Genomic DNA, 54,182 nt, shown 5'->3' on the forward strand with positions numbered 1-54,182 from the left:
GTACGGCTGCGACAGAGGGCTGGACCGGCACCTGTCCGGGCGCGGCTTGCGCGCCGCCCTCGAGCGCCCGCAGCCGCTCTTCGAGCTGGCGGTTGCGGTATTGCAGCTCCTCGTTCTGTCCGGTGAGCTGGCGCAGCTGGTTCTCCAGCCGCTCGATCCGCATCTCGGGGTCATCGTCCGACTGCGCCAGTGCAGGCGAGCACAAAGAGAACAGCGCGGCGATCGCCACGGTGCCGGTAAAGACCTTGGATCTGGATGACATCTTGCCCTGACGACGAAAACGAAATCTGCGACGGAACATGCGACGCGCCACACATTGAAAGGCAGTACGCCAAAAATGTGACTGGCACCACGGGGTTTCGGTCACAGATGGCTGAAACAAAACCGGCGCCCGAGAGGGCGCCGGCATAATCGGTTCCTGAAGATGAACGGCGCCTGACTGATCGTCAGGAGCTCGCGTTCAGCACGGTGACGGCGCGACGGTTCTGCGACCAGCAGGAAATATCGTTACAGACAGCGACCGGCCGCTCCTTGCCGTAGGAGATCGTGCGCATGCGGTTCGGATCGATGCCGCGCGAGGCGAGGAACGAACGCACCGACTGGGCGCGGCGGGCGCCGAGTGCGATGTTGTATTCGCGGGTGCCGCGCTCGTCGGCATGCCCCTCGATGGTGAAGCTGTACTGTCGATAGTTCTGGAGCCACTGAGCCTGCTTCTCCAGGGTCACGATCGCCTGCGGCGTCAGATCGGTCTGGTCGCTCTCGAAGAACACGCGGTCGCCCACGTTAACGACGAAATCCTGCTGGCTGCCAGGCGTCGCAGCATTGGCCATCGCATCCGTCGCTGCGTTCTTGTTCGCGCATGCGCCCATCGACAGCGCGATCGCAACCACCGCAGCCAGCTTCAATCCCTGGAGGATACGCATAGGGTATTTCATTCCGGAGCCTCCACGCTCACGTTCGTCCACTGCTGTCCGGTCTACAGGGGGTTGGTTAAGCGAACGTTCCGTCAACCTTGATGGAACCTTGCTTCAGCCGGTCAAATGCCCCCAAACCGCGAAAAGCAACCGTCATGGTTAATGGGTTCTAAATGTGGCGCGAGGGTGAAGGCAAGCTGCGGTAACGGCAAAAACGCCGGTATTTGCTGGAATTTTGGGCGCGAACGATGATGGGGATGAACGGAGCCCCGGCCGAAAGGCGCGCGGCGGCTCAAGGCGGTGACGGCAGGCAATCAGACGTGAACGGCTTCCGGGACCAGTGACGACCGCTGCGGGATCTCGCGCTGTCCGCCGCGCCCGAACAGCATCCGCCGCTCGAAGGCGGTGGAGCGCATGATCGGATAGCGCTCGAACACCTTCTTCCGGAAAGTCGGGAAATCCGCCGCCATCAGGCCGAACGGCTTGGTGAGGCCCGGAACCAGGCGGGGTTCGGCGATCGTCTCGTGCAGGAATACCCGCCGGTAGAAGGCCTGATGCTCGGGACGCACGATGGCGAGGCCGAGATCGGCATTGAAGTGCTCGCACGCCATGTAGGCGAGCCGGGTCGTCAGATAGGGCAATTCCGGAACCCGCTTCACCTGGTCGGGATCGGCGACAAAACGGGTTGGGTCGATCATGACCTCGCCGCGATCGAGCCGCGGCAGCAGGATGTCGGGGAAGACGTCGGCCGAGGTGGACTCGCGCCATTCCGAGGTCAGCACGCTGATGCGCACGGAGCTGCAGAGCTGGCCACGGAGATAGACGCCGAAGGTCCACGCGTTCGGCAGCTCATCGTAGCGGTCGGTGACCCGGGCTTCGGCGGATTCCCTGACGGCACCCTCGCGCAGATAGGCGCGGTAGCGGAGGTTGTAGATTTGCTCCTTCTCCGCGTCCGTCGCCGCGAGATGATAGTCGACGTCGGTCAGAAGCTCCGCTCCCCGTCCAACAGCCGAAATGACAGATCTGGCTGAGGACTGCATTCGAACTCCTTACCCACCACCAACAACACCACGCGAACCTGGGCCATTTGCCGCTGAACAACTTGCGCGCGCGTGACGATTTATTAACACCTCCTTAACGACGATGCAAAGCAATCGACGCGATAGGGTTAACCCCCGTAGCACTACGGTCGGTTCAGCAACTACCTGAAACGACGTGCAATTTCTGGATGTGGACTCAGGCGAAGGAGCGTGAGCTGACAACCTGGAGCAGGCCCTCGCCGCGCCGTCCATGCGAGGCGTTGAGGAGCTGGCGCATCCGCACGGCGGGCACCGGACGGCTGAACAGATAGCCTTGCGCCTCGGAGACGGTGCCGTCTGCGCTGATCAACTCGAGCTGCTCATTGGTCTCGATGCCCTCGACCACCACGGCCATGCCGAGGTCGGCCGACAGCCGCGCCACGCCACGCAGCAGCGTCAGCGGCCGGTCGGTGTCGATGCCCTCGAGGAAGGAGCGGTCGATCTTCACCTTCTGCATCGGGAAATTGTGCAGATAGCTGAGGCTGGAATAGCCGGTGCCGAAATCGTCGAGCGAGATGCGCACGCCGAGCGCATGCAGTTGCGACAGCGTGTCGTGGGTGAGCTGGGTGTTACGAAGCAGCGAGGACTCCGTGATCTCGATCTCCAGCCGGTGGGCCGGCAGCCCCGAGACCTCGAGCGCGTAGCGGATTTCGCTGAGCACGTCGCGCTGGTGGAATTGCTGCGGCGAGAAGTTGACGGCGACGCTGACGCCGTCGGGCCACTTCATGCATTCCATGCAGGCGCGGCGCAGGATCCAGCGGCCGAGATCGACGATCAGCCCCATGTCTTCGGCGACCGGGATGATGTCGACCGGCGAGACCGTGCCGCGCACCGGATGATTCCAGCGCAGCAGCGCCTCGCAGGTCGTGATCTTGCCGGACTTCAGATTGACCAGCGGCTGGTAGAACAGCTCGAACTCCTCGTTGGCCAGCGCCTTGCGCAGGTCGAGCTCGAGAATGCGGCGGGCCTCGACGGTGGCCGCCATCTCGTCGCGGAAGAAGCAGAAGGTGCCGCGGCCGTCAGCCTTGGCGCGGTAGAGCGCCATGTCGGCGTTCTTGAGCAGCGTGTCGGCCCTGACGTCGCCGTCCGGCGAGGTCAGCGCGATGCCGACGCTGGCGCCGATCTCGACCAGGTGATTGTCGATGCGATAGCGCTCGCTCAGGCGTTCGACGATGCGGCGGGCGAGGCTCGCGGCATCCTCGGCGGAGCTGATGTTCTGCTGGAACACGACGAACTCGTCGCCGCCGAAGCGGGCGACGAAATCCTCGGGACGCAGCATCTCGCGCAGGCGGTTGGCGACCGCGCACAGGAGCTGGTCGCCGCAGGGATGGCCGAGCGTGTCGTTGACCTGCTTGAACTGGTCGAGATCGACGAACAGCAGCGCCGAGAGGCGCTCGGCGTCGTGCGAGATCGCCAGCAACCGTTCGATCTCGTCGCGGAACGAGACCCGGTTGGGCAGCGCCGTGAGCTCGTCATAGCGGGCGAGATGGGTGATCCGGGCTTCCGCGTTGGTACGCTCGGTGATGTCTTCCAGCAGCAGCACCGTGCCGCCGCCGGTCATCGGCTGGAACGTCCAGGCGAGTGCGCGGCCGCGCGAAGAGTCAGGATCGGTGGTGACGATCTCGCAGATCCGCGCATGCTCGATCTCGGCCAGGATCTGCTTGCCGCTCTCCGCCGAGATGGAGCCGGCGGCGATACAGGCTGACACGATGTCGGCAGCGGTGGCGCCACGCTTGACCAGATCTTCGGGCAACGCCATCAGCTCGCCGAAGCGATGGTTCATCACCGCAAGGCGGCCGTCGGCGCGAAACATGCACAGGCCATGCGGCATGTTGTTGAGCGCGGTGTCGAACTGGCTTGCCAGCGCGGACTCACGGAAGCTCGAGGTCAGCGCCTTGACGAAGATCGCATGCAGGCTGAGATTGATGTTCTTCAGCCCGACGAAGAAGAACACGAGCAGGACGGCGAGCCCGATGTGGTAGAAGCCGCCATGCAGCAGCAGCGCGAGCGACATCGGTGCGCAGGCGAGCGCGACGTGCCACTGGATCACCCGGGGCTGGCCGTAATTGCGGGCGGCGCCGCCCGCGGTGTAGCCGATGCCGATGGCGACACAGAGCATGTCGGCAATCGGATCGTCATTGTTGTAGATGACGACGAAGGACCACAGGCCGAGCACCGCCGCATAGCTGAGCGCGCCGAGCCAGTAGCGCGGCTCCAGGTGCTTGGCTTCCTCGAACGACAGTGGGTGCGTGCGGTTTTCGTATCCGCGCATCTGGAACGCGCGCGCGGTGCCGATCGCGATCAGCAGAAATGCGAGCGGCCACAGCCAGACATCGCCTGTCTTCAGCGCAGTCATGACCGCGGCCACGGCCGCGGAGGCCGAGCCCAGGAAAATCGCCCAGAAATTCTGCACCATAGAGTTGATGAGAGCGGCGTAGAGTATCGGCTCCAGCTCGTCTCGATCGCTCTGCTTCTGGTCGGCCAGCTGCATCGGCTTGTTACGCGTCCTGTTTGGCGCGTACTTTTACCCAGACCTGATGAAGCCTTTCTGAGGGAACATCGTTAAAGTCGAGTTGTTTTTCGGCAATAGCGAACATGTTTCCGCTGAAATATCAAGCAACTAGGCAAGCGTTGCCGGGCACAAGGTGAAGGAAAGCTTGCGTCCCGCACCAAACCCCGAAAAAATCGGCATGTTTTTTCGAAAACATCGCGCGTCTGAACGCGCAATGTCTTAGCCCCGATGTTTCACGCGAACCTGTATCCGCTTCGCTCGCAAGCGCTCTAGCCGGGTGTCGAGGACAGCAGCGGCGACCATGCCGGGTCGGAGGCGAAGCCCGGCGTCGGCACCTTGAGCTCGTTGCGGCCGGAGATGTCGACGGAGAACAGCGACGGCCCGCCGCTGCCGCCGGGATCGCGGAAGAACATCAGCACGCGGCCGTTCGGCGAGAAGGTCGGCCCTTCGTTGTGATAGCCCGAGGTGAGCAGACGCTCGCCGGAGCCGTCCGGCTTCATGACGCCGATCGAGAACTGCCCGCCGCCCTGCCTGGTGAAGGCGATGTAATCGCCACGCGGCGACCACACCGGCGTCGAATAGGTGGCGTTGGTGTCGTCCTTGGAGAAGGAGATGCGCTGCGCCTGTCCGCCGCCCGCGGCCATCACATAGATCTGCGACCTGCCGCCGCGATCGGACTCGAAGCAGATGCGGGTGCCGTCCGGTGAGTAGGACGGAGAGGTGTCGATCGCCGGCGTATCGGTGAGGCGCGTGGTCGAGCGCGAGCGCAGATCCATCACGAACAGGTTCGAATTGCCGCCCTGCTGCAAGCTCATGATGACGCGCTGGCCGTCCGGCGAGAAGCGCGGCGCGAAGGTCATGCCGGGGAAATTGCCGACGATCTCGCGCTGGCCGGTCTCGATGTTGAAGAGATAGACCTTCGGATCGCCCTGGCCGAACTCCATGTAGGTGATCTCTTGCGAGTTCGGCGAGAAGCGCGGCGTCAGCACGAGGTCGGAGCCGCGGGTCAGATAGCGCACATTGGCACCGTCCTGGTCCATCATCGCGAGCCGCTTGACGCGACGCTCCTTCGGGCCGGTCTCGTCCACGAACACCACACGGCTGTCGAAATAGCCCTTTTCGCCGGTCATCTGCTCATAGATCTGGTCGGAGATGATGTGGGCGATACGGCGCCAATATTCCGGCGAGGTGAAATATTGCTGGCCCGCAAGCTGCTGGCCCGTGATGACGTCCCACAGGCGGAATTCCGCCTTGAGCCTTCCGTCCTGCCCCCGCGTCATGCGGCCGGTGACAAGGGCCTGGGCGTTGATGGTCTTCCAGTTCTGGAATTGCGGCGCGACGTCGATGTTGCTGATGCGCTCGATGAAGGCGGCCTGGTCGATCGGTGCGAACAGGCCCGACCGCTTCAGATTGTTGGTGATGACCTGGGTGACGCCGTTGCTGACGTCGCCGTCGGCGGGCGAGCCCGGCACGAAGTTGGAGATCGCGATCGGGATCGGCCGAAACTCCGTTGGATTGAGTTCGAGCCGCTTTTGGCCCTGGGCCAGGGCATGTCCGCCCCCGAGCGTCGCGAGCGCCGATCCTGTGAGCGTCATGAAGCGGCGGCGGTTCATCGATAGGACGTCATTCATCGCAAAATTCTTTTGTTCGGATGTCACAACATATCTTTCAGGCCGAAGCGCATTGGAATGGTCTTCCAGGTGTCATACTGCTGCTTCGGCAGGAACGAATAGACCTGACACTGCACGATGGCGCGCTTGGCGCTCTCCGCCACCGCCTGAGCAATCGACCGAGACGGGCCGCGAACCGCGACGATAACCGGCTCGGACGCAAGCGAGCCGTCGATTTTCATCGGGATATCGATGTCAGCCTCGTACTGCTCGGCGTCTTGCCCGTTATAGGTGGGCGTGAAGCAGCGCCGGACCGCATTCGTGAACGCGCCTCCCCACGTCGCAACGTTGTTGGCAGCAGTCCCGGTCGTCGATCCCAGCGCAGCCGACGCATTCAGCGCCGCGCCGGAGAGCTCGTGCCGGGTCGCCGCGCGCTTGTCGAGGTCGCGCTGGATCTGCGCGGGATCGAAGCTGCGCTCCTTGGGCTTCGGTTGCTGTTGCGGCTGCACCGCCGCGACCTTCTGCTCGACTGGCTTCGGCGGAGGCTTCTTGGTCTCCAGCTTCTTCTGGAGCTCGGCGATCGGATCTTCCTTGGCCGGATCAGGCTTCTTTTCCTGCGGCTTCGGCTCTTCCTTCGGCTTGGCCTCGGCAACGGGCTTGGGCGGCTCGGGCTTCTTCTCGACCGGCTTCTCGACGGGTTTCGGCGGCGGCTCGGGCGTCGAGTTGGTCTTGATCAGCTCTTTCTTCTCGGTGACCTTGCCGACGGCGTCTTCCTCGGGCTTGGCTTCCGCGATCTTCTCGACCTTGGGCTTCGGCTCTTCCTTCTTGCCGGTCTTCTGCCCCGACATCATCTGCGCAAGCTGATCGGTGGAGATGATGTCGATCGGAAGCGACTCTTCCGCGACAAAGGCCTTGCTGCTAAAGGTGACCAGTCCCCATCCAAGCACGAGGACGTGGAGGGCAATCGACGCAACGAGTGTCTTGTCGACGTTCACCTTCACCGGTTTACCCCTGATCCGCCTCGGTCACGAGCGCCAGCTTCTTGAAGCCCGCGCCGGACAACAGGCCCATGACCTTGGCCACCGTTCCGTAATCCGCCTTCTTGTCCGCGCGAAGATAGATGCGCTCCTCGAGCCCGCCGCGCGCGTCCGTGATCGCCTTCAGCTTCGGGATCAACTCGTTGATCGCGATTTCGGCGTCGTTGATGAAGACCTTGCCCTTGATGTCGACCGACATCTGGATCGGCTTCTGATCGTTGTTTTCGAGGCTCTTGGCCTGGGTCTGCGGCAGGTCGAGCGGCACACCGACCGTCAACATCGGAGCCGACACCATGAAGATGATGAGCAGCACCAGCATCACGTCCACCATCGGCGTGACGTTGATCTCGGCCACGACGGGCTTGCGCCGGCCACGGCGCCCGCCGCCTCCGGACGAACTAGCTACGTTCATCGCCATGATCGAGTGCCCAAATTGCCCCTCACACTATACATGCCGTCCGTCAGCCCCGCTCGTCGATCTGACGCGACAGAATGGCGGAAAATTCATCGGCGAAACCTTCCAGCCGCTGGGCCTGCCGGTTCACCTCGGAAGTGAACTTATTGTAGAAAATAGTGGCAGGAATGGCGGCGATAAGGCCGACGGCGGTCGCAAACAGCGCTTCCGCGATGCCCGGCGCGACCACCGCCAGGGAGGTATTTTTCGATGCCGCGATCGACTGGAAGCTCGACATGATGCCCCAGACCGTGCCGAACAGGCCGACAAAGGGGCCGGCGGAGCCGACGGTGGCGAGCACCAGCAGCCGGCGTTCCAGCCGCTCGACCTCGCGGGCGATCGAGACGTTCATCACCTTGTCGATGCGCATCTGAAGGCCCGCGACCGAGCGGGCGTGGCTCTCGAACGAGCGCTTCCATTCGCGCATGGCGGCGACGAAGCAGGCCGCCATGGAATGCGTCGGCTTGGCCGAGAGCGTGCGATAAAGCTCCTCGATCGACTCGCCGGACCAGAAGGCCTGCTCGAACCGGTCCATCGAGCGCCGCGTGCGCGCGTAAAGAAAGATCTTGTCGATCGCGATGGCCCAAACCCAGACCGAGCAGGCGAGAAGCCCCAGCATCACTGCTTTCACGATCCAGTGAGCCTGCCAGAACAGCGCAATCAGCGACACGTCCGCGGAAGCGGCAACCGGAAGGGCTGACTGAGCCACGTCGGCCGGATTCATAAGCAGTATCCTCTCAAGGCGATCATTTACCTGACCTCTCCGGCCAGCAAATGGCTGCCGGTTCCCCAACAGCCGCGCTAGCACCGGCGCGGCCGGCAAGCCCGCTCAAAGCCTTGTCTTTACTGGGGTACAGGGGCTCGTCCAAAGCCGGCCGCCTGCATTCCCTGCCAAGATGTCAAAACTATGGGCCTCGAGCACGGCTCCGGGCACGACTGTCCGCAATTACCAGAGCCCGCCGATGGTTAACGTGCGGTTACCACGGCCGAATTTGGCTGCCGGAAAGGTAGGCAGCGCAGGCGGTTGGCCGCTTTGCCGCGGGGAGGCGCTACGTGCCTGCCGAGGTATTCGAGCCGCCCGCTCCGGGCGAGGTCGGTTCCCTCCCCCCTTGCGGGGGAGGGCTAGGGAGAGGGGTACCACACGGGGACTCCCGCCGTGATGAAATCGGACGCACGCAACGAGCAATTTTTCCTGCGCTACCCCTCTCCCCCGCCCTCCCCCGCAAGGGGGGAGCGCAGTGGGACTCGTGGCACTACGACACCGGGCACAACGGATGCCCCTTCTGGAACCTCCTCCCCTGCCCACCCCGAAATCGCAGGGAGCTTAGCGTGGCCACAGCTACACCACGACCACATGCTCCATCTCGCATCTCACGGCGGGCGCGAGCTGATAGGCTGCGCTCGCGGACAACAACGTGCCGGCATCACCGGCCCAGCCTGAGGAGCGTCCAGTGCCGAAACCACAAACCAATGTGCGGTGGATGGCCGCCGCGATCATATCGGTCAGCCTCGTCACGTTCGGCGCCGCGCGCGCGGCGTCGGTCGCACCGGTCGCCGCGCAAAACGGCATGGTGGTGTCCGCGCAGCATCTGGCGACCCAGGTGGGTGTCGATGTGCTGAAGCGCGGCGGCAATGCCGTCGATGCCGCTGTGGCCGTCGGTTATGCCTTGGCCGTCGTCTATCCGGCCGCCGGCAATCTCGGTGGTGGCGGCTTCATGACGATCCAACTCGCCGACGGCCGCAAGACCTTCCTCGATTTCCGCGAGACCGCGCCCAAGGCGGCGACGGCCAATATGTATCTCGACAAGGATGGCAACGTCATCAAGGGCATCTCGACCAAGGGGCATCTGGCTGTGGGTGTGCCAGGCTCCGTCTCGGGCATGGAATATGCGCGCGAAAAATACGGCACCATGAAGCGCGCCGACCTGCTCGCTCCCGCGATCCAGTTCGCCGAACAGGGATTTGTACTCGACCAGGGGGACATCGACCTGCTGCGCTCGGCAACCGACGATTTCAAGGACGATCCAGCATCGAGCGCGATCTTCCTCAACAACGGCCAGCCGTTCGGCGTGGGCGATCGACTGCTGCAATCCGAACTGGCGAAAACCCTGCGCGAGATCAGCAGCAAGGGCACCGACGGCTTCTACAAGGGCTGGGTCGGCAGCGCCATCGTGGCATCGAGCCAGGCCGGCAAGGGCCTGCTGACGCAGGACGACCTCGACGGCTACAAGACGCGCGAGCTCGCACCTGTCGAATGCGACTATCGCGGCTATCACGTGATTTCCGCGCCGCCACCGAGCTCGGGCGGCGTCGTCATCTGCGAGATCCTGAATATCCTGGAGGGCTACCCTCTGAAGGAGCTGGGCTACCATTCCGCGCAGGCCGTGCACGTGCAGATCGAGGCCATGCGGCATGCCTACGTGGACCGCAACAGCTATCTCGGCGATCCGGATTTCGTGAAGAATCCGCTCGACCGCCTGCTCGACAAGAATTACGCGACCAAGATCCGCGCCGTGATCGATCCGAACAAGGCCGCAATCTCCAAGGACATCAAGCCGGGCGTCGCGCCGCACGAGGGCAGCAACACCACGCACTATTCAATCGCGGACAAGGACGGCAACGCGGTATCGGTGACGTACACGCTGAACGATTGGTTCGGCGCCAAGGTGACGGCGGCCAAGACCGGCGTGCTGCTGAACGACGAAATGGACGACTTCACGGCCAAGGTCGGGGTGCCGAACCTGTATGGCCTGGTGCAGGGTGAGGCCAACGCGATTGCTCCCGGCAAGCGTCCACTGTCCTCGATGAGCCCGACCATCGTCACCAAGGACGGCAAGACCGTCATGGTGGTGGGCACGCCCGGCGGCAGCCGCATCATCACGGCGGTCCTGCAGACCATGATCAATGCGATCGACTACGGCATGAACGCGCAGGAAGCCGTCGACATGCCGCGCATCCACCAGCAATGGCTGCCTGATATGACCAATGTCGAGGACTATGCGCTGTCACCAGACACGCGCAAGATCCTGGAAGGCATGGGCCACAAATTCGGACTGCCGCAACCGGCCAACCATCTCGCGGTCATCATCGTCGGCGCGCCGTCGCTGAACGGCGAGCAAGTCGGCAATAATCGTTACTACGGTGCGAACGATCCACGCCGAAACTCGGGATTGGCCGCCGGGTATTGAGACAACGCGTAGGGTGGGCAAAGGCGCGAAGCGCCGTGCCCACCGCTTCTGTAGAAGCGGTCGAGGTGGGCACGCTTCCGCCTTCGCTCTTCGAGCTACGGCGGACAAGTCGCTTTGCCCACCCTACGGGAGCTCTGCCCGGCAGTCGCGCCCCTCACCACTTCTCCTTCGAGGTTCGCACGTCGAGCTCGAACGACCAGGCGCGCTCGGGCTGGCGATAGAGGAAGGCGAACGCATCGACGATGCCATCGATGTCGATCAGACTGTCCTCGCGGCCGGCCGCATCCGGGAATCGTGAAAAGATCTTGTCGCCGGCGATCGCGCCATCGACCACGACATGGCCGACATGGATGCCGTCGCTCGCGTATTCCTTGGCCATCGCCTGCGCTAGCGTGCGCAGGCCGGCCTTGGACGAGTTGAAGGCGCCGTAGCCGGAGCGTCCGCGCAGCGAGGCACTGGCGCCGGTGAACAGCAGCGTGCCGGTCTTCTTCGGCACCATGCGCCGCACCGCCTCGCGGCCGAACAGGAAGCCACCGAAGCAGACCACGCGCCAGGCGTTCTCGAAATAGTCGGCCTCCATCTCGATGATCTTGCCGGGCGTGTTGTTGCCGGCGTTGTAGATGGCGAGGTCGAGGTTGTCGCCGGCGGCATCGAACAGCGCGACGATGTCCCCCTCCCTGGTCGCATCAGCAACGAAGGGTACGGCTGCGCCGCCCGCCTTCGTGATGTCGTCGACAACGGCCTGCAAGGCAGACAGCGTCCGGCCCGCGACGATCACCTTGAGCCCATCGGCCGCAAGGCGCTTGCAAAGCCGGGCTCCGAGCCCGCGGTCCGGACCAACGCCGATCACGATTGCCGTCTTCATTGCAACTCTCCGAAGGTTGATGGGGTCAAGCCGCCGAGGCAGGTTCGGGGCAATTGGTCAATCGCGCGGGATTGCCGATCGCGGTGCAGCCAGCGGGCACGTCACCGGTCACAACAGCGCCGGCACCGATCTTTGCGAAATCACCGATATTGATGTCACCGAGAATGGTCGCGCCGCCACCGATGTAGACGCCGCGGCCGATGCGCGGCGAACGCGTCGGCAATTCACCGCGACGGCCGATGCTGACGCTCTGGAGGATGGTGACCTCGTCGCCGATCACCACATTCGCACCAATCACGATGCCGGTGGCGTGGTCGAGATAGACGGACGATCCAATGGATGCGGCCGGATGAATGCTGATCTGCAGCAGGTTGGACGCCTCGTTCTGAAACAGCAGCGCCGCGTCGCGATGGTCATGACGCCAGAGCCAGTTCGAGACGCGCCAGGCTTGCAGCGCGACGTAGCCCTTGTAATGCAGCAGCGGCGGCAGCAGGTCGGTGATGGCGGGATCGCGCAATGCGATGGCCTGCAAATCTCGGCTGGCGGTTTCGATCAGGTCTGGCTCGCCTTGAAAGGCGTCGCGGGAATAGGACGTGAAGCGCGTGCGCCCGGTGGTGCCGCTGCCGAGCCGCTGCCCGATCAAATCGGCCAAAGCGGCGGCAAAATCATCATGAGCGAGAATGGCACGCGCAAGGGCCATGCCGAACACGGGGTCGGCATCGGCCGCGCGCTGCGCCTCGCTGCGGACCTGTTGCCAGAGGCCGTCGCTCGCCGTGATCGCAGCTTCCGCCATTGTCGCCTCCGGTCCGCCCACTCTTGTGAAGGCGAATATAGGCGGTCCGGGTCGGGGCGCCAGTCACGCCGCCGGGACGCGCTTGCTTTCGCCCTCAAGACCGGGCCGGGCCCGCTTGCGCAGGCTGAGCGCGTAGAGCCAGCCGCCCGCCGCGATGAGCACCGGCAGGACGAAGAGCGCGACATCGCGGAGCAGGATCATGGGGCGATGCTCCCCTTTGCAAACGAGACCGCGCGGCTGAGTGCGTACGAGGCGAACCAATAGAGATAAAGGCTGAGAAAGAACCGCCAGGATTCGCCGAGCTGCCACTGCGGATAGAGCTGGACTTCCGTCGGCCATCCATTGAGGAACGCGATCGCCACCGGCACGATGTTTCCGAACCGGTCGAACAGCGCCGAGGCGCGCTCAAGGAGCGCGATGCTGTGGCTGATCTCTTTGCGTCCGGCATTGGTCATGGTCGTACCCGTCAGCGCGTGGGAGATGCGGCGTCAGGGCTTGGTCGGGCGTGGTGCGGATCAGGTTCTACCGATCCTGCACATGTACGTGATCAACGCCGCAGAACGCACGCCCGCCGGCGCAGAGGCGAAAATGACAATCGGGATCGGACGCGCAACTGCCATAGACCAAGCCGATGTAGCCCAGCACCGCCAGGGCGGTCACGGCAAGCAGCAGGCGGGTGTAGAGGTCCATGATGCGCGTCGTCCAGCAGCGCGGCGGATTGAGGTGGCACGCGCAAGTCTTGGTGTCGGTTCGCCGGCAGTTGGTTCTGGTCCCCCAAAAACCAAACCGCCCGCCTGCGGGTTGCGCAGGCGGGCGGCTCGGGGCCATCAGGACTTTGGGGGCATGCGCCTGAAGGCTTTGAGAGGCAGACCCCGGATCAGCCGTTTTAGATCAGCCCTGCGGCTGGTCGGTCGGCGGCGGGGTCGGGCGCGTCTTGTGCTGCGCCATGAACTGGTCGAACTCTTCCTTGTCCTTGGCGTGACGCAGACGGTCGAGGAAGTTCCTGAACTCGACCTGCTCTTCCTCGAGCCGCTGCAGCGTCTCGGTGCGGTATTCGTCGAAGGCACGGTTGCCGCTCGAGGGCGGGCCGAAGCCGAAGCCGAAACCACGGCGCTCCATGCGGCCGCGCATGCGGTCCATCTTGTACTGCATCCGCTCCATCTTGTTCTGCCAGCGATCCTGGTGGCTCCAGCAACCCATTTTTCTGCTCCCGAGTGTGAAAAAGAGAAGGGCAAGTCCGATCGGCCACCAGATGATGAAGCCGAGGATGGTCACGGCGATCCAGCCGGGATGCCAGGGCGTATCGAGCATGTGGGGGCGCTCATAGCGTTCGTCAGAGGAACCGCGCCATCGATTGACATCAGCGGTGTAGGCCATTTCCATCTCCATCACGGCACCAGCGCCGTTGTGAATGTAAATAACATTTACATAGCTAGACCATCCCGCGATTTTGTCAAGCCGGCCGCCTGACAGGGTCGCCGAATTATTTGCGCAATTTTATTTCGGCTTGCCCCAGGGGCCGCCGGGCGGCAGGCCAGAACCGGAGGATGCCTCCGGTGGCACCGGCGGCGGCTCGGCGCTTCGTGCCGGCGGACGGCGGTCGGTCGGGAAGCCCAAGCCGCGCAGATAGATCAGCACCTCGGCTTCGAGCAGGTCATCCGGCGACATCGGCAGTTTTCGCCGCGCGGCGTCGCCGCGTGAGAACAGCGAGGCCACGCCGTGCGCCATCGACCAGATGTGCAGCGCCATCATCATGGCCGGTGGCCGCGGCGTGCCGGGCGGCGCCAGCGCCGCAAGCCGCTCGGCGGCGGCGCGAATGATGTTGAAGGCGCGTTCACTGGCGGCCTGCAGGGCCGGATTTGAATCGACCGGCACGCCCGATTCGAACATCGCGTTGTAGAAGGCAGGCTCCTCGCGGGCAAAGGCGAGATAGGCCTTGCCGACGCGCTCGAACGCCGTGACCGTATCCGGGCGCCCGTCGTCCCAGGCCGCGGTCAGGCGCTGCTCGAACTGCTCGAAGCCGCGCTGCGCGATCGAGGACAGCAACTCCTCGCGGTCGCGGAAATGCCGGTAAGGCGCCGCCGCGCTGACGCCGGCCATGCGCGCGGCATCGGCAAAGGTGAAGCCGGCAGCGCCCTTCTCGGCGATCAGCCCGAGGGCAGCCTGCAACAGGGCTTCCTTCAGATTGCCGTGGTGATAGCCGCGCTCGGTGCGGCCCTGGTCCTTACGCCAGCTCATGTGAACAGCTTTTACATGAGCCGGGCGTGAAGTCACTAGCGCAGGCCGGATTTGATTAACCGGCCAACTCGTCATTCCGGGGGCGGCTCGACCCGGGGCTGCTCGACGAGCCGAACCCGGAATCTCGAGATTTCCGGGCTCGCGTGTGCGCGCCCCCGGAATGACACGGCCTAGCCGCCGGGAATCGGCAGCACCGGCATGATCTCGACGCGTTCGCCGGGGAAGATCGCGAAGTGCGGGTGGTTCTCGAACATCTTGGCTGCGGCCTCATGGGACGCGGCGCGGACCACGGTGAAGGCGCCCATCTCGTTGGCGATGTCGGCGACGCCCTTGCCGTCGACCTTCTTGGTCTTGCCGAGAGGGCCGCCCATGGCCTGGATCGCGCCTTGATGCTTCTCGACCCAGCCTTTCCAGGCCGCCATGCCCTCCTGCTCCTTCGCCTTCCGCGCGGTCTCGGACATCGCGTTCCATGCGGCCCATTGCGGGCTGGACTTGCTGCCGAGGAAAACGGCGAGATAGGTATCAGTGCTCATTGGTTCTCTCCTTTGTTGATGGATGATGGATTGACGAGCCGCGAGTTGATCCGCGGCCGTCTCGGCTACGTCTTCAGATCGTCGAAACCGGCGGCGGCTGCCTGCACCTCCGGCGGAAAGTCGGCCATCTCCTGCACCTGCCGGATCTCGATGACTTCATTGGCGGAAGCCGGGCACTTCTTCGCCCAGGCGATCGCCTCCTGGCGCGAGGCAACCTCGATCATCCAGTAGCCGCCAAGGACTTCCTTGGCTTCGGCGAAGGGGCCGTCGGTCACGATGGGCTCGCCGGTCGCGAACGAGACGCGCGCGCCCATCGACGGCGGGTGCAGACCGTCGAGCGTGATCAGCACGCCGGCATCCTTCAGCGCCTCGTTGTAGCGCATCATCGCGGCGACGCGTTCGGGATCGAGTTGCACGTCCGGCGGCGCGGTCTCGTAGCCGAGCGGAATCATCAGCATCATGAATCGCATGAGCAGTCCTTGTTTGCTTTGTCGTTTCGGGTTTGCGCGGCGCGGCGCCACCCCCGAAGGACGGGAGCGGCGGCTCGGGCCGCCCACCCTTACCTCTAAGACGAACCAACCTTTACGGAACCGACAGGGTGATGAAAATTATTCCGGAGGTCATTGCGCCGGCCGCTAGCGCGGCTGCGGCAGGAAACGCCCATCCTTCCGGGCAGCGCCGAAATAGACGTCGATGCGGCGGACCTTGCCACCGGAAAAGGTGAAGAACTCCGTGTTGCGAAAGCTTCTGCCATCTGTCCCCAGACAGAGATAGGTGACGAAGGCCTCGTCGCCCCGGACGAAAACCCGCTCGATGTCGTGCCGCGCGATCCAGCCGGTGTCCTTCCAGCAGCGCTCGAAATAGGCCGCCTTGTCGAGGTTGTCGTCGAACGGACTGGTGAAGCGGAAATCGTCGGCCAGTGCGTCGGCGACCCGTTGCCGGTCGTTGCCGAGATAGGCTGCGAAGAGGTCTCGAATCAGGCGCTCGCGGTCGTCAGGCATTGATGGTCTCCGCAGAGAAGATCCTCTTGAAGACGATGCACGAACGCGTGCCCCGACATTGCTTGCCGAATTTCAACAGAGACGATGCGAAAATATCGCGAGGCGGGTCCGTACGAGTACGGACCGACTATGTCCACCGCCGTGCATATAGGACGAGAATCTTCGAAAGCAGAACAACATGGCCAGCGCACGCGGAACTACGGAGACCGCGCAGCTTGCTGCAAGGGTTTACAGTTGATCAACGCGTGCATGCAACTTTTTCGAGAAGGCCAATTGCAGCTGGGCCGACGCATAGTTGAACCATTCCGGGGACCTTCAAGTGTTCAATTTCAACAGCAAGGCCAGGATCCAGCACGCGCTCGCGGAAGTCGACGCCCTCGATCGCTCGCAGGCCGTCATCGAATTCGATCTCGACGGCACCATCCTCGATGCCAACGAGAACCTTCTGAAAATGAGCGGCTATTCGCTCGCCGAGATCAAGGGCAAGCATCACAGCATCTTCGTCAGCCCGACTGAGCGCGAGAGCGCCCGCTACCGCGACTTCTGGGCCAGCCTGAACCGCGGCGAATTCCAGACCACGCAATACAAGCGCTTCGGCAAGAACGGCAAGGAAGTCTGGGTTCATGCCTCCTACGCCCCGTTGCTGGACAAGAACGGCAAGGTGGTCAGCTTCATCAAGTTCGCCACCGACATCACGGCGTACAAGATCAAGACCATGGAAGACTCCGGCAAGATCGCCGCGATCAACCGCGCGCAGGCCGTGATCGAGTTCAACATGGACGGCACCATCGTCACCGCCAACGAGAACTTCCTGGGCGCGATGGGCTATTCGCTCGACGAGATCAGGGGCAAGCATCACAGCATGTTCGTGACGCCCGAGGACCGCGCGAGTTCGGCCTATGCCGCATTCTGGGCCAGGCTCAACCGCGGGGAGTTCGAGGCGGCCGAGTACAAGCGACTCGGCAAGGGGGCTAAGGAGATCTGGATTCTCGCGACCTACAACCCGATCCTCGACGAGACCGGCAAGCCGTTCAAGGTGGTGAAGTTCGCAACCGACATCACCGCGCAGAAGATGAAGGCCGCCGACAATGACGGCCAGCTCGCCGCGATCCGGAAGTCGCAGGCGGTGATCGAGTTCAACATGGACGGCACGATCCGCACCGCCAACGAGAATTTTCTCAAGGCGGTGGGCTATTCGCTGGCCGAGATCAAGGGCCGGCACCATTCCATGTTCGTCGAGCCGAACGAGAGGAATTCGGCGGCCTACCGCCAGTTCTGGGAGACGCTCAACCGCGGCGAATACCAGGCCGCCGAATACAGGCGGATCGCCAAGGGCGGCCGCGAGATCTGGATCCAGGCGTCCTACAATCCGATTCTGGATCTCAACGGAAAACCCTACAAGGTGGTGAAATACGCCACCGACATCACCGCGCAGGCGATCGGCCGCAAGAAGGCCGACAATGCGCGCGGGCTGATCGAGGCGGTCGCGGCCGGCAGCGAGCAGATGAGCGCCTCGATCCGCGAGATCTCCGAGACCATGGCGAAATCGCGCGAGACCTCCAAGGTCGCGACCACCAGGGTCGAGTCCGCGGACGGTCAGGCTCAGAAGTTGACTGCAGCGGCCCAGGCCATGAGCGGCATCGTCGAGATGATTTCGGGCATCACCAGTCAGATCAACCTGCTTGCGCTCAACGCCACGATCGAATCGGCGCGGGCGGGCGAAGCGGGCCGCGGCTTTGCCGTGGTCGCCTCCGAGGTGAAGAACCTCGCCAGCCAGGCCAAGCAGGCCACCGACACGATTACCTCCGAAATCGACGCGCTGAACACCATCTCGGGCGACGTTGCGAGCTCGCTCACCGCGATCAAGGCCGCGATCGCCGGCGTCAACGAGTTCATCGCCTCCACCGCGGCTGCGGTCGAGGAGCAGAGCATCGTGACCTCCGACATGTCGTCGAACATGCAGCGCGCATCGGCGGAGCTGGCGTAAGCTCTCACTTTATCACGATCCCCGTCATCCTTCGAGGGCCGCTGAAGAAGCGGCCACCTCAGGGGTGACGGTGAGAGGGACCGACGTCCTTATCCTACCGCTCCCAGCGTCGCGTCGCTTCACTCGCCCCTTCCGGCAGCATCTCGAAGACCGGCGAGGCCAACACCGCATGCACATGCAGCATGGTCGCTCCCGAATTGCGAAAACCGTGCTTGCGGCCGGCGGGAACCAGCAGCGCCTGTCCGGCCGTCACCGTGATACGCCGGGCTTCGATCCACATCTCCGCCTCGCCCGCCCGCACGGTGAGCACCTCCTCGACCGTGTGGCTGTGCGTCGGCGCGCCGGCGCCGGGATCGACCCATTGCTCGAAGATGCAGAGCGCGGTCGCGCCGTTGCGCGCGGATGTCACCATGCGGGTCTTCACACCTGGCCGCCATTCCTCGAGCGGGATCGTGCTGGGATCGATGAGCATGGCCTGGAGCCCTTCTTGCCGGGACGAAAGCGAAGTAAAAGGAGCCGGCGCTCGTGCGCGCCCTTTCGAACACAGGACAGATTAGCAAATGCCGCAGGCCTCACAAAACGTCGCCCTCGTCACCGGAGCCGCGCGAGGCATCGGGCTGGCGACGGCCAAGAAATTCCTGGCCGAAGGGTGGCGCGTCGCGCTGCTCGATATCGAGGGGGAGCTGCAGGCGGGCGCGGCGGCGGCCCTGAAGAATCCCGATAACACGCTGGCAATCACCTGCGACGTGTCCGACGCGGCCGCCGTGGGAGCTGCAATGGCGGCGGTCATGAGCCGCTTCGGTCGGCTCGATGCTCTCGTCAACAACGCCGGCGTCGCCGTGTTCGCGCCAGTGCTGGAGACCAGCGACGCCGATTGGAGCAGGATCATGGCGGTCAATCTCACCGGCCCGTTCCTGTGCACCAAGGCGGCCGCGCCGCTGATGCGCGAGCAAGGCGGCGGCGCCATCGTCAACGTCACCTCGATCTCGGCGGTGCGCGCCTCGACCCTGCGTTCGGCCTATGGCACCAGCAAGGCGGGCCTTGCGCACCTGACCAAGCAGCTCGCGGTCGAGCTCGCCTCGCTCAACATCCGCGTCAACGCGGTCGCGCCGGGGCCGGTCGACACCGCGATGGCGAAGCAGGTGCACACCAGGGAGATCCGCGCCGACTATCACGACGCCATTCCGCTCAACCGCTACGGCCTGGAGGAGGAACTCGCCGAAGCGATCTATTTCCTGTGCTCGGAACGATCGAGCTACATCACCGGCCAAATTTTGGCCGTCGATGGCGGCTTCGATGCGGCTGGCATCGGCCTGCCGACGCTGCGCGGCGAACGGCGGAACGCGTGAACGTCGTAGGGTGGGCAAAGGCGCGCAAGCGCCGCGCCCACCTTCCCTTCAGATTTGCGATGCCGTTGGTGGGCACGCTACGCTCTGCCCACCCTACGGGATCGAGCTTGTGGAGTGCTCCATGCGACGCATGTTCTTTGTGGGTGCCTGGATGCTCGCATCTGCGCTCTTTACCACCACCCTCGCCATGGCCGAAATCCGCATCATCCAGTCGCCGGGCGGAGAGGTCGGGCCGTTCCTCGACCTGTTCGAGCAGGTGCGCGAGAGCGGCGAGCGCGTGGTGATCGACGGTCCGTGCCTGTCCGCCTGCACGCTGGTGCTCAGCATCGTGCCGGGCGAGCGCATCTGCGTCACCAAACGCGCGGTACTCGGCTTCCACGCGGCGCGTTCGGTCGACCGGCGTGGGCGTTTTTATGCCGAGCCCGAAGCCTCCGACGCGGTGCTGCAGGCCTATCCCGGCCCGGTGCGCGACTGGATCAGCCGGCACGGTGGCCTCTCGTCCAGATTGCTTTTGCTGAAGGGCCGCGACCTTGCGGCGATCTATCCGCGCTGCCGCTGAGCAACAGGCGGCCGCCAGCGATGTGACCGGTTGCATCCGCCGCTGTCCGGCGATTAGGCAGTTTTGCAAAATTCGGACGATCCGGACACGAAATCCGCTCAACCGCTTGGCAATGCCTGCCCAATTTACGCGGTTTGCGGCTCTTCCGGACCGTCTATGATGGTCCCGTCCAGATTGAGGCCGCTCGGGTCACGATGGCTGCAGGGCCGTCATAATCTCAGCAGTGGTCACAGACTAGGATCGTTCCGCTTTTTCAAGATTACACATTTTCAAACCGGTCGCAGGCCGTGCAGCCCATCGATTTTCACTACCGCCTGTCGGACCAGGGACGCATTGTCCTTGGCCAGTTGAGCTCCCAGGAAACCGTCGAATTCGAATTGCTGTCGCGGCGCCACCGCGAGGGCCTGATGGACCTGCCGTCCGAGCTGCGGCTGCTCGAGCTCTATGTGAAATATATCGGCTCGGGCGCAGAGGCTGCGCTCGCGCCGTCGGAGCTCGCATGGCAGGCGAGCGAGCCACTCCAGCGGCGGAGACCGCCGCGTGCGCGAACGGCGCGGCCGCGCAACTACATCCTCTCGATGATCGTGATCGCGAGCGTCAGCTTCACGCTCATCGCGTTGCTGGTGAGCTAGCAGGCAAGCGCGACGGCGAAATTGCGCCGGTCACGCATTTCGTCGGGCCTAGTAAAGCCTCTGGATGGTCTGCGCCAATTCCAAGGTCGCGCAGATGAGCATACCCCAAAGTGCAAAATTGATTTGTAGCGCCGCTGCCATCGGTCGCTCCCTTCCCAAGTTACGCCCACCCCAGTTTGTAGAATTTATGAAGAAATTATTAGCGATTCTGTCGTGGAGTTTACAGCCTAATATTTCGCCAGTTGTTGTGCGATGCGATCCGCATGATTTCACGAAGCGGCCTCACTGCTCTCGCAATGTGATGCGAGAGCACGATTCCATATTGGGCCATGGCGGCCACGTCGTTTCCCTTAGGTTCCATTTAACCGGCGCGATGCAAGGCTCCGCATGCGGAGTTTGCGTGTCGCGTACCGCACCAAGGGTCCGGCATGCTGCGTCACGGCTTCGTCTTGCTCACTTTTTGCGCAGCGCTCCTCGGATGCGCGGCGGCGCCGGCGCAGGAGCGCCGACCGATCGCATGGGACGGCCTCGGCCGGGATCCGAACCAGGCCCCTCATCGCTCCTCTGTCACAAAGCGGCGCGCCGCGAACCCGGCGCCGGCGCAGGACAATCCCAATCAGGAGCGGGAAAGAGTGCTCGGCACCTTGCGCCCGTTCTCCGAGGCGTGGTGGGTGGTCCATGACGAAATCGAGGCGGAGAACGACAGGCAGCTTGGCACGAAACTCGTGATCTGCCCTCGCTGCGTTGAATCGCCGCCGCCAAGCGATGACGCGACCGGATCGCTCCGGTGAGCGAGCACGCGGCGATCAGCCGTATGACATGACGACGGCATGAGTGACCCACTCCCGTAACAACGGGAGTGGGATCGCGGCTTGGCGTGTCAGGCCGACGCGCCCGTCACATGCCCTCGGCCGGGCAGTTCACCATCCAGGGAATGCCGAACTTGTCGACGCACATGCCAAAGCCCTTGGCCCAGAACGTCTTGCTGAAGGGCATGGTGACGGTGCCGCCGTCGGCGAGCGCGTTGAACTTGCGTTCGCCATCCGCGGGGTCCGTGACCGTGAGCGAGACCGAAAAGCCCTGGGCTTTCTGAAAATGCTCGGGTGGCGCGTCGGAGGCCATCAGCACGCTGCCGTCGGGCAACGACATCCGCGCATGCATGATCATCTTCTCGCGGCCGGGCGCGGCGGGCATGTCCGGCGGCGCTTCCGATGAGCGCATCATGGCGTCGATCTTGCCGCCCAAAACCTTGGCGTAGAAGTTGAACGCCGCTTCGCAGGTGTCCTGATAGAACAGATAGGCATTGATCATCGTTTCTCTCCTCTCCGTTTTCTTGGCGATTCCTTGGCTGCTCCTTGGGGCAGCAAGCCTCGTTACTTCTCGGTGAGCTTCTTCAGGCTGGCGAGGCCGGCCTCGAAGTCTTTGCCGATCATGTTGTCCACGTTGATGAACACCTGCATCACCTTGGACATGAACGGCGCCGGACCGTACATCGCCCATGTGACCAATGTGGCATCGCCTTGCGGCACAAAGGTGAACTCGGCGGTGTTGTGGCCTTCGAACGGGCGCTCGAAGTCAAGCTTGATGCGAAGCTTCGACGGCGTGCTCGCCTCGAGGATTTCCATATGCCCGGCGCCGACATTATTGTTGCCGTCCCAGGCATAGGTCGCGCCCTTGCCTGACGCGGTTCTGCCGAAGGTCCGCTTCATGCCGGGGTCGCGATCCTCATAGGGCGACCAGCTCATCCAGAAATGGAAATCGGCAACGTGCGGATAAATCGCATCGGCCGGCGCCTTCACGGCGAGCGAGCGCTCGACACGGAACGTATCGGGTTTTGTCAATGCGAAGACGAGGACCGCGGCTATGCCGACGGCGAGGACGACGGCGATGATGGCAATGGCTTTCAGCATGAGTGGCTCCCTGGATATGGAATTAAGACGAAGGGGAACGGCGGGAGCCGACAATCGGCGGGACGAAATTTTTGGCCGTCACTTTGCCTTTGCGCCCTGCCTGGCGCCGCCATTGGCGCCCTTCGGCTGGCTGTCCCGGATCAGGCGATCAATATGCATGCGGATATGGGCGGCTTCCGCCGAAGTATTGGCGAGTGCGATGGCGTGGTCGAAGGCGATGCGGGCTTCGTCGTTACGGCCGAGCTGCATCAGGAAGGCACCACGCACGCCGTGGAAATGAAAGTAGTTGGTGAGTTTCGGCGCCAGCGGCTCGATCAGCTCGAGCGCCGCTTGCGGCCCGCGCACCTTGGAGACCGCAACCGCGCGGTTGAGCGTCACCACCGGCGAAGGCTGCATCACTTCGAGCGCGCCGTAGAGCAGGTCGATCTGCGTCCAGTCGGTTTCCTCGGGCGTCGACGCGCGCGCATGCAGCGCGGCGATCGCGGCCTGGACCTGATAGGGGCCGCTGCGGCGATGGCGCATCGCCTTGTCGATCAGCGCCAGGCCTTCCGCGATCATGTTGCCGTTCCACAGCGTACGATCCTGGTCGTCGAGCAGGATCACCGCGCCGTCCGAGGCAAAGCGCGCGGCGCTGCGCGCATGCTGCAACAGCAGCAGCGCCGTGAGCCCCATGATCTCCGGCTCGCTCTGGAACAGCCGCAGCAGCAACCGCGCCAGCCGGATCGCTTCCTCGCACAGCGGCTTTCGGATCTCCGCCGTGTCGCCGCTGGCCGAATAGCCTTCGTTGAAGATCAGGTAGATCATTGCGGCAACGCCGGCGAGCCGCTCGGAGCGTTCGACCGCGCCGGGCGTTTCGAACGGCGCCCCGGCCTCGGCGACCTTCGCCTTGGCACGGGTGATGCGCTGCTCCATCGCCGCTTCCGAGACCAGGAAGGCGCGCGCGATCTGCTTCACGGTGAGGCCGGAGACGATGCGCAGCGCGAGCGCGATCTGCTGGGTCGCCGGCAGCTGCGGATGGCAGCAGATGAACATCAGCCGCAGGATGTCGTCGCGGTAGTGCGAGCCGTCGAGCCGCTCGGCGAGCGCGCCCTCGGCGTCGTCAAGATCGGAGATGGCCTGGTCGTCCTCCGGCAGCGGCTGCTGCTTGCGGGCGCGGCGGACCTCGTCGATGGCGACGTTGCGGCCGACCATGATCAGCCAGGCCGCGGGATCGCGCGGCGGCCCGTTCTGCGGCCAGGTCTTGAGCGCGCGCAGGCAGGCGTTCTGGAAGGCCTCTTCGGCGGTGTCGAGATCGCGGAAATAGCGCAGCAGCGCGCCGACCGCCTGGGGTCGCGCCGAGGTCAGCGCGGTCTCGATCCAGGCGGTGTCGGCCTCGCTCACGTCGAAATTCCTCCGGGCCGGAATACGCCGACGGGGCGCACCTCATAGGCGCCGCCGGGATTGGCCGCACCGAGGTCGCGCGCAACGTCGAGGGCTTCGTCGAGGTTCTTGCAATCCACGATGTAGAAGCCGAGCAATTGCTCCTTGGTCTCCGCATAGGGGCCGTCGAGCACCAGCGGCGGGTCTTCCTTGCGCAGCGTCGCCGCCGCCGTGGTCGGCAGCAGCCGCGCCACCGGACCGAGCCGGCCCTGCTGTGTGAGCTTGTCCTGCACCACGGCGAGCTTCTTCATCACGGCCTCGTCCTGGTCCTTGCTCCAGGAGCCGACGAAGTCCTCGTCGTGATAGCAGAGGATCGCATAAAGCATGGGCAGCACCTTCCTGAACGCTTGTTTTTAAGACGATCCAATATGCCCCGCCCCGACAGGGCTGCGGAAAAAATTTGCGAGAAAAATCCGTCGGATCGTGCCAAGGAGGGTTTTCAAAACGGAACCGACGAGGCACTTCGAATGAGCATGGGCACACTGGCCGTCCTGATCAACAGCACGCAGCAGAATTGGCTGCCGGAGCGCTGGAAGGCCCGGTTCGACGCGGTCTGCGGCGGCCGCCGCGTGGTGCTGCTGCCCGACGCCGGGCTCGATCCGGCCGAGGTGCACTATGCCGCGGTGTGGAAGCCGGTGCCAGGCGATCTCGGCTCTTTTCCGAACCTCCGTGCGATCTTCAATCTGGGCGCCGGCGTCGACGCGCTGATGGCCGACAAGAGCCTGCCCGACGTGCCGCTGGTGCGCGTCGCCGTGCCTGATCTCACCAATCGCATGACCGAGTATGTCGTGCTGCACGTGCTGATGCACCACCGCCAGGAGCTGTACTTGCGGGACTCGCAGCGCGCAAAACGCTGGGAGCCGCAATATCAGTGGCCGGCGAGCGCCGTCACCGTCGGCGTGATGGGACTTGGCACGCTGGGTGCCGATGCCGCCGACGTGCTGCGCCGGCTCGGCTTCCGCGTTGCCGGCTGGAGCCGTAGCCCGCGCACGATCGAGGGCGTCGAATGCTTCCACGGCGCCGCGCAGATCGACGCGTTCCTGCGCAAGACCGACATGCTGGTCTGCCTGTTGCCGCTGACGCCGGATACGCACGGCATCCTCAACCGCGACGTCTTCACCAAGCTCAACCGCAGCAGCCCGCTCGGCGCGCCCGTGCTGATCAATGCGGGTCGCGGCGGCTTGCAGAACGAAGCCGATATCCTGGCCTGCCTCGACGACGGCACGCTTGGCGCGGCCTCGCTCGACGTTTTCGTGCAGGAGCCGCAGCCTGCCGACAGCCGGTTCTGGACCCACCCCAAGGTGCTGCTGACCCCGCACAACGCGGCCGACACCGACGCCGATGCAATCTCGGCCTATGTCGCCGAGCAAATCGCAAAGTTCGAGGCCGGCGGTGTGCTGGAGAACGTGGTGGACCGGGCACGGGGATATTAGACGCTTCGGCAGGCTGAGAGAGGCACGCACGCGCCCCACCTTCGCTGTCGTCCCCGCGTGCGCGGGGACCCATACCGCGTGATTTATCGTTGCGGATGGTCGCAGTACCGAACGACCAGTCTTCGCCAAACTTCTCTCTGTGGCTATGGGTCCCGGGCTCGCGCTACGCGCGCCCCGGGACGACAGCCTAACTTTTAGCGCCCACCATCACGTCAATCGCACCCTTCACGATCGCCTCGAGCTCTTTGCGCGACACGCGGGCGCGGGAGCGGATGGCGATCGAATGCACGGTTGCGGAGGCGAGCTGCGCCAGCACGGCCGGGTCGGCGCTCGCGGGCAGCTCGCCCTTCTCCTTGGCGCGGCGGAAGCAACTGGCAAAGGCCTTGTCGAGCTCGGTCAGTCCATCCAGAACCATGGCACGGATCTCGGGATCGCCGACGGCTTCGGACGCCGCGGTCACCACCGTGAAGCAGCCGCGCGGGCCGGTCTCGCCGGAGAGATAGATATTCAGCGCGGACGCGAAGATGCGCTCGAGCCGCTGGCGCACCGGCATCTCCTGGCGAAAGATCTCCACCATCGAGGCGCGCGCGTCCTCGCGGTAGCGCTGGTAGCTCTTGATGTAGAGCTCGCGCTTGTCGCCGAAGGCGCCGTAGAGGCTCGGCCGGTTCATGCCGGTCGCTTCGCTGAGATCGTCCAGCGACGTCGCCGCAAAACCCTGCCGGCGGAACAGGTCGAGCGCCTTGCCGAGCGCTACGTCGGGCTCGTAGGCGCGCGGACGGCCACGCCGCTTCGGTTCATTGGCAGCAGCTGGCGGCTTCGATTTTTGTACCATTTCGCAAATTAATCCTTGACCGCCGCGATATTATACAAGATGGTACAAAAATCAATCTGGCCAGGTTGAGCGACACCCAAAGAGGAATTGCCCAAGGAGGCCCAAGATGGATCTTTATTTCTCGCCGCTCGCCTGTTCGATGGCGACCCGCGTCGCGCTGTATGAAGCCGGCGCCGAAGCGAATTATCTCGAAGTCGATCCGCCGACCAAGACAGTGCTGAACGACGGCACCGATTTCCGCACCGTCAACCCGATCGGCCTGGTGCCGACGCTGCGCACCGACGAGGGCGTGGTGCTGACCGAGAACGCCGCGATCCTGCAATATGTCGCGGATCGGTTCCCGCAATCCGGCCTCGGTGCGGCCCAGGGCATCGACCGCACCCGACTGCATCAATGGCTCTGCTTTATCGGCACCGAGCTGCACAAGGGCCTGTTCATCCCCCTGCTCGACCGCAAGGCGCCGCAGGAAACCAAGGCCTATGCGCTGGAGAAGAACCTGTCGCGGCTCGACTATCTCGACAACTACCTGAAGGGGCGCGACTTCCTGCTCGACCATTTCAGTGTGGCGGACGCCTATCTCGTCACGGTCATCAACTGGACCATGGCGACCCCGCCGATCGAGCTCGCCAAATGGCCGAACGTGAAGGCGTATCACGACCGCCTGCGCCAGCGGCCGTCGGTCGCGAAGGCGATCGCCGAAGAGTTCGAGCTGTACAAGGCCGAGCAGGCGCGGAAGAAAGCCGCGGCGTAAGGCCAAAGCGAGATCTTCGCAAAGCGACGTCGCCCTGGCCAAACCGGGACGGCGTCGTTCTTCCAGCAATTCAGCTATCTCGGCGCTTGCAGCACGATCCCATAGCGACCGTAGATCCGATCGATCGTGCCGTCGTTGCGCAGCCGTTCCAGCGCGCCGTCGATCGCCTCGCGCAACGCATCATCCGGGCGGACCATGCCGACGGCGACATTCCAGTTGAGGTCGGCCACGCCCTCGTCGCGATCCAGGATCCGGAGTGCCTTGTCAGGATGCGTCAGATTGAAGTAGCCCGCCGCGGTGGGCGTGACCGCAGCCGCATCGATCTCCTTGTTTGATACGGCGTCGAGGCTGTCGGTCTCGAAGCCGAAGATCGATATGGGCACGTGCCGCTGACCGATGATCATGGCGGCGACAGAGCCGACCTGCACCCCCACCTTGGTATGCGCGCCGAGGCTCTTGAACGATGTGAGCGCGCTGGATGACGGCACCGCGAGCGCGACGCCCGTGCGATAGTACGGTTTCGAGATCCTCAAGCGGGTCTCGCCTTGCGCTTCGCGATCGGCGATGACATCCAGAAGAATGTCACAATTGGCGCTGCGCATTTGGTACTGCGTGATGATCCAGTCGAGCCGCAGCGAGACACCGAGCTCGCGTGCCAGCACCTGTCCCAACTCGACCTGAAAGCCGGATGGATCGCCGCCCTTGCGCGCAAAAGGAAGCGAGTTGGGATGCGCGCAGAGTCCGAGCGCGCCACTCGCGCGGATCGCCTCCAGGGTTCGCGCCTGCGCCGGTCCGGACAGCCCGATGGCGGCACCGACGATAATCAGGACAATTGCCTTCATGCCGCGTCTCATCTGGATGGATCAGGTCCCGGCGGGTCAGCCCTCGCGCGGCTTCAAGGCGCGGATATATTTGACGATCTGGTCGATCTGCGCGTCACTGAAGCTCTCGCCGAATGCCGGCATCGCACCTTGCTTGCCGATCTTGATACGGTTGTGCAGAAATTCGTCGTCTCGTTGCGAATTCATCAGTTGCGGTCCCCTGCCAGCAGCCCGGCCGCCGTCGGAGTGGCAAAAGCCGCAGGTGCCTGCGAACAACTGCTCGACGTCCAGTGACCCGTTGTCCGGCGCCGGCGTGGCAGATTGAGCTCGAGCCACCACAACGCACAGCAACGAAGCGCCCAGCACCGCCGGAAGCGACTTCAAATGCAGTTTCAACACGTCCGCTCCATTCCTGAATCACGCCCGGCCGCTGCAATCGACCGAGGAGCGGGTTTGCACCCGCTCCTCGGCAGATCGTTTGAGACAGACTATTTCAAGCTGAAGACGACGAGGGCGCCGTCGTCACGCGGCATGCTCTTGTAGACGCCGCCGAAGTTTGGCGCATATTCGTCCGCCAGCATACCGCCGAAGCCGGCTGCCACGGCGATATATTGCTTGCCGCCGACGGAGTAGCTGACGATACCGCCCTGGTGGCCGGTGCCGTTGTTGTGCTTCCACAACTCGGCCCCGGTTTCGGCATCGTAGGCGTGAAGGATGCCGCGGGAGTCGGGTACGAACACAAGATTACCCCCGGTCGACAAAACGCTCCCAAGCGGCGGCTCGGGAAACCGAACCTCCCATTTCTTCGCGCCCGTTATCGGGTCGCGCGCGTCGAGATGTCCGTAGATCTCGCCGCTCGGAGGCGGCACCATCTTGAAGTCGGCGCCGATGTTGAGCTGGACCTGGGGCGCGGTGACCGGCGTCGTCTTCTGAATATCCAGCGTCATGCACCATTCCTGGCCGATCTTGTAATAAAGACCGGTCTTCGGGTTGTACGAGCCGGCATTCCAGCTGATGCCGCCGCCAATGAAGGGACACAGCGGTACTTCAGTGACTTTCCCGACAGGGAAATCGCGACGGCCGATCAGCGCGCCCGTCTTGGGATCGATATCCTTGACGAAGTTGATGTTCTCAACCAGCCGCCAGACGTTCTTCACGCCAAGATTACGGTCGTAGACGAAGACGAAGCCGCCCTTGTTCGGATGAACCACGTATTTCTGACCATCGCGCTCAAGCATCACGAACTCGCCGACGGCGCTGTCGAAGTCCCAGGCGTCGTGAGGCAGTTCCTGATGGTAGGATTTCAGCTTTCCGGTATCGATATCGAGAGCGATGACCGAACTCGTATAGAGATTGTCGCCGGGACGCGCACCTTGCGTCTTGTAATCAGCGCCCGACCAATCGTAGAGCGGCGCCGGGTTCGCGGTGCCCCACAGGACGGAGTTGGTCTCGGAGTCGTAGGTGCCCGGCATCCAGCCGCCGCCACCGCCCGTGCGCCAGGAATCGTTGCCCCAGGTCTTCATGGCCTCGTCGGTGCCCGCGACCGTCAGAAACTCCCACTTCTTCTTGCCGGTGGTGGCATCGACGGCGAAGATCGGGCCGCGACCTGGCCATTCCCCCCCCTGCGAGCCGATGATGACGCTTCCCTTCGCGTAAAGCGGCGCGCCGGTGAAGCCGACCGTGAGCTTCTGCGAGTCGATCAGCCTGGTTTCCCAGAGAACCTTTCCCGACTTCGCATCGAGCCCGAACAGACGACCATCCATCGTACCGACGAAGACCTTGCCTTCACCAAGGGCTACACCGCGGTTGTAGGGCGAGTGGGTCTGTCGGCTGATGAGCGCCTCATCGAGTTCCGGAAAGAACGACCAGATGACCTCGCCGGTCGCGCCGTTCAGCGCAAAGACCCGGCTGTACGAACCCGAATAATAGAGCACGCCGTCGGCCACGAGCGGCATTGACTGCAGGCCGCGCGTCGATCGTCCGGGAATGTGCGTCCAGGCTACGCCCAGATTGCCGATGTTGCTCGCATTGATCTGCGCGAGCGGGCTGTAGTGATGGGATTTGTATGAACCATGATAGGTGAGCCAATCGTTCTGACCGGCGTTCTCGATCCGGGCAGTATCCACGGATTGGGCCAACGCCGCCGACGCCGCAAGTGTCGCGCCGACAACAAGAGGTAGACCAGAATTACACCAACGCTTCTTCATCCGTTCCTCCCGCTTTTGTGTTTTGTTGAACTCGCGTCTCGCAGACGCCGGCGAGGGATGTTTGCAGCTCGCTAAGTGTCGGTTCTTCTCCATCGCATATGAGCTGCCAACAGCTCTCGATCTCTCTCGGCGGACATCGCCAAAAGGAGCTACGTTTCCTGGACTGGTTGCTGTTGCACTCCTGCTCGCTCTCACAGAGTACGCCGGATGAGGGAGGGCGCAAAGATGGAATGCGCGAGCGGCGCAAATTTAACGCGCAGCACGAATTTGAAACGTCAGCTGCGCTGACCGTTTCGTCTTGGCCGCAGATCTCGGACTCAAAAATCGCAGCGCCCACGGAGAAGCTTCATCGCGTGATCATTTGGACGGGGGCGGCGTCAATCTCTTTTGAGCAATTCAAGAACGGCCATCATAACGGAGCGATATACAAAGCCTTGCTCAAAGCGCGACGCCGCGCCATACAAGTGCCGCGATACGCGACCATTGAATACAAGCAATAATTGATCCACTGACCGCCCTCTCCTTCCGCGATTTTGCTCTGAAGACCGAATGGCCCCGCGGCCGGCGGCCTGGGCGCGAAGCAGGGCCAAGCTGGAATAAGAAGAATGCCCGTTTCTTTGCGAATTGTTCGTTCGACGAAACGTGCCGGGCTTGTTGCGCTCGCCCTCACCGCACTCGCGCAAGCCGCACACGCCGCCGACAAGCCGCCGCTCGCTCCCGATCCGCCGGCGCCGCTCGCCACGACCTCGCGGGTGTCCGCAACCATCGAGTTCGGTCTGCCGGCGCTCGCCAAGGCCATCGAGCAGGATATCCCCAAGCGGCTTGCCACCATCGACGAGCGCGTCAACTGCGTGCACCGCCGCGTACTGATGTTCCGTGTCAACGCCAATTGCGACGTGTTTGGCTTCGTCAATCGCACCAGCGGCGTCTCGCTCTATGGCCGCGGCGACCGCGTCTATGGTGCAGTCTCGATCTACGGCGCGGCCGAAGGCCAGGGCGCCAACCGCTTCACCGCGCGCATCCGCGGCCAGACCGAAGCGCGCGCGACCATCGAGGCCGAGGCACGGCCCGCGCTGCGCAAGGACTGGTCGCTCGACCTGAATTTCAGCGACTCCTTCCACTGGAGCGAAGCACCTTATTTGCACGTGCTCGGCCGCGAGTTCGATCTTGCGCCCTACGTCGAGCCGCGCATCCGCACGCAGCTCGCGCGCGTGCGATCACGTGCGCTGGCCGCGGCAAAGAAACTCAATCTGCGGGACAAGGCGGCCGCTGCCTGGACGCATGCGTTCGAACCGATGAAGCTCGCCGACGAGCCGCCGGTGTGGCTGCAAGTGACGCCGCAAGCTGCCGCATTTGCCGGCGTGCGGGCCAACGACAAGGTGTTGTCCGGCTCGCTCGAACTCTCCGGCAGCGCCGTGACGTCGATTGGGCAGCAGGGTGCGAGCGTCACCCCGACATCGCTGCCGCCGCTTGGCAACGACGTGACCGCGCCGGGAACGTTCGACGTCATCCTTCCGGTCCGGCTCGGCTATGACGCGATCAAGGACAAGATCAGCCAGGCGATCGCCGCCCTGCCGGCGCAAGACAGCGCGTTGCGCGAGGTTCAGGTCTATCCGTCGGCGGGCAAGCTTGTGATCGGCCTGCGTCTTGCGAAGACGTCGGACAGCGACCCCAATGCAGGCCAATGGAGCTATCTCTCCGGCGCACTGAAGGTGGACGATACCAGCAAGAGCGTCGCGCTCGCCGATCTCGATCTCGCCGCGCAGGACGGAGAGGCAAACCCCGGCTTGCAGTCGATCGTCGCGCAATTGAAGCAGGCCGTGAACATTGACTATGGCGTCTCCTACCAGAACCTGCTGATGGCGGCGAACCAGCGGCTGACGCGTCCGCTCAAGGACGGCTTCCGTATGGAAGGCAAGCTCTCCTCGGTGCAGTTCGACAAGGCCTTGCTGCTTGCCGACGGGATCACACTCGCGCTGCGCGCGAGCGGTGAGCTGAAAATCCTGTACGGGATGTGATCGTGCGCTGGAGCGGATCGCAAATGCTTGTCGCCGCCCGCGCTCTGATGGCCGCACTCGTCATGTTCGCCGCCGGCATCGTGACTGCCCACGCGCAATCGGCATTTTACGACGCACCGGCATCGCTTGCGGACGGACCGCCTGGCAGCCTGGTGCGACAGGAGCCGATGGATGGCGCGCCGCTCGGCGCATCGGCCTTTCGCGTGCTCTACCGATCGACCGGATTGAAGGGTGAACCCATTCTCGTCTCCGGCGTCGTCATCGTGCCGCAGGGCCCACCGCCGCCCGACGGCCGCCCGATCGTGGCCTGGGCGCATCCAACGTCAGGCATTGTGCCGCGCTGCGCGCCGTCGCTCGCGATCTTCCTGTTCCAGCAGATCCAGGGACTGCGCTCGATGGTGGCGCGTGGCTACATCGTCGCGGCGACCGACTATCCCGGGCTCGGCACGCCAGGGCCGCATCCTTATCTCGTCGGCGAGAGCGAGGGCCGCGCCGTGCTCGACATCGTGCGCGTCGCGCGCGATCTGCCGGGCGCCGGCGGGGCTAAGGATTTTACCTTGTGGGGACACTCGCAGGGCGGACAGGCTGTGCTGTTCGCCGGGCAGCTGGCGCCGAGCTATGCGCCCGATCTCCATCTGCTCGGCGTTGCCGCTGCGGCGCCCGCGACGGATCTCGCCACGCTGATGAGCGACGACATCAACTCAGTCGGCGGCAAGAACATCACGGCGATGACGCTGTGGTCATGGCATCGGGTCTACGACGCCGCGCTCGACGGTGTCGTCGATCCGCGCGCACTTCCGGCGATCGACCGGCTGGCGCGCGAATGCATCGAAGGTCCCTTCGATATCTTCATCCGGCAGCGGACCGAGCGGCCGCTCCAGAAATATTTTCTGACCGTGCCGGATCCGACCAAGCGCGAGCCATGGCGCTCGCTGCTGGAGAAGAACAGCGCCGGCACGTTGGCCGCCGGCATGCCAGTGTTCCTCGCTCAAGGGACTGTCGACCAGATCATCCGGCCCGCGGTGACGCGCGCCTATATGGGCCGGCTGTGCAAGGCGGGCAGCCCCGTGAAAATGGTCACCCTTCCCAACATCGGACACGGCCGCGCCGCACAGGCGAGCACGATGGCCGCTGTGAACTGGATGACCGACCGCTTTGCCGGGAAGCCGGCGCCGAACGACTGCGGCGGGTAATCGCCGCAGTCGTTGCCGGAGCGTTAGCTACCCATAAACGGCAACAGCGTTGTCAGCCGACACGAGACCGCTCTCAACGTCATCCTTGATCGCTGCACGATCGCGCTCCTTGGGGTCGCCGATACCGGCGCCGCCCGGGGTCATCACCAGCAGCCGGTCATCCGGTGGAATGGTCTGAAAGCCCTTGCCACGCATCTTCTGGCCGGACTTCAATCCGACATAGCCGGCCTCGCCGTTCTTGCCGCCGTCGCGACCGCGCGGCGGATGATCGATGCGATCGAATGCAGCGAGGATGTCGAAAGGCGCATCGATGCCGCTGCCGACCTCGATGATCTGGCCGAGGCCGCCGCGGGTGCGCCCTGCCCCGCCGGAATCCGGACGCAGCTCCTTGCGCCAGAAGATCAGCGGCGTTTGCGTCTCCGCGATCTCGACCGGCGTGCCGCGCACGCCGCTGGGATAGGCGGTCGCGGACAGCCCGTCCTTCGCAAAGCGCGCGCCGGTACCGCCATTCGAAGTTACCGCCATCGAGAACCCGTAATTGCCGCCGGCACCCGAGCGGGTCTGGCCGCGCACGTTGAGATTCCACAGGCAGGAGGTGCCTTCCGCCGGTACGCGCTCCGGAATGATCTGGCGCAGGCAACCGAACACGACATCGGGCAGCATCTGGCCGACGATGTGACGCGAAGCGACCGGCGCCGGCTTCGGCGCGTTGAGGATTGCACCAGGGGGAGCCGACACCGTCAGCGGCGAGAGCGAGCCGGCATTGTTCGGGATCTGCGAGGCGACGACGCAGCCGAGGCCGAACACGGTATAGGCCGTGGTGTAGGACAGGGGCACGTTGATGCCGAACTTCGAGGCGGCCGAGGTGCTGTCGAAATCGACGTGGATGCCCGTCTCGGAGATCGTCAGCGTCGCCGCGAGCGTCACCGGCGCATCGTAGCCGTCGACGACCATGGTATTGCGCCAGCTGCCCTTCGGCAGCTTTGCGATCTCGGCCAGCACGGCCTCGCGCGAGCGGTCGCAGATGTAGTCGCCTAGCTCGTCGAGCGTGTCGATCTCGAACTCGGTCATCATCTCGACCAGGCGTTCGCAGCCGACGTCGTTGCAGCCGGCGAGCGAATAGGTGTCGCCCTCGGTGTCGATCGGCAGCCGCGTGTTGGTGCGGATCATCGCCATCAGCGTCTCGTTGACGACGCCCTGGTCGATCAGCTTGAGCATGGGGATGTAGAGCCCCTCCATGAACACGTCGGTGGCGTCAGGGCCGAACCCGATGCCGCCGATGTCCATGAGGTGGCTGGTGCAGGAGAACAGCGCGACCGGCTTGCCGTCCTTGAAGCAGGGCGTGGTGACGACGAAGTCGTTGAGATGACCCGTGCCCATCCAGGGATCGTTGGTGATGTAGGCGTCGCCTTCCTTCATCGTCTCGATCGGGAAATGCGCAATGAAGTGCTTGACCGATTCCGCCATCGAGTTGACGTGGCCGGGCGTGCCGGTCACCGCCTGCGCCAGCATCCGCCCCCTGAGGTCGAACACGCCGGCGGAGAGGTCGCCGCATTCACGCACGATCGGGCTGAAGGCGGTGCGGAGCAGCACCTGAGCCTGCTCCTCGACCACGGCGATCAGCCGGTGCCACATGATTTGAAGGTCGATCAGGCTCGCGCCATTTGCCTTGGTCATGGTCAGGCCGCCTTTCGTTCCATGACGATGCTGCCGGCACCGTCGATATGGGCGTCAAAACTGTTGGAGACGAAGGTGGACGTTTCGTCCTCGGCGATCACGGCGGGACCCGCAATGGTCGCGCCCGGTGCCATGTCCTCGCGGCGATAGAGCGGGATCTCGATCACTTCCCCCGCGCGTCCGTCGAAGAATTTGCGGCTGCCCGAGGCCTTGCCGGCGGGCTTGCGCGCAACGGAAGCGACGACAGAAGGATTGTGCGCATCGGTGGTCGCTAGCACCGACCAGCTCAGAACCTCGATCGCGGCGCCCGGGATCGGCCGCTCGAACATCGCCGAATAGTCGGCCTCGAATTTCTGGCGCAGGCCGGCGAGATCGGCCGATGTCAGCCGCCGGTTCGGCAGCTCGACCGAGATCTCGTGGCCCTGGCCGACATAGCGCATGAAGGCTGCACGGCGTTCGCGCACTGGCGCACCGGCCGCGCCCGGCTCCACCAGCGCGCGCGCTTCAGTCACCATCTCCTGGAGCAGCTCCGAGACCCCCTCCGTGTCGAAATCATCGAGGCGGACATGGCGGCTGCGCACCAGCTCATAGGCAATGGGAGCAGCCAGGAAGCCGACCGCCGAGCCGACGCCGGCATTCGAGGGCACGATGACCCGCGAGACACCGATCTTCTCGGCGACGCGCGCCGCATGCAGCGGCGCGGCACCACCGAAGGCGATCAGCGTGTGCTGGCCGACAATCTCGCCGCGCTCGACCGCATGCACGCGCGCCGCGCTCGCCATGTTCTCGCAGACGACCTCGTGCACGGCATAGGCCGCGGTTTCCGCCGACAGCCCCAGCGGCTCACCGACGGCGCGCAACAGCGCCTCCTTCGAAAGCTCCGGGTTGAGCTTGATCGTGCCGCCCGCAAAGGCATCAGGATCGATCATGCCGAGCGCTACGTCCGCATCCGTCACGGCCGGACGCTGGCCGCCGCGGCCGTAGCAGGCAGGTCCCGGCTCCGACGAGGCGCTCTCGGGGCCGACAGTGACACGCTTCATCGCATCGACATGCGCGATCGAGCCGCCGCCGGCGCCGATCTCGACCATCTCGATCACGGGGATGCGCACCGGCAGGCCGGAGCCCTTCAGGAAGCGCGCCGCGCGATCGACCTCGAACACGCGCGAGGTCTCGGGCTGGTATTTTTCGATCAGGCAGATTTTTGCGGTCGTGCCGCCCATGTCGAAGGACAGCACCTTGCTCTCGCCGAGCCGCGCTGCGATCTGCGCCGCGAAGATCGCGCCGCCGGCGGGACCGGACTCGACGAGGCGCACCGGAAAGCGCCGCGCCGTCTCGATCGAGGTGACGCCGCCGCCGGAGGTGACGAGATAGATCGCGCCGCGGAACTGCTCGACCTGCAAGGCATCCGCCATGCGGGCGAGATAGCCGTCGATCAGGGGTTGCACATAGGCGTTGGCGACCGCGGTCGACGTGCGCTCGTATTCGCGGATCTCCGGACACACCGCAGAGGACACGGTCACGGAGATGCCGGGCATCTCCTCGCTGAGGATCGCGGCCGTGCGGCGCTCGTGCTCGGGATTGGCGTAGGAGTGCAGGAAGGCGATCGCAACGCTCTCGACGTTCAGCGCGCGCAATTTTGGCGCGAGTGCACGCACTGCCGCCTCGTCCAGCGGGAGGCGAACGGCGCCGTGTGCGTCGATCCGCTCCGGCACGGTGAAGCGGAGCGACCGCGGCGCCAGCGGCCTCGGCTTGTCGATGCTGAGATCGTACTGGTCATAGCGGCTCTCGGTGCCGATATCGAGCACGTCGCGAAAGCCGTCGGTCGCAATCAGCGCGGTCTTGGCGCCGCGGCGCTCGATGATCGCATTGGTCGCGAGCGTCGTGCCGTGAATGAAGACGTCGATGTCGCTCATATGCGCGCGCGCGTCAGTGAGAATGAGACGCATGCCATCCAGCACCGCCTGCTCGGGCCGCTGCGGCGTCGTCAGCACCTTGCGCGTCTTGCGATCCTGCCCCACGTCCAGCACGATGTCGGTGAACGTGCCACCGATATCAACGGCAAGCCGCACCTCGGCTCCCTCAAGCATTCCAAATTCTCCGTGCTGATCGACAAACTGTGCGAAAACCGCAGCAATTTTCATACCAGCGACAACGCCCGGGGTGAAGCGTCCGAGCCGTTTTGCGTGGCACCTATGCGGTAGAAGGGTGCGGCCCACGCGCTCAGAGCAGGAATGCAAGCGCCGCCTCGCAGCGCTCCTCGACCTTGAGCGTGAGGAGATCGTCGGCGCGGGTGCGTCCGAGATTGACCGCGGCGATCGGGATCTGCCGGTTCGCGGCAGCCTGCACGAAGCGGAATCCGGAATAGACCATCAGCGAGGAGCCGACGATCAGCATGGCGTCGGCCTGCGCCAGATGATCCTGCGCGGTGGCGACCACATCGCGCGGGACGTTCTCGCCGAAGAACACGACGTCGGGCTTGAGGATGCCGCCGCAGGCTTCGCAGGCGGGCACCTTGAACGAGGAAAAATCCGCATGCTCGAGATCGGCGTCACCATCAGGCGCATCGGCGGCGTCGAGCGTCAGCCATTCCGCATTGGCACGGCCGAGCCTATCCTGGAATTCGTTGCGCGGGGTCTTCGCTCCGCAGCCCATGCAGCGCACCAGATCGAGCCGGCCATGCAGGTCGATCACCTGCCGGTGGCCGGCGGATTGATGCAACCGGTCGACGTTCTGGGTCAGCAGCATCTCGCAGCGCCCGCTCGCCTCGAGACGGGCGAGCGCATGATGCGCATCGTTCGGCCTCGCCTGGCCGAACCGCCGCCAGCCGATCAGGCTGCGCGCCCAATAGCGCTGACGCGTAGGCTCTTCCGACATGAAGGCCTGAAAATTGACCGGCTGGGTCCGCTTCCAGTTGCCGTGGCTGTCGCGATAATCGGGAATGCCCGAATTGGTGCTGCAGCCGGCGCCGGTCAGCACGAACAAACGTTCGTGCCGGCCGACGAAATCTTCGAGCGAACGGTTTGCCTGTGGAGGGTTTGCCATGGCGCAGATGTAGTTCACGCCGTGTCGTTTTGCCAGATCACTCCCGCGCCAGCAGCTCGAAGCCGGCGATCAGTTTTTGGCCTGCGTCAGCCCGAGCAGGTCGGCCAGAGCCTCCACGCCTCCCATCTTCATGACGGGGCACATTGGCAAACCAGTGACCGCTACCGGGCGGCGTTCCAATCGGATCAGGCGCGCCGGTGAAATGCCGGCGGCAACGGCTCGCGCACCAGTTCGCTGAGATTCAAGGTCTCCCCGCTTTCCGCGATGTCCGAGAACAACACCTCGACAAACGGATGCTGACGGTTGAACGCGGTGCCCCGCTGGTATTTGGCGCTCACGATGCGCTCAAGCGCGGCAAAGTTCCGTTTCCCAAGCGCGCTGTATTGCTTCCGGAACAAACTCTGACGTCCGCCACTGTGCTCGATCGATTCGGCCCAAACGTCCATCACCTTGCGACTGACGAACGCCTCGACTTCTCTCGTGCCTTCCTGGGCAAGAAGCCGCAGACCGTCCATGGCATGCGGCTGTTCATCGATACGGAATTTTGTCAGTGCCATCTGGATCCTCCTGTTGTTTGCGTCCATATGCTTCGCGAACCGCGCCTCTCGCTCAGCCCCTGAACATGTCAGATCTTGGCGGGATCGGCGTCGTGCCTATGCTTGTGAAGAAACCGGGCAATCTGCCCACGGAGCGCCGCCGTATCCAGCAATGTCCCAACCGATCCGGCGGTATCGAAGATCTCCCGCTGGAGCGTCGTCGGCAATGAATTCCATTGCATGATGACGGCCGCACCGAGACAGCGCAAAACGCGCTCTTCCTCCGCCGCGAGGGCTGCGCCGCGCAGTCGCTCCGTCCCCCCGGCATTGACTGCATCCACGTATTGGTCCGCGAGCATCTGCTCGTTGTCCGCGCGCGATGTGTGGCTATCCTGCAGTTGTTCGAATTTGCGCGTATCGGCTTTGCCGGGCGAATTCCTCGCCAGTTCGCCATACGCGGCCGCTTTTGCACGATACTGCAGAAATTTAAACATGCGGGCTCCTTCAACAGCGATCCTTCGCCGCCGAGAAATACGTGAGGATTTCAGCGGCATTTCCGAGAATCGCTGCCCGGCGCATTGCCACCGTGCGCTTGTCTCCCGACGGCATCTTGCGGGCAAGGTCGAGGGCGTTGATCGCCCTGGCGCTCAACTCGCAAGCCAAAGAGGCCGGGATCGATTCTGACGAGCTGCTTGCTTGAGCCGATGGCGAAGGCACGCCAAGACCGGCTACCATTGTATGAGCATCGCTGCGGCGATCAACACCACGAAGAAAACCGGTAGCAAGACCGGAGGTACGAGCCACTCGCGAAGGCTGAATCTAGGGGAATCCGACATACTGACCGCCTGTTGGTTCTGGCGGGAGCGCAATGCTCTCAGTCACCGATGACAGCCGAGGGGCGCGCGGTGATAAACTGTATGTAGTGATCCCTTCGCCGAATAGCGAGGCTTATCAAGAAACTATTTGTCGCGATCGGCATTGAATCGGATTGCTGCCCTGTTGCCAAATCTTCATTTGAGAGAGGCGCAACCGGCGCGTCTTCGTCTGGACGGAACGTCCGTGTTCCTGACGTACGCGGGTCGAGCGTCGGCCACCCGGCGAGCTCCGACTCAAACGGCGAAAAGGCCGGCGCGCGGCACCTGCAACCTGATCGGCCTGAACCATGATCGACTTTCCAAATCACAGCCGCTCGTATGATCGGACGCGGCATGCCGTGCGGTTCTGGGGACACGACAGCGCCATCGAGGCCTCGTTCTTCATCGACGAAGACGCATTGAAGCGGATTCAACCGGGCACCCGTTCCAGCGAATCGGGATTTCTGATCGCGTTCGATTCCAACCGCGACTTGATATGTGCGGCTGCGGCCAGGAAGTATGTCCGCGGCAGCCGGGGCTCCTACGACCTGCTCGCAGCAGATTTTTGAAGCGTTCGGCATGGGATGATGAGTTCGTGGTTTCGGTCGTGAATCCACGTTTCTAGCTCGCCCAGTTCTCGCGAAACTCGGGGAACAGCGTCAGGCCTCCGCAGGCGTAAATGGTCTGGCCCGTAATGTAACTGGCGTCATCCGAGGCGAGGAAGGCGAACACGGCGGCGATCTCTTCCGGGGTGCCGACCCGTCCCAGCGGAATGTGGCTGGTGACGACGCCGCGCTTGGCGGGATCACCCGTCCAGGCCGCGTTGATCGGCGTGTCGATCGCACCGGGGCCGACCGCATTGACGCGAATGCCGCGGCCGGCGAATTCCAGCGCCAGCGTGCGTGTCAGATTGGCGATGCCGCCCTTGCTGATCGAGTAAGCGAGATAGCCGGGCTTCGGAATGATCTGGTGGACGCTGGAGCAATTGATAATGCTGCCGCCTCCGCCGCGCGCGACGAAGTGCGCGAGCGCCTTCTGCGCGCAGAGCACGGCGCCGTTGAGATTGACGTCGATGATGCGGCGGTAGGTGTCGATGTCGAGCTCCTCGCTCGGCGACTCCCGCTGGAAGCCGGCATTGTTGACGAGGCAGTCGAGCCGCTTCCAGCGCGAAAGCACTGTCTCGAACATCGCGGCGACTTCCTGCTCATTGCTGACATCGGCCCTGACGACGACATAATCGAGCTTGCCGTGGCCGCGGTCAGCCGATCCTGTCCTTGCGAGCGCGAGCGTCTCCTCGGCCCTCTCGGGGTGATCGACATAGTTGATGGCGACGGTCGCGCCCTCCTGCGCGAGCCGAATGGCGATGGCGCGGCCGATGCCTTGCGAGGCACCGGTCACCAGCGCGTATTGGCCGACGAGGCGGGAGGAAAACGGGGTCGAGCGATCGGTCTGCGGCATGAACTTTCTCCGGGGATGCTTCATCATGGACGGAACCGGCGTTTTGTTCCATCCCGCTTGCGCATCGCAGGGATTCACCCGGCGCGGCGCGCGAGCGGCGAGGTCAGGATCTGGTAGAGAATGATGGCGCCGAAGGTCGCCGTGCCGATCCCGCCGATCGTAAACGCGCCGAATTTGAACGTGAGGTCGCCGGCGCCCGCGGTCAGCGCCACGGCGACGGTGATCAGGTTCGCAGGATTGGCGAAATCCACCTTGTTCTCGACCCAGATCCGTCCGGCCATCGCGGCGATCAATCCGAACAGCACGATCGAGAGGCCGCCGATGACGGGGCCGGGAATCGACAGGATCAGTGCGCCGAACTTCGGCGAGAAGCCGAGCAGGATCGAGACCGTGGCCGCGAATGCAAACAACAGTGTCGAATAGACCTTCGTCGCCGCCATGACGCCGATGTTCTCGGCATAGGTGGTGACGCCGGTGCCGCCGCCGCAGGCCGCCACGATGGTCGCGAGGCTGTCGGCGAACAGGGCGCGGCCGAGATAGCCATCGAGGCTCCGGCCCGTCATCGCGCCGACGGCCTTGATGTGACCGAGGTTCTCGGCGACGAGGATGACCGCAACCGGCGCGATCAGAAAGATTGCATCGGCCTGGAAGGTCGGCGTGGTAAAGCTTGGCATGCCCAACCACGGCGCGGCCGCGAGCTGCGCGAAGTCGATCGGCTTGCCGAAGCCGAGGCCGTTTGCGAACAGCAGGTACAGGAGATATCCGCCGATCGCACCGAGGATGATCGGCAGGCGGCGCCACAGGCCTGGAGCGGCAACGGCCACCACGCCGATGATCAGAACCGTCGCGAGCCCGATCCAGGTGTCGAACGCGTTGACGCTCACCGCCTTGACCGCCACGGGCGCGAGATTGAGGCCGATCGCGGCGACCACGGCCCCGGTGACGGCCGGCGGCATCAGGCGCTCGACCCAGCCAACGCCGGACCACATCACGATCAGCGCGATCACGCCGTAGAGCACGCCGGCGCCAACGATGCCGCCGAGCGCGACGGAGAGATTTGGATTCGGCCCCTGCCCGGCATAGCTGGTGGCGGCGATGACGACGGCGATGAACGCGAAGCTCGAGCCGAGATAGCTCGGCACGCGCCCGGCGACGATGACGAAGAAGATCAGCGTGCCGATGCCGGAGAACAGGACCGCAACATTGGGATCGAACCCCATCAGCAACGGCGCGATGATCGTCGAGCCCGACATCGCTACGCAATGCTGGAGACCGGAGACGACGGTCTGGCCCCATGACAGCCGTTCCTCCGGCATGATCACGCCCGAGGCCTTGAATTTCCAGCGCGGAAAATAGCTCTGCGGCTGCTCGTCCGAGCCCATCGTGGTTGTCATATTCCCCCCGTTGCGGTGCAGCGACCGATCTTCGTGCGATCCGACAAAAATGTGATTGTCGCTTCTGCGGCGACCATCACATGATGCGAGTCATGCAAGATTCAAAGCTTGCAAAATCCAGATCATGCAGAATCAAAAATCAATGCGTTCCGGGGCACACACTATGACACAAGTCGCGATCCAGCCAGCCGTCCATCGCCGGCATCAACCCTGGTACAAGATCCTCTACATCCAGGTCCTGATCGCGATCGCACTCGGGGTGCTCATCGGCTATTTCTATCCTGATCTCGGCAAGGAGCTGAAGCCGCTCGGCGACGGCTTCATCGCGCTGATCAAGATGATGATCGCGCCTGTGATCTTCTGCACCGTGGTGCACGGCATTTCCTCGATGGGCGACCTCAAGCGCGTCGGCCGGGTCGGGCTGAAGTCGCTGATCTATTTCGAGACGGTCTCGACCGTCGCGCTCGCCATCGGCCTGCTGGTCGGCGAGATTCTCCAGCCCGGGCACGGCTTCAACATCGATCCCGCCACGATCGACCCGAAATCGGTGGCGACCTACGTCACCAAGGCCAAGGAAGAGGGTATCGTCGCCCATCTGATGGCGATCATTCCCGACAGCTATGTGGGCGCGATCGCGCGCGGCGACCTGCTTCAGGTGCTGCTGATCTCGATCCTGTCGGGCTTCGCCATCGCCTTCCTCGGCAAGGCCGGCGAGCCGATCGCGGAGGCGATCGACAAGGCCGCGAAAATGTTCTTCGGCATCATCCGCATCATCGTGCGCGTCGCGCCGATCGGCGCGTTCGGCGCGATGGCGTTCACCGTCGGCGCCTACGGCCTCGGCTCGCTGCTCAACCTCGCGGCCCTGATCGGCACGTTCTATCTCACCAGCATCCTGTTCGTGTTGATCGTGCTGGGCTCGATCGCGCGGCTCTCCGGCTTCTCGATCCTGCGCTTCATCGCCTACATCAAGGACGAACTCTTGATCGTGCTCGGCACCTCCTCGTCGGAAACGGTGCTGCCGCAGATGATCCAGAAGATGGAGCATCTCGGCGCCTCGCGCTCGGTGGTCGGCCTCGTCATTCCGACCGGCTACAGCTTCAACCTCGACGGCACCAACATCTACATGACGCTGGCGACGCTGTTCCTGGCGCAGGCGACCAACACCCATCTGACGATCTGGCAGGAGCTCGGCATTCTCGGCATCGCCATGATCACCTCGAAGGGCGCCTCGGGCGTGACCGGCGCCGGGTTCATCACGCTTGCCGCGACGCTCTCGATCGTTCCCGACATCCCGATCCAGTCGATCGCGATCCTGGTCGGGATCGACAAGTTCATGAGCGAGTGCCGCGCGCTGACCAACCTGATCGGCAACGGTATCGCCTGCGTCGTCATCAGCATCTCCGAAGGCGAGCTCGATCGCGAGGCTCTGCACGAGACCATGGCTCATCCGCTGGAGATGGGCGAGGCGCTCGAACCGGGCGGCAGCGCGGCCTCGTAGGCCGCGCCACGCAGCCCCGCTGGGGGCAGGGCGTCGGGTTCTTGTTGTCGGGCCTTAGAGAGCAGTGTTGGCGACCAGCTCGACCCTGCGCGTGATATCGATCGCCTGCAGGAACGCCTCGTCGTGACTGACCACGAGCAGCGCGCCGTCATAGGCCCTCAAGCCTGCCTCGATGGCTTCGATGGACTCGATGTCGAGATGATTGGTCGGCTCGTCCAGGATGAGCAGGGACGGCGGCGCCGCCCCGCCTAGAACGCAGGCGAGGCCCGCACGAAACAGCTGTCCGCCACTCAGGCTCCCCACGATCTGCGCGGCGGCATCGGCGCGAAACGCGAACCGGGCCAGGGCAGCATGGCACTCGTTCGCGCTCGCTTTCGGATTGAGACGCCCGAAATTGTCCAGGATGGAGATCGCGGGATCGAGCAGGCTGACCTTCTGGTCGAACAGCGCGAAGTCCGGCCTGACCCGCACGGTGCCCGCGAACGGGCGCAACTCGCCTGTGACGAGCTTGAGCAACGTTGTCTTGCCGGAACCATTCGGCCCGACGACCCCGACGCGCTCCGGGCCGACGAGCGTGAGTGAGAGATCGCGCAGGACCGGCTGCTCCGGCTGATAGCCGGCGTTGACGCGATCGAGCCATACCACCTCCCTGCCCGCCGGCAGGCCGGTCGGGGGCAGCTTGACCGACAGCGGCTGGCGAATCTCGACGCGGCGGCGAGCCGTGTCGACAGCCTCGATCGCCTCCGCGCGCCGCCGCTCGGCGATCTGCGCGGTCTTTCCGCCGCTGTCCTCGCTGCGGTCCTTGCGTGCACCGGCGAGAATGCGCGGCATGTCGCCCTTGGCGCGCTTCTTCCTGCCGCCGCTGTCCTTGCGCGCCTTGCGTTCCGCTGCCTCCTGCGCCTTGCCGTCGATCTCGGCGAGATGCTTCTCGGCATGCGCAAGGTCGTGCCTGACGGCAGCGAGCTCGATGGCCTTCTGCTCGCGGTAACTGCTCCAATTGCCGCCGTACCGTCTTGCCCCGAGCGATGTCATCTCGACGATGGCATCCATGGTCTCGAGCAGGTCGCGGTCGTGACTGACGACGATCGCCCCGCCCCGCCAGCCTGCGAGCAGATCGACCACTGACTTACGTCCATCCCGATCGAGATTGTTGGTGGGCTCATCGAGCAGCAGGAAGTCCGGCTCGGCGAAGACCAGCGCGGCCAGACGGATCCGCGTGACCTGCCCGCCCGACAAACGATCCAGCTCCGTGTCGGTATCAGGATCGAACCCGACACGCGCGAGCGCGGACGCAAGCCGCGCTTCGAGCGTCCAGTCGACGTCGGTGACTTCGTCGGCGAATGCATCGCCCCGCTCGGCACGGCGAAGCAGCTCCAGCGCTGCGCGCGCGCCGAACAGATCGATCACCGCGGCGCCCGCAGGAAGCTGGACGTCCTGGCGGAGCATTCCCACGGTTCCGCTCACGAGAACGCGTCCCGCTTGGGGAATGTGCTCTCCGGTGATCGCAGCAAGCAGCGTTGTCTTGCCGACGCCGTTGCGGCCGACGAGACCAGCCCGTTCGGCACCAAATGTCAGGTTGAGGTCGGAAAGGAGAGGACGGCCGTTAGGCGTGGACAGCGAGAGGTTCGACAGAATAATCGATGCAGGCATGGAATTCCCCGTGAGCAAGGCGGATGGGCGTTGCGGTCGGGGTGAAATCCATGGATGCGAAACTCCTGATTGATGTCTCGCTGATAATCCCGTCGGGCGCCGAGATCAAGGTGCATTCCGTGCGACGCGTCCGGGCCGATCAGCAAAGCATCACGAAGCTGTTGATGGACGCTGCATGGGGCATGCGGTAAGGGGCAAAAAACAACGTGTCTCAACCAAGAGGCCATCTCTTGAGCGGCAAGCCGAATAGCCCCCTCGCCCAACTGCTTCAGCAAGCCTTTCTGGCGCTACGTGCAAAGCAGTTCGACATTGCAAGGCAGCTTGCGACCGAAGCCCTGAAATCAAATCGCACCGACCGGAATGCCGTGCTGATCCTCGCCCATGCCCTGCTCGGCCAGGAGCGTGCGGAGGAAGCGATTGCGCCGCTGGAGAAAGCCGCGAAGCGCAATAGCGATCCCGAAATCGAGACGCTGCTCGGCCATGTGCTGTGTGCCGCGCGGCGCAGAAGCGATGGACTGGCGCAACTGCGGCGAACCACAGCGCGCCGTCCGCCCTATCTGCCCGCGTTCCAGGAGCTGGCGGGCCAGCTTGCGAACGCCGGCGAGGTTGGCGAGGCGGTCGGGATGATCGAGCAAGCCCTCGCGCTCGCCCCGGCCAGCGTCGATCTGCAACTCGACCTTGGCCGCATGCATGTCCGGAATAACAATCGCGCCAAAGCGCGTACCGTGCTGACCGCGGCGCGCGCGATCGGGCCGGGACGCACCGATATCCTGACCGAACTTGCCTGGGCCGAGCTTCTCGACGGCGCTTATGCCGAGGCCGCCGACACCTACCGTCACGCGCTCGGGCTTCGCCCGGACGACGCTCTCTCCCGCGCCAATCTCGCGATCTGCCTGATGGAGATGGGCGAACGCGATGGCGGCGAGGCGGCGCTGCGGTCCGTGTATGGCGGACGGCCGCAGATGCTCAGCCGCGCCGCCCTCACACTCGCCGCCTCGTCGCACGGCCGCTTCTTCTTCCGCCCGAGCGCCGCGGCGAAATTCCTGGGAGCCAGGCCCGAGCGGGCTACGCCCTGAATTTCCGCCGGTACAGACCCGGCTCGCGCTTCAGCGCGGCGCGCAGGGCGTGGACCTTCTGCGCTTCATCCTCGGTGAAGGCCGAGGTCTGCCGCGTCCAATCCTCACGCTTGACCGGAATGCATTGCGCGATCGGTGTGCCCTTGGGCAGCACGCCGCGAAAGCCCGTATTGTGCCAATGCGCCGGAAAGTGGATCCAGCTGTCGCGATAGCGATCGCAATCGACGAGGCCGCTCAGCGTGATGAACGGCAGGTCGAAGCGATTGACCGGATGGGTGAAGAACAGCGAATAGCCTTCCGGCGCCTCGATGGTCCAGAGATTGTGAAACTTGATGACGAAGCGATCGGCCTCGAACAGCGGCGAGCCGGTGAGCTGGCCCTGATCGTGAAAGCTGATCGGCGAGCGCGGAAAATCGATCTCACCGCCGGGCGGGATGTCGTTGTCCCAGCTGATCTCGCCATCCTCGACCCTGATATCGCAGATTAGCGGGATCAGGAAACCGCATGTCATCGCGTCGATGAACGGCGGGCAGCGCTTGACCGTCTCGTCATCCTGCTGATTGAGGGCACTGAAGGCCGTGGTCGGCATCGCCTTGAGCCAGTCGGGAACGCCGAGATTCGCCGGCACCGGCTGCGGCAGCAGGCCTTCGAGTTCTCCGGGGCAGCGAAATTTGATCGCGAGCTTGTTGTTATTGTTCTGCGAGGACATTGGGCATTCCAGCCGAGTCCCCTACTGATAAACGGAAACTGCGGCGCGTCAAAGCGCCGCAGCTAATCCAGACCATTACATCTTCGTCATGTTCGGATCGACGGCTCTCTTCACGAGCCCGTGAGAAGAGCGCAATCAGCCCTTGAGCGCAGTGACCACCACCTCGATCAATGCACCGCCGCCGAGATCGGCAACGCCGACCGTGGCGCGCGTCGGCAGGTTGTCACCGAAGAATTCAGTCCAGACCGCGTCCATCTCCTTCTTCTTGGAAAGATCCGTGACGAAGATCGAGGTGCTGACGACGCGCGACTTGTCGGTACCGGCTTCCTTCAGATAGCCGGCGATCTTGCCGAGGATGTTGCGGGTCTGGTCGCCCATGGACACGGAAGTGTCGTCGGCGATGGTGCCACCGACGAAGACGAAGCCGTTGGCCTCGACGGCGCGGTGCATGATGGGCGTGCGGATGCTGCGGGTGATGCTCATGATGTCCTCTTCTTAGAGCGTGGAAGGATGGAAGCGGTCGATGCCGAGATCGCCGATGCGGGTCTGGGTGCCGCCATTGACGATCAGCTCGGCCATCACGGCACCCGCGCCGGGGCCGAGCTGGAAGCCGTGCAGCGAGAAGCCGAACTGGTGATAGAGGCCCTTGTGGCGGCTGCTCGGTCCGAACACGGGGATATCGTCCTTCATCTTCGCCTCGATGCCGGCCCAGGCGCGGACGATCGTCGCGCTGCGCATCACCGGGAACAGCTCGAACACGGTGCGCGCGCTGATCGCGAGGCTCTTCCAGTCCAGCACCGTCTCGTTGCGATCCTGATAGGGCGTGGCCAGATGGCCGCCGCCGATCAGCACGGTGCCGTTGGAGAATTGCTTGAAGGACAGTTTGCGCCCGCGCAGGATCACGACGGGGTCGATGAAGTGCGGCACGCGCGAGGTGATCATCAGCATCGGCGCCACGGTCTCGACCGGAACGGGCTCGCCGAGCGCGGCGGCGATGTTCCCGGCCCAGGCGCCGGCGGCATTGACGAGCACCGGCGCGGCAAAGGTCTCAGTGCCGACGTCGACGTGCCAGAGACCGTCGCTGTACCGGATATTGCTGGCGGCAACGCCTTCGCGCACGGTCGCACCTAACTGCTCGGCCTTGCGCCGGAACGCCGTCGTCGTCTGCGCCGGATTGGCGGCACCATCGCGGCGCGACACGACCCCGCCGGGGCAAGTCTCAGCCACGGCCGGCACCAGTCGCCGCAATTCAGTCGCGTCGATCAGCTCCTCATGGGTGAAGCCAAGCGCATTCAGCTCAGCGACACGCGCGCGGCAGACCGCGAGCTCCTCCTCGTTCTCCGCGACGAGAACCTGACCGTAACTCTCAAAGCTGCAATCGTCGTCGAGGAGATCTGCAATCTTCTCCCAGATCCCCATCGAGCGGATCGAGAGCGGGATTTCGGGCACGTGCCTCGCGAGCTGGCGAACGCCGCCGGCATTGACGCCGGAAGCATGGCGGCCGGCGTAGTCTTTCTCGATCAGCACCGGCTTCATGCCGGCGAGGCACAGATGCAGCGCGGTCGAGCATCCGTGGATGCCGCCGCCGACGACGATCGCATCCACGTTTTGGGTCATCCGCGCACCACCGCCTTGATGTCCGCCTCGCTCTTCGGGACGGCGGCGAGCTCGGCGAGCGTGATCGGCTTGACCGGCGCGCGCAGCCGGTAGTAGCCGATCTCCTGTGCCGTCTTGCCCCGCGCCTGCGCCATCAGCTCGGTCACGGTGAGGCCGCAGAGCCGGCCCTGGCACGGCCCCATGCCGGTGCGGCGATAGGCCTTGAGCTGGTTCGGTCCGGTCGCGCCGATGGCGACGGCATCGAGAATGTCCTTCGCGGTGACTTCCTCGCAGCGGCACACGATGGTGTCGCCCGTGGGAATGCGGAACTGGGGCGCGGGGCGGAACAGCGTGTCGAGGAAGACGCGGCCGCGCTCGGCCTTGGCGAGATCGGCGCGGAGCGTCGCCATCGGCGCAAGTTTTGTCGCAACCGCAGGCGCCAATGCCTCCACCGCCGCGCGCGCCGCGATGCGGCCACGGACCACGGCCGCATTGGCACCACCGATGCCGGCGCCGTCACCAGCGATCGCGATGCCCGCGACCGACGAATTGCCGCTCGCATCCAGCACCGGCGACCAGCACAATTGCAGATCATCCCAGCGATGCTCGATTCCGGCCGACATCGCCAGATTGACGTTGGGCACGACGCCCTGATGCAGCAGCAACAGGTCAGCAGGAATGGTCTCACGCTTGCCGCCGGCGATATAGCTCACATTCGCGAGCTGGCCATCACCGGATGCCGAGAGCTCGGTGACGCCGGAGACGACCTGCACCTTGGCCTTCACTTCGCGCATCATCGACAGGCCCTTGGTGAAATAGGGCGAGGTCAGGAAGGCGAAGGCGTGCGGCAACGCGGCGAAGTAATTGCCGCGCTCGGTGGTGTCGAGGATGCGATCGATGCGGCCGCCCAGCCGCAAGATCTGCGCGGCGAGCAGCCAGAGCAGAGGCCCCTGCCCCGCGATCACCGTGCGTCCGTCAGGCACCAGCGCCGATGATTTCAGCATCGTCTGCGCGGCGCCCGCGGTCATCACGCCCGGCAAGGTCCAGCCGGGAATCGGGAACGGCCGCTCCAGCGCGCCGGTCGCGAGGATCACGCGCTGCGCCTTGAGGAAAGCGGATGCACCGCCGATCGATACGGCGATCTCGAGGTTGCGGTCGAGGCTCCAGACGGTGGCGCGATGGATAATCTCGGCGCGGCTCGCGCGGAGCGACTGAACGAGGTCGGCACCGACCCAATAGTCGGCGCCGAGCTGGTCGCGGTCGGTCACGGGCGTGGACGAAATGGCGCGAAACACCTGGCCGCCGGGGCCGATGTTCTCGTCGAGCAGCAGCGTCGACAGGCCGGCTTCGGCGGACGTCGCAGCGGCCGCGAGGCCGGCGGGCCCGGCGCCGATCACCACGACGTCATAGGCTTCGCGCTTGGGAGCCACAGTCATTTTCCGATCTCCCGCTTGCCCTTCTGAATCTCGATCTGCATGCCCTCGGCGACGGGCACCAGGCAGCCCTGGCGGTTACCGACGCCGTCGATGGTGACGAGGCAGTCGAAGCACACGCCCATCATGCAATAGGGCAGACGCGGCGCGCCGCTCACTGCGGTGGAACGGCGCGCATCACAGCCGGAGGCCAGCAGCGCGGCAGAGACGGTGTCGCCCTGGCGCGCCGCGATGGCTGTGCCATCCACGAAGATCTGGACCTGCGGTCGCTTGTCCTGTTCGGATCGTCTAAACATGGGATGCCTCTTGGCTCCTTTAGATATCTCTAATAGCCGCTGTTGTTCGCAGCACCGGCGGCGCCGAAACGGCTGGCCGAAAACGCGCCGACCAGCTCCGGCTCGAGCGCGCCAGCTGCGACCATGCGCGCGATCTCGAAAGCGTGGTTGGAGGCGAGCGTCACGCCGGAATGGCAGCAGGCGACGAAGGCGCCGGGATGCGTCTCCGACTGGTCGTAGATCGGAAAGCCGTCCTGCGGCATGACGCGGATGCCGGCCCAGCTCCTGACCACGTTGAGCCGCGACAGATGCGGAAACATCCTTTGCGCGCGATCGGCCATCACAGCGCTGACGGAATGCTTCAGCGCGCGATCGTCGAGCTCGTCCTCCTTGCTGTCGCCAATCATCACCGTGCCCTCGTCGGTCTGGCGGATCGTGGTCAGCGGATGCGGCAGGAACGGCATGGTGCGCTCGGTCACCACGATCTGGCCGCGGGTCGGGCCCATCGGCGCGTAGAGGCCGACCATCGGCGCAAGCGTCTGGTTGGCATTGCCGGCCGCGAGCACGATCTTGGCGGCGTGCAGTTCGCCCTTCGGCGTGGTCAGGCGGAATTCGCCACCGCTCTTGCTGATCGCCGAGACCGGGCGCTCCGGAAAATAGTCGATGCCGAATGCCTTGAAGCCGGTGTGGAAGGCGCGGAAGGTCCGCAGCGAATTGACGTGGCCGTCGAGCGGACAATAGCTCCCGCCGGACACCTCCGGACCAATCAGCGGCAGCGCCTTCTTCACCTCGGAGGCGGAGAGCATCTCCATCTTGTAATCGGCAGCACCGGTCTGGTTGTGCATGCGCTTCACCAGCTCGGTGCGCTGGCCGAATTCGTCGTCGCCGAGCGTCAGATGGAAGCCACCGTTCTGTTGAAGCGAGACATCCAGGCCGGTCTGTTGCTTGAGTTCGGAAGCAAGCTGGCTCCACGCTTGTGACGCCTGCACGGTCCAGACAGTATAGGCCGGCATGCCGAGCCCTTTGCTCTGAACCCAGACCAGCGCAAAATTCGCGCGCGAGGCGCGCTTGGTGATGTCGCCTTCGTCGAGCACGGCCACGCTCTTGCCGAGCCGGCCGAGGCCCCAGGCAATGGCGGAGCCGAGCAGTCCGCCGCCGACCACAGCGACGTCGTAGTCTCCTGACATAAATTTCTCCTATCGTCCCGTATCGCCCTTGCCGGCGAGCACACGGTCGAGTCCGTAGAAGCGGTCGAGCAGAATGAGGGCTGTCATGGTGATCGCGATCACGCAGGCCGAGACCGACGTGACCAGCGGATCGATGTTGTCCTGGATATAAAGGAACATGCGCACCGGCAACGTCTCGGTGCCGGGCGCCGCGAGGAAGACGGTCATGGTGAGATCGTCGAAGGACTGGATGAAAGCGAGCGCCCAACCGCTGATGACGCCGGGCAGGATCAGCGGCAGCGTCACGCGGCGAAACAGCGTCCAGCCGTTGGCGCCGAGCGAGACTGCCGCCATCTCGACCGAGAGGTCCATGCCGGTCGCCGCCGCCAGCGTCAGCCGCAGCGCGAACGGAAACACGATGATGACATGCGCGATGATCAGCGCGGCAAAGCTGCCGCCGAGGCCGGCCGAGGTGAAGAAGCGCAGGAAGGCGATGCCGAGCACGACATGCGGGATCATCAGCGGCGACAGGAACAGCGCCGCGAGCGCATCGCGGCCGCGGAAGCGATAACGCGCGATCGCGAGCGCTGCCGGCACCGCGAACAGCAGCGCCACGAAGGATGAGAGCGCACCGAGCCCCAGGCTCACCCAGAAGGCATGGATGAACTCGGGATAGTTGGCGATCGCCCTGAACCAGCGCAGCGAAAAGCGGTTGGTCGGCAGCGACAGGAAGCCTTCGGGCGTGAAAGCAACGAGGCATACCACCAGGATCGGCGCGACCATGACGATGACGAAGATGGTGTGGAAGATCAACGCGAGCGGGCCGTTCCGGCTCATCGGAACACCTCCGCGTAGCGGCGCTCGATCAGCGCGTTGCTGCCGACGACGATCAGCACCAGCGCGACCAGCAGCAGCGTTGCGACCGCTGCACCGAGCGGCCAGTTCAGCGTGTTGAGGAATTCGTCGTAGGCCAGCGTCGCCGCGACCTTGAGCCGGCGGCCGCCGATGATCGCGGGCGTCGCGAAGGCACTGGCGGAGAGCGAAAACACGATGATCGCGCCCGACAGCACGCCCGGCATGATCTGCGGCATGATGATGCGGCGAATGATGGTCACCGGCCCCGCACCGAGCGACATCGCGGCGTTCTCGATCTGCGGATTGAGCCGCTGGAGCGCGGCCCACACCGACAGCACCATGAACGGCATCATCACATGGGCGAGCGCAACCACCATCCCTGTCTCGGTGAACATGAAGGGAATGGGCGAGCGGATCACTCCGAGCGACATCAGGAGCTTGTTGACGAGGCCGTTGTTGCCGCCGAACAGCAGCGCCCAGCCGAGCGTCCGCGCCACCACGGAGATCAAGAGCGGCCCGAGGATGATCAGCAGGAAAAAGCTCTTCCAGCGGCCGCTCATGCGGTTGAGGATGTAGGCTTCGGGTGCGCCGAGCAACGCGGTGAGCAGCGTTGTCAGGATCGCGATGCGAAACGTCCGCCAGAACATTTCGGCATAATAGGGATCGGTCGCGATCTCGTGCCAGTTTTTGAGGATGAAGACCGGCTCGATGCCCTTGTACTGACCCCAGTCGTGGAACGACAGCATCACCGTCATCGCCAGCGGAATCAGCAGCACGCCGACGAACAGCATCAAGGCGGGCGCCGTCAGCGCCCATGGCGCACGCGCGTTGCGCTCGTCAGCGGCCGTGCTCATGCGCCGGCCCTCGCGCGCACGCTCATGTCCTCGGGCCGCCAGACGAGGCGAACCGCCTCGCCCTCAGCCGGCGGCGCCGTCCCGTCATTCTGGCGGATCACGATCGCGGGCCCGCATTCGCTGTCGCACTGGAACAGCCAGTGATTGCCCTGGAAGATGCGCGTGACGATCTTTGCGCTGAGCCCCGTATCGCCAAAGCCGATCCGTTCAGGGCGAATGCTGACAGTGACGGGGCCACTGAGCCCGGCCGGCGCCGGCGCGTTCCAGGAGCCAGCCACCAGCCGCACCGGCGTCGCGGTCCGATCAATCGTCGCCGCAAAGTCGTTGGTCTTGCCGAGGAACTGCGAGACGAAGGCCGAGGACGGCTTCTCATAGGTCTCCTGCGGCGAGCCGATCTGCTCGATGCGGCCCTGGCTCATCACCACGATGCGGTCGGACAGCGACATCGCCTCGTTCTGGTCGTGGGTGACCAGGATCGTCGTGGTGCCGATGGTGCGCTGGATCTGGCGCAGCTCGATCTGCATCTCCTCGCGCAGTTTGGCGTCGAGATTCGACAGCGGCTCGTCGAGCAAGAGCACGCTCGGCTTGATCACCAGCGCGCGCGCCAGCGCCACGCGCTGCTGCTGACCGCCGGACATGCGGCGCGGATGGCGGTCCTCAAAACCGGCAAGCCCGACCATCGCGAGCGCGGCGCGGACGCGCTCGGCTCTTTCGGCGCGCGGCACGTTGCGCATCTCGAGGCCGAACGCGACGTTCTCCGCCGCCGTCATGTGC

60 protein-coding genes (2 of these 60 only partly in view) are annotated in these 54,182 nt (G+C 64.4%); 15 read left to right on the forward strand and 45 right to left on the reverse strand.

Going from position 1 to position 54,182, the window contains the following annotated elements; genetic code table 11:
- The 8 genes from ybgF to tolQ form a co-directional block, all read right to left on the reverse strand.
- On the reverse strand, window positions 1–262 hold the 5' portion of the coding sequence (gene ybgF / locus ABIB99_RS11345; RefSeq protein ID WP_354175839.1) for a tol-pal system protein YbgF. 770 nt of this gene lie to the left of the window's left edge; 262 of the gene's 1,032 nt are visible here — the first part of the coding sequence; it begins with the start codon at window positions 260–262; the stop codon falls past the left edge of the window.
- A 184-nt stretch (window positions 263–446) separates the two neighbouring features.
- The gene (gene pal, locus ABIB99_RS11350) at window positions 447–935 is read right to left on the reverse strand and encodes a peptidoglycan-associated lipoprotein Pal (RefSeq protein WP_028152222.1); all 489 of its coding nucleotides are present in this window, start codon (window positions 933–935) and stop codon (window positions 447–449) included.
- 293 nt (window positions 936–1,228) lie between these two features.
- Window positions 1,229–1,954 (reverse strand): N-acyl amino acid synthase FeeM domain-containing protein, encoded by a 726-nt coding sequence (locus ABIB99_RS11355; RefSeq protein ID WP_085400848.1) that lies wholly within the window; start codon window positions 1,952–1,954, stop codon window positions 1,229–1,231.
- A 196-nt stretch (window positions 1,955–2,150) separates the two neighbouring features.
- Complete coding sequence (locus ABIB99_RS11360) at window positions 2,151–4,484, reverse strand: putative bifunctional diguanylate cyclase/phosphodiesterase (protein WP_028152220.1); 2,334 nt, start codon at window positions 4,482–4,484, stop codon at window positions 2,151–2,153.
- Window positions 4,485–4,774: 290 nt separating this feature from the next.
- Entirely contained in the window at window positions 4,775–6,118 is a 1,344-nt protein-coding gene (gene tolB, locus ABIB99_RS11365) for a Tol-Pal system beta propeller repeat protein TolB (protein WP_049807612.1), read from the reverse strand.
- 41 nt (window positions 6,119–6,159) lie between these two features.
- The gene (gene tolA / locus ABIB99_RS11370; RefSeq protein ID WP_166080000.1) at window positions 6,160–7,116 is read right to left on the reverse strand and encodes a cell envelope integrity protein TolA; all 957 of its coding nucleotides are present in this window, start codon (window positions 7,114–7,116) and stop codon (window positions 6,160–6,162) included.
- 4 nt (window positions 7,117–7,120) lie between these two features.
- Window positions 7,121–7,570 carry a protein TolR gene (gene tolR / locus ABIB99_RS11375; protein ID WP_028152217.1) on the reverse strand — a complete coding sequence of 150 codons (450 nt, stop codon included), beginning with the start codon at window positions 7,568–7,570 and terminating at the stop codon, window positions 7,121–7,123.
- A gap of 43 nt (window positions 7,571–7,613) precedes the next feature.
- Entirely contained in the window at window positions 7,614–8,330 is a 717-nt protein-coding gene (gene tolQ / locus ABIB99_RS11380; RefSeq protein ID WP_014492404.1) for a protein TolQ, read from the reverse strand.
- Window positions 8,331–9,087: 757 nt separating this feature from the next.
- On the opposite strand from tolQ, the gene ggt reads away from it, so the two are divergent.
- On the forward strand, window positions 9,088–10,794 hold the full coding sequence (ggt, locus tag ABIB99_RS11385; protein ID WP_354176200.1) for a gamma-glutamyltransferase: 1,707 nt from the start codon (window positions 9,088–9,090) through the stop codon (window positions 10,792–10,794).
- Window positions 10,795–10,948: 154 nt separating this feature from the next.
- On the opposite strand, the gene ABIB99_RS11390 is transcribed toward ggt, so the two are convergent.
- The 10 genes from ABIB99_RS11390 to ABIB99_RS11435 form a co-directional block, all read right to left on the reverse strand.
- On the reverse strand, window positions 10,949–11,659 hold the full coding sequence (locus ABIB99_RS11390) for an SDR family NAD(P)-dependent oxidoreductase (protein WP_354078636.1): 711 nt from the start codon (window positions 11,657–11,659) through the stop codon (window positions 10,949–10,951).
- Window positions 11,660–11,684: 25 nt separating this feature from the next.
- Entirely contained in the window at window positions 11,685–12,452 is a 768-nt protein-coding gene (locus ABIB99_RS11395; protein ID WP_354175841.1) for a serine acetyltransferase domain-containing protein, read from the reverse strand.
- Window positions 12,453–12,515: 63 nt separating this feature from the next.
- A complete protein-coding gene (locus ABIB99_RS11400) occupies window positions 12,516–12,653 on the reverse strand; it encodes a hypothetical protein (protein ID WP_187387923.1) in 138 nt (45 codons plus the stop codon).
- Entirely contained in the window at window positions 12,650–12,907 is a 258-nt protein-coding gene (locus ABIB99_RS11405; protein ID WP_354175842.1) for a hypothetical protein, read from the reverse strand. Before ABIB99_RS11405 ends, ABIB99_RS11400 begins: the two co-directional genes overlap by 4 nt.
- A gap of 67 nt (window positions 12,908–12,974) precedes the next feature.
- Window positions 12,975–13,142, reverse strand: a complete 168-nt coding sequence (locus ABIB99_RS11410; RefSeq protein WP_144030761.1) for a hypothetical protein — start codon at window positions 13,140–13,142, stop codon at window positions 12,975–12,977.
- A gap of 201 nt (window positions 13,143–13,343) precedes the next feature.
- A complete protein-coding gene (locus ABIB99_RS11415; RefSeq protein ID WP_028152211.1) occupies window positions 13,344–13,829 on the reverse strand; it encodes a DUF2852 domain-containing protein in 486 nt (161 codons plus the stop codon).
- A 120-nt stretch (window positions 13,830–13,949) separates the two neighbouring features.
- Window positions 13,950–14,690 carry a TetR/AcrR family transcriptional regulator gene (locus ABIB99_RS11420; protein ID WP_063981090.1) on the reverse strand — a complete coding sequence of 247 codons (741 nt, stop codon included), beginning with the start codon at window positions 14,688–14,690 and terminating at the stop codon, window positions 13,950–13,952.
- Between the two features lie 170 nt (window positions 14,691–14,860).
- A complete protein-coding gene (locus ABIB99_RS11425; RefSeq protein ID WP_354175843.1) occupies window positions 14,861–15,223 on the reverse strand; it encodes a hypothetical protein in 363 nt (120 codons plus the stop codon).
- 65 nt (window positions 15,224–15,288) lie between these two features.
- Window positions 15,289–15,693, reverse strand: a complete 405-nt coding sequence (locus ABIB99_RS11430) for a YciI family protein (RefSeq protein ID WP_071909736.1) — start codon at window positions 15,691–15,693, stop codon at window positions 15,289–15,291.
- Window positions 15,694–15,858: 165 nt separating this feature from the next.
- Window positions 15,859–16,224, reverse strand: coding sequence for a nuclear transport factor 2 family protein (locus ABIB99_RS11435; RefSeq protein ID WP_354175844.1), 366 nt, complete (start codon window positions 16,222–16,224; stop codon window positions 15,859–15,861).
- Between the two features lie 319 nt (window positions 16,225–16,543).
- Here ABIB99_RS11435 and ABIB99_RS11440 point away from each other — a divergent pair, with 319 nt between their 5' ends.
- A complete protein-coding gene (locus tag ABIB99_RS11440) occupies window positions 16,544–18,211 on the forward strand; it encodes a methyl-accepting chemotaxis protein (RefSeq protein ID WP_354175846.1) in 1,668 nt (555 codons plus the stop codon).
- Between the two features lie 94 nt (window positions 18,212–18,305).
- Here ABIB99_RS11440 and ABIB99_RS11445 read toward each other — a convergent pair whose 3' ends face one another.
- The gene (locus ABIB99_RS11445; RefSeq protein WP_247302363.1) at window positions 18,306–18,683 is read right to left on the reverse strand and encodes a cupin domain-containing protein; all 378 of its coding nucleotides are present in this window, start codon (window positions 18,681–18,683) and stop codon (window positions 18,306–18,308) included.
- An 88-nt stretch (window positions 18,684–18,771) separates the two neighbouring features.
- On the opposite strand from ABIB99_RS11445, the gene ABIB99_RS11450 reads away from it, so the two are divergent.
- From ABIB99_RS11450 to ABIB99_RS11465, 4 genes are all read left to right on the forward strand, one after another.
- On the forward strand, window positions 18,772–19,560 hold the full coding sequence (locus tag ABIB99_RS11450; protein ID WP_354175847.1) for an SDR family NAD(P)-dependent oxidoreductase: 789 nt from the start codon (window positions 18,772–18,774) through the stop codon (window positions 19,558–19,560).
- Between the two features lie 130 nt (window positions 19,561–19,690).
- Window positions 19,691–20,119 carry a hypothetical protein gene (locus ABIB99_RS11455; protein ID WP_502917498.1) on the forward strand — a complete coding sequence of 143 codons (429 nt, stop codon included), beginning with the start codon at window positions 19,691–19,693 and terminating at the stop codon, window positions 20,117–20,119.
- Between the two features lie 287 nt (window positions 20,120–20,406).
- Window positions 20,407–20,751: a hypothetical protein gene (locus ABIB99_RS11460; protein WP_063986089.1), complete on the forward strand. Its 345-nt coding sequence runs from the start codon at window positions 20,407–20,409 to the stop codon at window positions 20,749–20,751.
- A gap of 428 nt (window positions 20,752–21,179) precedes the next feature.
- Window positions 21,180–21,542: a hypothetical protein gene (locus tag ABIB99_RS11465; protein ID WP_063981083.1), complete on the forward strand. Its 363-nt coding sequence runs from the start codon at window positions 21,180–21,182 to the stop codon at window positions 21,540–21,542.
- Window positions 21,543–21,648: 106 nt separating this feature from the next.
- Here the strand turns inward: ABIB99_RS11465 and ABIB99_RS11470 are convergent, their stop codons facing one another.
- The 4 genes from ABIB99_RS11470 to ABIB99_RS11485 form a co-directional block, all read right to left on the reverse strand.
- Entirely contained in the window at window positions 21,649–22,062 is a 414-nt protein-coding gene (locus ABIB99_RS11470; protein WP_028161093.1) for a VOC family protein, read from the reverse strand.
- A gap of 62 nt (window positions 22,063–22,124) precedes the next feature.
- Window positions 22,125–22,661 (reverse strand): SRPBCC family protein, encoded by a 537-nt coding sequence (locus ABIB99_RS11475; protein ID WP_354175850.1) that lies wholly within the window; start codon window positions 22,659–22,661, stop codon window positions 22,125–22,127.
- Window positions 22,662–22,739: 78 nt separating this feature from the next.
- Complete coding sequence (locus tag ABIB99_RS11480; protein ID WP_354175851.1) at window positions 22,740–24,041, reverse strand: RNA polymerase sigma factor; 1,302 nt, start codon at window positions 24,039–24,041, stop codon at window positions 22,740–22,742.
- A complete protein-coding gene (locus ABIB99_RS11485; protein WP_063981079.1) occupies window positions 24,038–24,406 on the reverse strand; it encodes a YciI family protein in 369 nt (122 codons plus the stop codon). Before ABIB99_RS11485 ends, ABIB99_RS11480 begins: the two co-directional genes overlap by 4 nt.
- 141 nt (window positions 24,407–24,547) lie before the next feature.
- Here ABIB99_RS11485 and ABIB99_RS11490 point away from each other — a divergent pair, with 141 nt between their 5' ends.
- Complete coding sequence (locus tag ABIB99_RS11490) at window positions 24,548–25,513, forward strand: 2-hydroxyacid dehydrogenase (RefSeq protein ID WP_354175853.1); 966 nt, start codon at window positions 24,548–24,550, stop codon at window positions 25,511–25,513.
- Between the two features lie 187 nt (window positions 25,514–25,700).
- On the opposite strand, the gene ABIB99_RS11495 is transcribed toward ABIB99_RS11490, so the two are convergent.
- The gene (locus tag ABIB99_RS11495; RefSeq protein WP_028151469.1) at window positions 25,701–26,345 is read right to left on the reverse strand and encodes a TetR/AcrR family transcriptional regulator; all 645 of its coding nucleotides are present in this window, start codon (window positions 26,343–26,345) and stop codon (window positions 25,701–25,703) included.
- 106 nt (window positions 26,346–26,451) lie between these two features.
- Between ABIB99_RS11495 and ABIB99_RS11500 the strand changes: the two genes are divergently transcribed.
- Window positions 26,452–27,096, forward strand: a complete 645-nt coding sequence (locus tag ABIB99_RS11500) for a glutathione binding-like protein (RefSeq protein WP_208084621.1) — start codon at window positions 26,452–26,454, stop codon at window positions 27,094–27,096.
- A gap of 74 nt (window positions 27,097–27,170) precedes the next feature.
- On the opposite strand, the gene ABIB99_RS11505 is transcribed toward ABIB99_RS11500, so the two are convergent.
- From ABIB99_RS11505 to ABIB99_RS11515, 3 genes are all read right to left on the reverse strand, one after another.
- A complete protein-coding gene (locus tag ABIB99_RS11505) occupies window positions 27,171–27,938 on the reverse strand; it encodes a substrate-binding periplasmic protein (protein ID WP_354175855.1) in 768 nt (255 codons plus the stop codon).
- Between the two features lie 36 nt (window positions 27,939–27,974).
- Window positions 27,975–28,316, reverse strand: a complete 342-nt coding sequence (locus ABIB99_RS11510) for a c-type cytochrome (protein ID WP_135214749.1) — start codon at window positions 28,314–28,316, stop codon at window positions 27,975–27,977.
- Between the two features lie 89 nt (window positions 28,317–28,405).
- A complete protein-coding gene (locus ABIB99_RS11515) occupies window positions 28,406–30,124 on the reverse strand; it encodes a pyrroloquinoline quinone-dependent dehydrogenase (RefSeq protein WP_063981075.1) in 1,719 nt (572 codons plus the stop codon).
- Window positions 30,125–30,354: 230 nt separating this feature from the next.
- Here ABIB99_RS11515 and ABIB99_RS11520 point away from each other — a divergent pair, with 230 nt between their 5' ends.
- The 3 genes from ABIB99_RS11520 (at window position 30,355) to ABIB99_RS11530 (ending at window position 33,335) form a co-directional block, all read left to right on the forward strand.
- Window positions 30,355–30,624, forward strand: a complete 270-nt coding sequence (locus ABIB99_RS11520) for a hypothetical protein (protein WP_354175857.1) — start codon at window positions 30,355–30,357, stop codon at window positions 30,622–30,624.
- A gap of 105 nt (window positions 30,625–30,729) precedes the next feature.
- Window positions 30,730–32,142: a DUF4403 family protein gene (locus ABIB99_RS11525; RefSeq protein ID WP_354175859.1), complete on the forward strand. Its 1,413-nt coding sequence runs from the start codon at window positions 30,730–30,732 to the stop codon at window positions 32,140–32,142.
- A gap of 23 nt (window positions 32,143–32,165) precedes the next feature.
- On the forward strand, window positions 32,166–33,335 hold the full coding sequence (locus tag ABIB99_RS11530; RefSeq protein ID WP_354175860.1) for an alpha/beta fold hydrolase: 1,170 nt from the start codon (window positions 32,166–32,168) through the stop codon (window positions 33,333–33,335).
- 27 nt (window positions 33,336–33,362) lie between these two features.
- On the opposite strand, the gene ABIB99_RS11535 is transcribed toward ABIB99_RS11530, so the two are convergent.
- The 6 genes from ABIB99_RS11535 to ABIB99_RS11560 form a co-directional block, all read right to left on the reverse strand.
- Window positions 33,363–35,012, reverse strand: a complete 1,650-nt coding sequence (locus ABIB99_RS11535) for a hydantoinase B/oxoprolinase family protein (RefSeq protein ID WP_354175861.1) — start codon at window positions 35,010–35,012, stop codon at window positions 33,363–33,365.
- 2 nt (window positions 35,013–35,014) lie between these two features.
- On the reverse strand, window positions 35,015–37,099 hold the full coding sequence (locus ABIB99_RS11540; protein WP_231143531.1) for a hydantoinase/oxoprolinase family protein: 2,085 nt from the start codon (window positions 37,097–37,099) through the stop codon (window positions 35,015–35,017).
- Between the two features lie 133 nt (window positions 37,100–37,232).
- Window positions 37,233–38,054: an NAD-dependent protein deacetylase gene (locus ABIB99_RS11545; protein WP_028151461.1), complete on the reverse strand. Its 822-nt coding sequence runs from the start codon at window positions 38,052–38,054 to the stop codon at window positions 37,233–37,235.
- Window positions 38,055–38,239: 185 nt separating this feature from the next.
- Window positions 38,240–38,611 carry a signal transduction histidine kinase gene (locus tag ABIB99_RS11550; RefSeq protein WP_187387922.1) on the reverse strand — a complete coding sequence of 124 codons (372 nt, stop codon included), beginning with the start codon at window positions 38,609–38,611 and terminating at the stop codon, window positions 38,240–38,242.
- 68 nt (window positions 38,612–38,679) lie between these two features.
- A complete protein-coding gene (locus ABIB99_RS11555; protein ID WP_063981068.1) occupies window positions 38,680–39,084 on the reverse strand; it encodes a hypothetical protein in 405 nt (134 codons plus the stop codon).
- A gap of 10 nt (window positions 39,085–39,094) precedes the next feature.
- The gene (locus ABIB99_RS11560) at window positions 39,095–39,325 is read right to left on the reverse strand and encodes a hypothetical protein (RefSeq protein WP_084794963.1); all 231 of its coding nucleotides are present in this window, start codon (window positions 39,323–39,325) and stop codon (window positions 39,095–39,097) included.
- A 427-nt stretch (window positions 39,326–39,752) separates the two neighbouring features.
- On the opposite strand from ABIB99_RS11560, the gene ABIB99_RS11565 reads away from it, so the two are divergent.
- Complete coding sequence (locus ABIB99_RS11565; RefSeq protein WP_063981067.1) at window positions 39,753–40,013, forward strand: DUF1488 family protein; 261 nt, start codon at window positions 39,753–39,755, stop codon at window positions 40,011–40,013.
- Window positions 40,014–40,065: 52 nt separating this feature from the next.
- On the opposite strand, the gene ABIB99_RS11570 is transcribed toward ABIB99_RS11565, so the two are convergent.
- Both ABIB99_RS11570 and ABIB99_RS11575 read right to left on the reverse strand, forming a co-directional pair.
- Entirely contained in the window at window positions 40,066–40,902 is an 837-nt protein-coding gene (locus tag ABIB99_RS11570) for an SDR family oxidoreductase (protein ID WP_354175864.1), read from the reverse strand.
- Between the two features lie 74 nt (window positions 40,903–40,976).
- Window positions 40,977–42,296, reverse strand: coding sequence for a solute carrier family 23 protein (locus ABIB99_RS11575; protein ID WP_354175866.1), 1,320 nt, complete (start codon window positions 42,294–42,296; stop codon window positions 40,977–40,979).
- A gap of 163 nt (window positions 42,297–42,459) precedes the next feature.
- Between ABIB99_RS11575 and ABIB99_RS11580 the strand changes: the two genes are divergently transcribed.
- On the forward strand, window positions 42,460–43,794 hold the full coding sequence (locus ABIB99_RS11580; protein ID WP_071909716.1) for a dicarboxylate/amino acid:cation symporter: 1,335 nt from the start codon (window positions 42,460–42,462) through the stop codon (window positions 43,792–43,794).
- 54 nt (window positions 43,795–43,848) lie between these two features.
- Here the strand turns inward: ABIB99_RS11580 and ABIB99_RS11585 are convergent, their stop codons facing one another.
- A complete protein-coding gene (locus ABIB99_RS11585; protein ID WP_354175868.1) occupies window positions 43,849–45,444 on the reverse strand; it encodes an ABC-F family ATP-binding cassette domain-containing protein in 1,596 nt (531 codons plus the stop codon).
- 23 nt (window positions 45,445–45,467) lie between these two features.
- Here ABIB99_RS11585 and ABIB99_RS11590 point away from each other — a divergent pair, with 23 nt between their 5' ends.
- Both ABIB99_RS11590 and ABIB99_RS11595 read left to right on the forward strand, forming a co-directional pair.
- Window positions 45,468–45,635 (forward strand): hypothetical protein, encoded by a 168-nt coding sequence (locus ABIB99_RS11590; RefSeq protein WP_187387921.1) that lies wholly within the window; start codon window positions 45,468–45,470, stop codon window positions 45,633–45,635.
- A gap of 39 nt (window positions 45,636–45,674) precedes the next feature.
- The gene (locus ABIB99_RS11595) at window positions 45,675–46,520 is read left to right on the forward strand and encodes a tetratricopeptide repeat protein (protein ID WP_084794962.1); all 846 of its coding nucleotides are present in this window, start codon (window positions 45,675–45,677) and stop codon (window positions 46,518–46,520) included.
- Here the strand turns inward: ABIB99_RS11595 and ABIB99_RS11600 are convergent.
- From ABIB99_RS11600 to ABIB99_RS11640, 9 genes are all read right to left on the reverse strand, one after another.
- Window positions 46,510–47,229, reverse strand: coding sequence for a hypothetical protein (locus ABIB99_RS11600; RefSeq protein WP_063981063.1), 720 nt, complete (start codon window positions 47,227–47,229; stop codon window positions 46,510–46,512). The genes ABIB99_RS11595 and ABIB99_RS11600 overlap by 11 nt on opposite strands.
- 135 nt (window positions 47,230–47,364) lie before the next feature.
- Window positions 47,365–47,712, reverse strand: a complete 348-nt coding sequence (locus tag ABIB99_RS11605) for a RidA family protein (protein ID WP_063981062.1) — start codon at window positions 47,710–47,712, stop codon at window positions 47,365–47,367.
- Between the two features lie 12 nt (window positions 47,713–47,724).
- Entirely contained in the window at window positions 47,725–48,846 is a 1,122-nt protein-coding gene (locus ABIB99_RS11610; RefSeq protein ID WP_354175871.1) for an NAD(P)/FAD-dependent oxidoreductase, read from the reverse strand.
- Window positions 48,843–50,261, reverse strand: coding sequence for an FAD/NAD(P)-dependent oxidoreductase (locus ABIB99_RS11615; RefSeq protein WP_063981060.1), 1,419 nt, complete (start codon window positions 50,259–50,261; stop codon window positions 48,843–48,845). Before ABIB99_RS11615 ends, ABIB99_RS11610 begins: the two co-directional genes overlap by 4 nt.
- Entirely contained in the window at window positions 50,258–50,554 is a 297-nt protein-coding gene (locus ABIB99_RS11620) for a (2Fe-2S)-binding protein (protein WP_063981059.1), read from the reverse strand. The genes ABIB99_RS11615 and ABIB99_RS11620 overlap by 4 nt, the downstream gene beginning before the upstream one ends.
- A gap of 29 nt (window positions 50,555–50,583) precedes the next feature.
- Complete coding sequence (locus tag ABIB99_RS11625; RefSeq protein WP_063981058.1) at window positions 50,584–51,720, reverse strand: NAD(P)/FAD-dependent oxidoreductase; 1,137 nt, start codon at window positions 51,718–51,720, stop codon at window positions 50,584–50,586.
- 9 nt (window positions 51,721–51,729) lie between these two features.
- Complete coding sequence (locus tag ABIB99_RS11630) at window positions 51,730–52,536, reverse strand: ABC transporter permease (RefSeq protein ID WP_063981057.1); 807 nt, start codon at window positions 52,534–52,536, stop codon at window positions 51,730–51,732.
- Entirely contained in the window at window positions 52,533–53,408 is an 876-nt protein-coding gene (locus ABIB99_RS11635) for an ABC transporter permease (protein ID WP_063981056.1), read from the reverse strand. Before ABIB99_RS11635 ends, ABIB99_RS11630 begins: the two co-directional genes overlap by 4 nt.
- On the reverse strand, window positions 53,405–54,182 hold the 3' portion of the coding sequence (locus ABIB99_RS11640) for an ABC transporter ATP-binding protein (RefSeq protein ID WP_063981055.1). Its footprint extends 263 nt past the window's final position; the window shows 778 of its 1,041 coding nt (coding positions 264–1,041); the start codon falls outside the window, past its right edge; the stop codon is at window positions 53,405–53,407. The genes ABIB99_RS11635 and ABIB99_RS11640 overlap by 4 nt, the downstream gene beginning before the upstream one ends.

This window comes from Bradyrhizobium sp. LA6.1 (assembly GCF_040547805.1).
Lineage (GTDB): Bacteria > Pseudomonadota > Alphaproteobacteria > Rhizobiales > Xanthobacteraceae > Bradyrhizobium > Bradyrhizobium barranii.

What these genes read in the sequence shown, in the direction of transcription:
- ABIB99_RS11400 (WP_187387923.1), bottom strand. Translation starts at nt 12,653, where the DNA reads ATGATCCTGCTCCGCGATGTCGCGCTCTTCGTCCTGCCGGTGCTCATC.
- ABIB99_RS11600 (WP_063981063.1), bottom strand. Translation starts at nt 47,229, where the DNA reads ATGTCCTCGCAGAACAATAACAACAAGCTCGCGATCAAATTTCGCTGC.
- ABIB99_RS11605 (WP_063981062.1), bottom strand. Translation starts at nt 47,712, where the DNA reads ATGAGCATCACCCGCAGCATCCGCACGCCCATCATGCACCGCGCCGTC.
- ABIB99_RS11570 (WP_354175864.1), bottom strand. Translation starts at nt 40,902, where the DNA reads ATGCCGCAGACCGATCGCTCGACCCCGTTTTCCTCCCGCCTCGTCGGC.
- ABIB99_RS11635 (WP_063981056.1), bottom strand. Translation starts at nt 53,408, where the DNA reads ATGAGCACGGCCGCTGACGAGCGCAACGCGCGTGCGCCATGGGCGCTG.
- ABIB99_RS11430 (WP_071909736.1), bottom strand. Translation starts at nt 15,693, where the DNA reads ATGCGATTCATGATGCTGATGATTCCGCTCGGCTACGAGACCGCGCCG.
- ABIB99_RS11525 (WP_354175859.1), top strand. Translation starts at nt 30,730, where the DNA reads ATGCCCGTTTCTTTGCGAATTGTTCGTTCGACGAAACGTGCCGGGCTT.
- ABIB99_RS11575 (WP_354175866.1), bottom strand. Translation starts at nt 42,296, where the DNA reads ATGACAACCACGATGGGCTCGGACGAGCAGCCGCAGAGCTATTTTCCG.
- ABIB99_RS11450 (WP_354175847.1), top strand. Translation starts at nt 18,772, where the DNA reads ATGCCGCAGGCCTCACAAAACGTCGCCCTCGTCACCGGAGCCGCGCGA.
- ABIB99_RS11545 (WP_028151461.1), bottom strand. Translation starts at nt 38,054, where the DNA reads ATGGCAAACCCTCCACAGGCAAACCGTTCGCTCGAAGATTTCGTCGGC.
- ABIB99_RS11515 (WP_063981075.1), bottom strand. Translation starts at nt 30,124, where the DNA reads ATGAAGAAGCGTTGGTGTAATTCTGGTCTACCTCTTGTTGTCGGCGCG.
- pal (WP_028152222.1), bottom strand. Translation starts at nt 935, where the DNA reads ATGAAATACCCTATGCGTATCCTCCAGGGATTGAAGCTGGCTGCGGTG.
- ggt (WP_354176200.1), top strand. Translation starts at nt 9,088, where the DNA reads ATGGCCGCCGCGATCATATCGGTCAGCCTCGTCACGTTCGGCGCCGCG.
- ABIB99_RS11475 (WP_354175850.1), bottom strand. Translation starts at nt 22,661, where the DNA reads ATGCTGAAAGCCATTGCCATCATCGCCGTCGTCCTCGCCGTCGGCATA.
- ABIB99_RS11565 (WP_063981067.1), top strand. Translation starts at nt 39,753, where the DNA reads ATGATCGACTTTCCAAATCACAGCCGCTCGTATGATCGGACGCGGCAT.
- ABIB99_RS11415 (WP_028152211.1), bottom strand. Translation starts at nt 13,829, where the DNA reads ATGGCCTACACCGCTGATGTCAATCGATGGCGCGGTTCCTCTGACGAA.
- tolQ (WP_014492404.1), bottom strand. Translation starts at nt 8,330, where the DNA reads ATGAATCCGGCCGACGTGGCTCAGTCAGCCCTTCCGGTTGCCGCTTCC.
- ABIB99_RS11420 (WP_063981090.1), bottom strand. Translation starts at nt 14,690, where the DNA reads ATGAGCTGGCGTAAGGACCAGGGCCGCACCGAGCGCGGCTATCACCAC.
- ABIB99_RS11590 (WP_187387921.1), top strand. Translation starts at nt 45,468, where the DNA reads ATGGGCGTTGCGGTCGGGGTGAAATCCATGGATGCGAAACTCCTGATT.
- ABIB99_RS11435 (WP_354175844.1), bottom strand. Translation starts at nt 16,224, where the DNA reads ATGCCTGACGACCGCGAGCGCCTGATTCGAGACCTCTTCGCAGCCTAT.
- ABIB99_RS11520 (WP_354175857.1), top strand. Translation starts at nt 30,355, where the DNA reads ATGCGCGAGCGGCGCAAATTTAACGCGCAGCACGAATTTGAAACGTCA.
- ABIB99_RS11465 (WP_063981083.1), top strand. Translation starts at nt 21,180, where the DNA reads ATGCTGCGTCACGGCTTCGTCTTGCTCACTTTTTGCGCAGCGCTCCTC.
- ABIB99_RS11535 (WP_354175861.1), bottom strand. Translation starts at nt 35,012, where the DNA reads ATGACCAAGGCAAATGGCGCGAGCCTGATCGACCTTCAAATCATGTGG.
- ABIB99_RS11470 (WP_028161093.1), bottom strand. Translation starts at nt 22,062, where the DNA reads ATGATCAATGCCTATCTGTTCTATCAGGACACCTGCGAAGCGGCGTTC.
- ABIB99_RS11550 (WP_187387922.1), bottom strand. Translation starts at nt 38,611, where the DNA reads ATGGCACTGACAAAATTCCGTATCGATGAACAGCCGCATGCCATGGAC.
- ABIB99_RS11610 (WP_354175871.1), bottom strand. Translation starts at nt 48,846, where the DNA reads ATGACCCAAAACGTGGATGCGATCGTCGTCGGCGGCGGCATCCACGGA.
- ABIB99_RS11620 (WP_063981059.1), bottom strand. Translation starts at nt 50,554, where the DNA reads ATGTTTAGACGATCCGAACAGGACAAGCGACCGCAGGTCCAGATCTTC.
- ABIB99_RS11355 (WP_085400848.1), bottom strand. Translation starts at nt 1,954, where the DNA reads ATGCAGTCCTCAGCCAGATCTGTCATTTCGGCTGTTGGACGGGGAGCG.
- ABIB99_RS11615 (WP_063981060.1), bottom strand. Translation starts at nt 50,261, where the DNA reads ATGACTGTGGCTCCCAAGCGCGAAGCCTATGACGTCGTGGTGATCGGC.
- ABIB99_RS11630 (WP_063981057.1), bottom strand. Translation starts at nt 52,536, where the DNA reads ATGAGCCGGAACGGCCCGCTCGCGTTGATCTTCCACACCATCTTCGTC.
- ABIB99_RS11395 (WP_354175841.1), bottom strand. Translation starts at nt 12,452, where the DNA reads ATGGCGGAAGCTGCGATCACGGCGAGCGACGGCCTCTGGCAACAGGTC.
- ABIB99_RS11505 (WP_354175855.1), bottom strand. Translation starts at nt 27,938, where the DNA reads ATGAAGGCAATTGTCCTGATTATCGTCGGTGCCGCCATCGGGCTGTCC.
- ABIB99_RS11530 (WP_354175860.1), top strand. Translation starts at nt 32,166, where the DNA reads ATGCTTGTCGCCGCCCGCGCTCTGATGGCCGCACTCGTCATGTTCGCC.
- ABIB99_RS11625 (WP_063981058.1), bottom strand. Translation starts at nt 51,720, where the DNA reads ATGTCAGGAGACTACGACGTCGCTGTGGTCGGCGGCGGACTGCTCGGC.
- tolR (WP_028152217.1), bottom strand. Translation starts at nt 7,570, where the DNA reads ATGGCGATGAACGTAGCTAGTTCGTCCGGAGGCGGCGGGCGCCGTGGC.
- ABIB99_RS11585 (WP_354175868.1), bottom strand. Translation starts at nt 45,444, where the DNA reads ATGCCTGCATCGATTATTCTGTCGAACCTCTCGCTGTCCACGCCTAAC.
- ABIB99_RS11540 (WP_231143531.1), bottom strand. Translation starts at nt 37,099, where the DNA reads ATGCTTGAGGGAGCCGAGGTGCGGCTTGCCGTTGATATCGGTGGCACG.
- ABIB99_RS11410 (WP_144030761.1), bottom strand. Translation starts at nt 13,142, where the DNA reads ATGGACCTCTACACCCGCCTGCTGCTTGCCGTGACCGCCCTGGCGGTG.
- tolB (WP_049807612.1), bottom strand. Translation starts at nt 6,118, where the DNA reads ATGAACCGCCGCCGCTTCATGACGCTCACAGGATCGGCGCTCGCGACG.
- ABIB99_RS11485 (WP_063981079.1), bottom strand. Translation starts at nt 24,406, where the DNA reads ATGCTTTATGCGATCCTCTGCTATCACGACGAGGACTTCGTCGGCTCC.
- ABIB99_RS11390 (WP_354078636.1), bottom strand. Translation starts at nt 11,659, where the DNA reads ATGAAGACGGCAATCGTGATCGGCGTTGGTCCGGACCGCGGGCTCGGA.
- ABIB99_RS11500 (WP_208084621.1), top strand. Translation starts at nt 26,452, where the DNA reads ATGGATCTTTATTTCTCGCCGCTCGCCTGTTCGATGGCGACCCGCGTC.
- ABIB99_RS11360 (WP_028152220.1), bottom strand. Translation starts at nt 4,484, where the DNA reads ATGCAGCTGGCCGACCAGAAGCAGAGCGATCGAGACGAGCTGGAGCCG.
- ABIB99_RS11455 (WP_502917498.1), top strand. Translation starts at nt 19,691, where the DNA reads ATGTTCTTTGTGGGTGCCTGGATGCTCGCATCTGCGCTCTTTACCACC.
- ABIB99_RS11495 (WP_028151469.1), bottom strand. Translation starts at nt 26,345, where the DNA reads ATGGTACAAAAATCGAAGCCGCCAGCTGCTGCCAATGAACCGAAGCGG.
- ABIB99_RS11555 (WP_063981068.1), bottom strand. Translation starts at nt 39,084, where the DNA reads ATGTTTAAATTTCTGCAGTATCGTGCAAAAGCGGCCGCGTATGGCGAA.
- ABIB99_RS11490 (WP_354175853.1), top strand. Translation starts at nt 24,548, where the DNA reads ATGAGCATGGGCACACTGGCCGTCCTGATCAACAGCACGCAGCAGAAT.
- ABIB99_RS11445 (WP_247302363.1), bottom strand. Translation starts at nt 18,683, where the DNA reads ATGCTCATCGATCCCAGCACGATCCCGCTCGAGGAATGGCGGCCAGGT.
- ABIB99_RS11405 (WP_354175842.1), bottom strand. Translation starts at nt 12,907, where the DNA reads ATGACCAATGCCGGACGCAAAGAGATCAGCCACAGCATCGCGCTCCTT.
- ABIB99_RS11425 (WP_354175843.1), bottom strand. Translation starts at nt 15,223, where the DNA reads ATGAGCACTGATACCTATCTCGCCGTTTTCCTCGGCAGCAAGTCCAGC.
- ABIB99_RS11560 (WP_084794963.1), bottom strand. Translation starts at nt 39,325, where the DNA reads ATGGTAGCCGGTCTTGGCGTGCCTTCGCCATCGGCTCAAGCAAGCAGC.
- ABIB99_RS11580 (WP_071909716.1), top strand. Translation starts at nt 42,460, where the DNA reads ATGACACAAGTCGCGATCCAGCCAGCCGTCCATCGCCGGCATCAACCC.